Annotated in this window: 33 protein-coding genes, 1 tRNA gene and 1 pseudogene (2 of these 35 running past the window's edge); 11 read left to right on the forward strand and 24 right to left on the reverse strand. The window is 66.1% G+C overall.

Annotation, left to right across the window (positions count from 1 at the left end; translation table 11 throughout):
• The 5 genes from QWU11_RS16260 to QWU11_RS16280 form a co-directional block, all read right to left on the reverse strand.
• Positions 1-315, reverse strand: the 5' end (the start) of a protein-coding gene (locus QWU11_RS16260) for an AAA domain-containing protein (RefSeq protein ID WP_290109060.1). Its footprint begins 1026 nt before the window's first position; the window shows 315 of its 1341 coding nt (coding positions 1-315); the start codon lies at positions 313-315; its stop codon lies beyond the left edge, outside the window.
• On the reverse strand, positions 309-1811 hold the full coding sequence (locus QWU11_RS16265; RefSeq protein WP_290109061.1) for a hypothetical protein: 1503 nt from the start codon (positions 1809-1811) through the stop codon (positions 309-311). Before QWU11_RS16265 ends, QWU11_RS16260 begins: the two co-directional genes overlap by 7 nt.
• On the reverse strand, positions 1808-2872 hold the full coding sequence (locus QWU11_RS16270) for a hypothetical protein (protein ID WP_290109062.1): 1065 nt from the start codon (positions 2870-2872) through the stop codon (positions 1808-1810). The genes QWU11_RS16265 and QWU11_RS16270 overlap by 4 nt, the downstream gene beginning before the upstream one ends.
• Before the next feature lie 99 nt (positions 2873-2971).
• Entirely contained in the window at positions 2972-3820 is an 849-nt protein-coding gene (locus QWU11_RS16275; protein ID WP_290109063.1) for a hypothetical protein, read from the reverse strand.
• 70 nt (positions 3821-3890) lie between these two features.
• Positions 3891-4751 carry a helix-turn-helix transcriptional regulator gene (locus QWU11_RS16280; protein ID WP_290109064.1) on the reverse strand — a complete coding sequence of 287 codons (861 nt, stop codon included), beginning with the start codon at positions 4749-4751 and terminating at the stop codon, positions 3891-3893.
• A gap of 132 nt (positions 4752-4883) precedes the next feature.
• Between QWU11_RS16280 and QWU11_RS16285 the strand changes: the two genes are divergently transcribed.
• Positions 4884-5741 carry an SDR family NAD(P)-dependent oxidoreductase gene (locus tag QWU11_RS16285; RefSeq protein WP_290109065.1) on the forward strand — a complete coding sequence of 286 codons (858 nt, stop codon included), beginning with the start codon at positions 4884-4886 and terminating at the stop codon, positions 5739-5741.
• Between the two features lie 300 nt (positions 5742-6041).
• Here the strand turns inward: QWU11_RS16285 and QWU11_RS16290 are convergent, their stop codons facing one another.
• Positions 6042-8369 (reverse strand): tetratricopeptide repeat protein, encoded by a 2328-nt coding sequence (locus QWU11_RS16290; RefSeq protein WP_290109066.1) that lies wholly within the window; start codon positions 8367-8369, stop codon positions 6042-6044.
• Positions 8370-9213: 844 nt separating this feature from the next.
• Here QWU11_RS16290 and QWU11_RS16300 point away from each other — a divergent pair.
• Positions 9214-11772, forward strand: a complete 2559-nt coding sequence (locus tag QWU11_RS16300; RefSeq protein ID WP_290109067.1) for a hypothetical protein — start codon at positions 9214-9216, stop codon at positions 11770-11772.
• On the opposite strand, the gene QWU11_RS16305 is transcribed toward QWU11_RS16300, so the two are convergent.
• The 3 genes from QWU11_RS16305 to QWU11_RS16315 form a co-directional block, all read right to left on the reverse strand.
• Positions 11767-12858 carry a PQQ-binding-like beta-propeller repeat protein gene (locus QWU11_RS16305; protein ID WP_290109068.1) on the reverse strand — a complete coding sequence of 364 codons (1092 nt, stop codon included), beginning with the start codon at positions 12856-12858 and terminating at the stop codon, positions 11767-11769. The two genes, QWU11_RS16300 and QWU11_RS16305, sit on opposite strands and share 6 nt — an antisense overlap.
• Positions 12859-12895: 37 nt before the next feature.
• The gene (locus QWU11_RS16310) at positions 12896-15541 is read right to left on the reverse strand and encodes an aminoglycoside phosphotransferase family protein (protein ID WP_290109069.1); all 2646 of its coding nucleotides are present in this window, start codon (positions 15539-15541) and stop codon (positions 12896-12898) included.
• A gap of 361 nt (positions 15542-15902) precedes the next feature.
• The gene (locus QWU11_RS16315; protein ID WP_290109070.1) at positions 15903-16346 is read right to left on the reverse strand and encodes a DUF6069 family protein; all 444 of its coding nucleotides are present in this window, start codon (positions 16344-16346) and stop codon (positions 15903-15905) included.
• A 550-nt stretch (positions 16347-16896) separates the two neighbouring features.
• On the opposite strand from QWU11_RS16315, the gene QWU11_RS16320 reads away from it, so the two are divergent.
• From QWU11_RS16320 to QWU11_RS16335, 4 genes are all read left to right on the forward strand, one after another.
• Positions 16897-17445, forward strand: a complete 549-nt coding sequence (locus QWU11_RS16320; RefSeq protein ID WP_290109071.1) for a hypothetical protein — start codon at positions 16897-16899, stop codon at positions 17443-17445.
• Between the two features lie 367 nt (positions 17446-17812).
• A complete protein-coding gene (locus QWU11_RS16325) occupies positions 17813-18295 on the forward strand; it encodes a hypothetical protein (protein ID WP_290109072.1) in 483 nt (160 codons plus the stop codon).
• A gap of 1407 nt (positions 18296-19702) precedes the next feature.
• Positions 19703-20368, forward strand: coding sequence for an RNA polymerase sigma factor (locus QWU11_RS16330; protein WP_354670852.1), 666 nt, complete (start codon positions 19703-19705; stop codon positions 20366-20368).
• 2 nt (positions 20369-20370) lie between these two features.
• Positions 20371-21516: a CU044_5270 family protein gene (locus tag QWU11_RS16335; RefSeq protein WP_290109076.1), complete on the forward strand. Its 1146-nt coding sequence runs from the start codon at positions 20371-20373 to the stop codon at positions 21514-21516.
• A gap of 84 nt (positions 21517-21600) precedes the next feature.
• Here the strand turns inward: QWU11_RS16335 and QWU11_RS16340 are convergent, their stop codons facing one another.
• From QWU11_RS16340 to QWU11_RS16370, 8 genes and pseudogenes are all read right to left on the reverse strand, one after another.
• Positions 21601-22059: a C40 family peptidase gene (locus QWU11_RS16340; protein ID WP_290109080.1), complete on the reverse strand. Its 459-nt coding sequence runs from the start codon at positions 22057-22059 to the stop codon at positions 21601-21603.
• On the reverse strand, positions 22056-23075 hold the full coding sequence (locus tag QWU11_RS16345; protein ID WP_290109083.1) for an integrase core domain-containing protein: 1020 nt from the start codon (positions 23073-23075) through the stop codon (positions 22056-22058). The genes QWU11_RS16340 and QWU11_RS16345 overlap by 4 nt, the downstream gene beginning before the upstream one ends.
• Positions 23076-24122: 1047 nt before the next feature.
• Positions 24123-24515, reverse strand: coding sequence for a hypothetical protein (locus tag QWU11_RS16350; protein ID WP_290109084.1), 393 nt, complete (start codon positions 24513-24515; stop codon positions 24123-24125).
• 957 nt (positions 24516-25472) lie between these two features.
• A pseudogene (locus QWU11_RS47315) lies at positions 25473-26231 on the reverse strand (integrase core domain-containing protein); the annotation flags it as partial.
• 39 nt (positions 26232-26270) lie between these two features.
• On the reverse strand, positions 26271-26645 hold the full coding sequence (locus QWU11_RS16355) for an integrase core domain-containing protein (RefSeq protein ID WP_290109148.1): 375 nt from the start codon (positions 26643-26645) through the stop codon (positions 26271-26273).
• On the reverse strand, positions 26608-27057 hold the full coding sequence (locus QWU11_RS16360; RefSeq protein WP_290109085.1) for a hypothetical protein: 450 nt from the start codon (positions 27055-27057) through the stop codon (positions 26608-26610). The genes QWU11_RS16355 and QWU11_RS16360 overlap by 38 nt, the downstream gene beginning before the upstream one ends.
• 488 nt (positions 27058-27545) lie before the next feature.
• Positions 27546-27658: transfer RNA gene (locus QWU11_RS16365), tRNA-Lys, on the reverse strand.
• Positions 27659-27819: 161 nt separating this feature from the next.
• On the reverse strand, positions 27820-28056 hold the full coding sequence (locus QWU11_RS16370; protein ID WP_290109086.1) for a hypothetical protein: 237 nt from the start codon (positions 28054-28056) through the stop codon (positions 27820-27822).
• 150 nt (positions 28057-28206) lie between these two features.
• Between QWU11_RS16370 and QWU11_RS16375 the strand changes: the two genes are divergently transcribed.
• Positions 28207-28857, forward strand: coding sequence for a hypothetical protein (locus QWU11_RS16375; RefSeq protein ID WP_290109087.1), 651 nt, complete (start codon positions 28207-28209; stop codon positions 28855-28857).
• On the opposite strand, the gene QWU11_RS16380 is transcribed toward QWU11_RS16375, so the two are convergent.
• From QWU11_RS16380 to QWU11_RS16390, 3 genes are all read right to left on the reverse strand, one after another.
• On the reverse strand, positions 28846-31725 hold the full coding sequence (locus tag QWU11_RS16380; RefSeq protein ID WP_290109091.1) for a tetratricopeptide repeat protein: 2880 nt from the start codon (positions 31723-31725) through the stop codon (positions 28846-28848). The two genes, QWU11_RS16375 and QWU11_RS16380, sit on opposite strands and share 12 nt — an antisense overlap.
• 56 nt (positions 31726-31781) lie before the next feature.
• Positions 31782-33059 (reverse strand): restriction endonuclease, encoded by a 1278-nt coding sequence (locus tag QWU11_RS16385; protein WP_290109092.1) that lies wholly within the window; start codon positions 33057-33059, stop codon positions 31782-31784.
• Positions 33060-33515: 456 nt separating this feature from the next.
• Positions 33516-35381: an AAA family ATPase gene (locus tag QWU11_RS16390; RefSeq protein ID WP_290109099.1), complete on the reverse strand. Its 1866-nt coding sequence runs from the start codon at positions 35379-35381 to the stop codon at positions 33516-33518.
• Between the two features lie 332 nt (positions 35382-35713).
• Between QWU11_RS16390 and QWU11_RS16395 the strand changes: the two genes are divergently transcribed.
• Positions 35714-36964, forward strand: coding sequence for a hypothetical protein (locus QWU11_RS16395; protein WP_290109100.1), 1251 nt, complete (start codon positions 35714-35716; stop codon positions 36962-36964).
• Between the two features lie 498 nt (positions 36965-37462).
• Here the strand turns inward: QWU11_RS16395 and QWU11_RS16400 are convergent, their stop codons facing one another.
• Positions 37463-37876 carry a hypothetical protein gene (locus QWU11_RS16400; RefSeq protein ID WP_290109107.1) on the reverse strand — a complete coding sequence of 138 codons (414 nt, stop codon included), beginning with the start codon at positions 37874-37876 and terminating at the stop codon, positions 37463-37465.
• Between the two features lie 141 nt (positions 37877-38017).
• On the opposite strand from QWU11_RS16400, the gene QWU11_RS16405 reads away from it, so the two are divergent.
• Positions 38018-39115 carry an integrase core domain-containing protein gene (locus QWU11_RS16405; protein ID WP_290109108.1) on the forward strand — a complete coding sequence of 366 codons (1098 nt, stop codon included), beginning with the start codon at positions 38018-38020 and terminating at the stop codon, positions 39113-39115.
• Between the two features lie 299 nt (positions 39116-39414).
• On the opposite strand, the gene QWU11_RS16410 is transcribed toward QWU11_RS16405, so the two are convergent.
• Genes QWU11_RS16410 through QWU11_RS16420 form a run of 3 tightly spaced genes read right to left on the reverse strand, consistent with a single transcriptional unit; the run spans position 39415 to position 46430 of the window.
• On the reverse strand, positions 39415-41976 hold the full coding sequence (locus tag QWU11_RS16410) for a DUF3962 domain-containing protein (protein ID WP_290109112.1): 2562 nt from the start codon (positions 41974-41976) through the stop codon (positions 39415-39417).
• Positions 41977-45321, reverse strand: coding sequence for a hypothetical protein (locus QWU11_RS16415; protein WP_290109113.1), 3345 nt, complete (start codon positions 45319-45321; stop codon positions 41977-41979).
• The gene (locus tag QWU11_RS16420; RefSeq protein ID WP_290109114.1) at positions 45318-46430 is read right to left on the reverse strand and encodes a hypothetical protein; all 1113 of its coding nucleotides are present in this window, start codon (positions 46428-46430) and stop codon (positions 45318-45320) included. Before QWU11_RS16420 ends, QWU11_RS16415 begins: the two co-directional genes overlap by 4 nt.
• A 1039-nt stretch (positions 46431-47469) precedes the next feature.
• Between QWU11_RS16420 and QWU11_RS16425 the strand changes: the two genes are divergently transcribed.
• Positions 47470-50817 (forward strand): LamG-like jellyroll fold domain-containing protein, encoded by a 3348-nt coding sequence (locus QWU11_RS16425; protein ID WP_290109117.1) that lies wholly within the window; start codon positions 47470-47472, stop codon positions 50815-50817.
• 53 nt (positions 50818-50870) lie between these two features.
• Positions 50871-57671 carry the 5' portion of a polymorphic toxin-type HINT domain-containing protein gene (locus QWU11_RS16430; protein WP_290109123.1) on the forward strand. The gene runs 120 nt beyond the window's last position, so 6801 of the gene's 6921 nt are visible here — the first part of the coding sequence; the start codon lies at positions 50871-50873; its stop codon lies beyond the right edge, outside the window.

The raw sequence follows: 57671 nt of genomic DNA on the forward strand, positions 1-57671 counted from the left end.
GGGCAGGGCCAGCAGGGGGGCCGGTGCGGTGTACTCCGTGGCCGACAGGCGGCCGATGCGCAGCGTCGGATGCTCGGCGGCGAGCCGTAGGACGAGGTCGTCGATCTGGTTGTTGGTCTGCGCGACGATCATGCAGCGCTCGCCGCCCTCGACCAGCGTGATCGCGGCCCGTACGACGAGGGTGGTCTTTCCCGCGCCCGGCGGGGAGTCGACGACGAGGCCGCGCCGGGGACCGGCCGCCATGGTCGCCATGTCGGCGAGGATCGTCCGTACGGCGGTCTCCGCCGCGGCCACCGGATCGGCGATGCTCACCATGACTCCTCGACACCGTCGTCACGGGAATCGTTGAGGGCCGGCGGGCCGCCGTGCGTCCACGGCGTCTCCTCGATCGGCGGGAACTCGCGCGGGCTCGACCAGCCGGGGTCGTGGGTGTAGAGGACCTCGTCGCCGCGTTCGGGCACGGCCTCGGTGCGCGGTTTGCCGGGTGTGCCCATCCCGCTGGTCACCTCCAGGACGACCAGCCAGGCGTCGTCGTCCTGGGTGACGCTGGAGATCCGCACTTTGTCCTTGGGGCGTTCCGGGCGGACGACCGGGCTCCCGGGTTCGATGCGCATCGGGTCATCCGTACGGACGGTGAACCGGGGCCGTAGCATGGGGCGGCCCTTGTCGCTGGCCGAGGTCCGCGTCGGCTCGCGGTCCACGACCGTACCGCCGAAGGCCTCGCCGACGGTGCGGAGCTCGGCCATGACGAACGGGTCCTCCAGCGCACGTTGCGCGTCGTACGCGGCCTGCGCGCGCTCCAGGCGGTGCAGCCGGGCGGCCGCGGTGGTCGCACGGTCGCGGCTCGGCTGAGGCCGCCCGCCCCCGGCGACGTAGGCGCTGAACGAGGTGAACTCCTGCCGGTCGAACCGCCACCGGGTCTCCGCGCTCGGCGCCTCGCCGATGGCGCGTAGCCGGTCGATTCCGCGCCACATCAGGTCCCAGGTCGGCCTCAGCTGAGTCTTCAGCTCACGGGACAGGGCGGCGACGGCTCGCTGGACGGCGCTCGGATCGCCGCCGTTGACGGCCTGTTCGTACCTCTCGATGGCCGGATTGAGGATCACTCCGTCGAACCCCGGATCGGTGGCCGGCCCCGCCGGCGGACACTGGAGCGGGTCCTCGGCGACCCGCGCCGCCTGCAGCCCGCTCATCCCGGCGGGCGGGTCGATCCAGCCGAGCAGCGCCGCGAGGTTGGCGTCCTCCAGCGGGCTCTGCCCGGTGGCCCACTGCGCCCTCAGCAGGTCGGTCAGGGGCAGGAGCATGGCCGAGTCGGGGTGCTCGGCGCGTTCGGCCAGGAAGGTCAGCCACTGGCCGAGCAGCGGGACCGAGGCGTCGACCGGGTTGGGTCCGTCGGCACGCCGGAACCGGGTCGACCGGCCCAGGAGCCCGAGGTAGGACAGGGCCACCCGGTTGGGGACGATCGTCTGCGGAGCGTCGAGGTAGATGTCCTGTTCCTCGCGGTTCCTGGTCGCGGGCAGGGCCTCGGTCTGCGCCCGGCACGCCTCGATGTAGGGCATGACGATTCGGGCCAGGTCGGCGAAGAAGCCGAAGCGCAGCCCGCGGTTGCGCGGCTGCGGCACGGTCAGCAGCGTCGGCTCACGGCGGTCGGTGCCGACCATCGCGGCGAGCGGAGCGGCCGCCTCTCCGGCGAGGTTCAACGGCACGATGACCAGCGGCCGGTCGGAGAGGTGCCGGTGCCGTACGGTGCTGAGGCGCTCGGCGTGCCCGGTCTGTGCCGCGTTCAGGTGGGCCAGCGTGGTGAGCAGGGTCATGCCGCGCCGCCCAGGAGCGCGTCCCGTAGGCGGGCGGCGTGCCGCAGCGCACGGGTGACCTCCCGCTGGTCCGCCGAGGGAGCGCGCTTGCCCCGGGCCAGGTCGAGCGCCGTACCGATCGTGTCCAGACCTCCGAGGTCGTCGCGTACGGTCGGCCCGAGCACGTCGACGGACTGGGCGGTGCGTGCCTCGTCGCGGCAGAAGCCTGCGAGCTCGCAGTTGGCCAGGCAACTCGGCTGGTAGCGGGAGTCCACGCTGCCGAGCGCGTCGACGAGTTCCTCGCTCGGGCGGGTGGGCGTGCCGTCGGCGTCCGGCGCGAGGTCGAGGGTGACGCCGTCCGGCAGCGCGTCCAGCAGTGTGTCGATACGGGTCAGCCGGGACAGCTGGCGGCGTACGACGTCGATCTGCTGGCGCGCGTCGATCATCGTGGCGGTGGCGCGGAAGGAGAAGTTCTCCGGCGTCACCAGGATGACGTCGTGGGAGACCGCCTCGGGGGGCACGCCCACCTCGGCCAGCAGTTCGCGCAGCGCGAGGATGTACACGGCGGCCTGCTTGGTGGCGGCGGCGACCTGGTCTCCGTCCGCCTGACCGTCGATGACCGCGAACGACTTGATCTCGATGACGTGGAACCGGCCGCCGAGCTGGAAGGTGACCACATCGGGTTCGAGGAAGACGTCGTGGCCGCCGACCCGGAGCCGCAGCATAGGGTGGTCGAACAACGTGCGCGGTTCGTCGCCGTCGCTCTGCGCGGCCTGCAGCAGCTCGTTGCGGGTGCGCCGGTAGCGGACGTTGCGGTCGACCAGGTCACCGACGACGTCGAGCGGGATGTAGGAGACCTCCGGGATGGGCAGCGCGAGCTTGTCCCGCAGCAGCCGCAGGAGCTCGGCACAGCCGTTCGCCTTGACCTGAGCCTCGAACGCGTTGCCGTGGGCGAGCGCGAACGGGGACATTCCAAAGGGAGCGGGGAAACCCGTCTGGGCGGCGATCCGTGTCTTGTCGACACCGGCGGCGTCCATCACGGCGCGGCGTCCGCATCCGGGGTTGATGGTCAGTGCGGCCACGGCGCGCGCGTTGTAATTGAGCGGCCGGACAGTCCCACGCAGTGCGTCGAGTCGGTCATCTAGGGGATTCACGTCGGTCCTTGGGGAAGTCACAGTCGGTCAGCCCTGACGGGCGGCACCGCGAATGGTTTTCAAGCGCGTTCCGAACAACTGCCCGGCATCGTCCAGTTGCCGCCGGGCGCGCCGGGCCGTGGTGACCCGGGTGTCATGATCGGCGTCATAGTGCACGTCCAGTTCGGCTTGAGCGGCGGCCCGTACGAGGCCGGGATCCATGCCCGTCTTCGACGCGCCCGCGTCGGCGATGGTTGCCCCCGGAATGTTCACGGCGAACTGTTGTAGCAGCCGCCCGGCTCCGACCGGTGCCGGCTCGCCGCTCTCGGCGACGGCGGGCAAAGTGGTCACGGCCTCGGCGATGCTGATGGCGGCGGCGAGGAAGTGAACGCGGGGACTCAGCGGGCCGACGACACGCTCTTCCATCGGCCACGTGCTCACGGTCAGCAGCGCGCGGGCCGGCGCGAGATGGTCATAGGTCAGCGCGGGGCACAGGTAGTACGGCCTGGCCCCGGGAGAGGACCGGTAGGAGCGCTCCTCGTCCCGGCGCAGGCTGGTGAGCCGCGACGCGGGCAGCGTGCCGGTGAAGAACGCCTCGTGCACGGCGCCGATCAGTTTCGGCGCCGCGGGTACGCCGAGCAGCGTGAGTGCCTGGTGGACCTGTTCACGTACCGGGAGCATCGATGTCGCGACCGATCCGCCGGACGCGGTGCCGGCCTCCGTCCGGGATTCGTCGGCCTCGGGTGGGCTGATCAGGGTGTCCCAGGCGCGTTCCGTACGACGCAATTCCGCCCGCAGCTCTTTGGCGCGCCCGGAATCTCGCTGGGCCACGGCCTCGCGCACCGCTTGGCGCAGTTGCGCGATGCGGCGCTCGAGAGCGTCGAGTGCGTCCTCCATGGGGCCAGAGTAATACCAAGCTTCCAGTGTTTTCCAGCAAACTCCAGAGACGCGTGTTTCCGAAGCGGCGTCAATCCGTACCGGCCGCGAATCGGTCGGTGCCCAGAACCGTGAGCAGGGCGAGTTTCTCGTGGCTTTCCGTGCCCGGGGTGGCCGTGAAGATGAGCAGCGACTGTCCTTGGTCCGGATCGAGCAGGAGCTGGCAGAAGAGGTCCAGCCGTCCGAGCTCGGGATGGACGAATCGTTTGGTGTCGCTCCACCGAAGGCCGACCTCGTGGCGTTCCCACAGCCGGGCGAACTCCTCGCTGGCGTTCCGCAGGACGCCGGCGAGATCCGCCGCGGGGGAGCCGGGCCCGTTCCGGGTGACGGCGTCGCGAAGCTGCGCGACGTTGACGCGGCTGTTCTCGCCGTGGTCCTCGGGGTGGTACCGCTCGCGGGCGGCCGGATCGGTGAACCAGCGGTACGGCGCGCTGCGCGCGTTGCCGGTGTACCGCGTCTGGTCGCCGAGGAGTGCCACGGCGGGCGGTGTCTGCAGCAACGTCTCGCCCAGCGGGCCCATGACCTGCGCGGTCGTACGGGTCAGGCCGTCCATGACGCGCATCAGCCCGGGGCTCACGTGCCGGGCCCGCACGTCGCGGCGGGCGGCGCGGTGGCCGGCGAGCAGGAACAGGTGGTCGCGCTCGTCCGGGGTCAGCCGCAGGCCGCGGGCGATGGCCGCGACCATGGACTCCGACGGCTGCGGCCCGTCGCCGCGCTCCAGGCGGGCGAAGTAGTCCGCGGACATGCTGCACAGCTCCGCCACCTCCTCGCGCCGCAGGCCGGGGGCGCGCCGGCGCTGTCCCCGGCGAAGCCCGACGTCCTCCGGTTGCAGCGCCGCCCGCCGGGTGCGGAGGAAGGCGCCCAGGGACGAGCGGTCGAACGTACCGTCCATGGTTCTCATCGTTGGTCATCCGGGGCGTTTCAGCCACGACCCGCCGTTCAGTGGTTGAGCGTGTCCTTCCTCCGCCCGCCGCCCGGTGCGTTCACTGGTCGCCTCTGAACCGCGAACAACGGAGCCAAGACGATGCCATGGACAGGGAACGACCTCCCGGACCTGAACGGCCGTACGGTGGTGATCACCGGGGCGGGCCGCGGCCTCGGCCTGATAACGGCGCGTGAGCTGGCGCGGGCCGGAGCCCGCGTCGTGCTGGGCGTACGCGACACGGGCAAGGCCCGCTGCGCCGTCGCCGGCCTGCCCGGTGTCTTCGACGTCCGGCCGCTCGACGTGGCGGACCTCACCTCGGTGCGCGCCTTCGCCGGCTCCTGGTCCGGCGACCTCGACATTCTGATCAACAACGCCGGTGTGATGGACGTCCCCGGCACGCGTACGGCGGACGGTCTCGATCTGCAGACGGCCACCAACTACACCGGTCCCTTCGTGCTGACCAACCTCCTTCTCGAACACCTCACCGACCGGGTCGTGCACGTGACCAGCCAGCTGCACCGTCGGGGCGCGATCTCCCTGGACGACCTCGACTGGCGTACGCGCGAGTACAACGGGATGAGCGCCTACCAGGCGTCGAAGCTGGCCGTCGTGCTGTTCTCCCTCGAACTGCAGCGCCGGCTGACCGCCGAGGGCAGTCCGGTCCGGTCGGTGCTCGCCAGCCCGGGCATCGCGCGTACCTCTCTGGCCGCCCATTCACGGTCGAACATCGTCAACCGCTTCACGTTCCTCACCAACCCCCCGGAACGCGGGGCGCTGTCGGTGCTCTATGCCGCCACCCAGGACGTCCCCGGCAATTCCTATGTCGGGCCCGACGGCCTGGGCGGTCTCCGTGGCCATCCGGCCGTTCGCCGGCAGGGCGACATCGGTCTCGATGAGGACCTGGCCGCTCGCCTGTGGACCGCGACCACCGACCTCGTCGGGAAAGTGGCCCGATAGGGCAGGCCTGCCGCAGACGGTGCGGGTGGTGGCGCGGAATCGGCTTAGGAATCGATTTCACGAGGAGCTGCGCCGCGATCCCGGTGCTGCTGGAGGACGTCCGGCTGCCTCCGCCGGTGGAGCTCAGTCGCTCAGGGGAGACCATCCCCGACCTGTCCTACCTGCTGCGCTGGCTGCGGGAGGTCCCCGGCGTCGGGCGACCGGCTTCGTTCCGCCGACGCGATCCGCTGGCGAACCCACCGATGGATCTTCTATTCGGAGGCCGGGCTGATCTAGCCCCGGAAGGATCATCCTTTCGTCTCATCGTCCCAGGAAGCGTGCGATAGCGGATGCGCGACCCGTCCCACGAATCGGGAAGATCCGGCTCTTGGGAGAGTTGAAGGTCGAGAGCCGGCGCCGCAAATCCTCTTCTCCTGGCAGATCGAGCTCCGACAGGATCTCCAGCCCATGGCGCCAGGTCTCCTTGGCTTCTCGGGTCATCCCGGAGTTGGCGTACACTTCACCCAGATAACGAAGGCTGGCGGCTTCGGCGGGGAAGTTGCCGACGACACCGTAAAGACGTATTGCTTGGTTATATGCGTCGATTGACTTAGCGTATTCACCTAGCTTGGCGTAGGCGTAGCCGAGGCTGTCCAATGTGTCCGCCTCGCCCTGGCGGTCGCTGAGTGAGCGGAGTAACTCGAGTGCGCGTTCGCAGATCATGACAGCCTCGGCGTGGCGTCCAAGGAGTGTGTAGCACCAGCCTTCGGCGTTCAGCCCGCGCGCCGCGCCGCTCGGGTCATTCGCCAACTGGTAAAATGGAAGAGCGAGCTTGACGAGCCTCAGTTCCTCTTCGTAGTTTTGCGTCGCCTCCTCTAGGAGCGCGAGATGATGGTGACCGCGAGCCTGCTCGCTCCAGTCCTCGATGGACGCAGAAAGCGACAGCGCGTGGACGAAATCCGCACGGGCCGCGGCGTAATTTCCGAGCTTTAGATGAGCTCTCCCCAGCCATCTTCTCGTGAACGCCTGCCCTTGGACGTCGCCACTTCTCTCTGCGGCTCTGTACGCCGTCTGCATTGCGACGACAAGCTTCTGCCAGTGAGTATTCCGGTCGATCGAGTCGCCTACTGCCCAGGCGATCTGCCAGGCATAGGTGTCGAGCGACTCCGCGTAAGCGACACTGATCACTTCAAGGAGAAGCAGATAGTTCTTGTCGAGCCAGCTCGCGGCATCGCCGTACGTGGAAAACTTCTCCGCCGTCACCTTGCCGACCGGCTCCTGTATATGGATTCGAGCGCGCAGCGGATTATTCATGGCAGATGCGGAGCTCGCACTTTGGAGATAGTAATCGACCATGCGCTGCCGTGCTTCGGTGACGGCGGCGGCGGTACTCTCGGTATTGCGAAGCCCGATGGAGAACTCACGTATCAAGTCGTGGAATATGTATTCATCGGATGCGGTCCGTATTATCATGTAAACGTTGCTCAGCTCGCTGAGCTGCGATGTCGCATCATCGATGGTCACGCCAAGGATCCCGGCTGCGGCCGCCGGGGTAAAGGGAAAGGCGGGATGCAGGCTCAGCAGACGGAAGGTGCTTGCATGTCTGCTGTCCAGTGTGTCGTACGACCAGAGAAACACGGATTCGGTTCCGGGCTCAGCTTGTGGGTCGCTGCTCAGGCCGCGCCGGGAGCGGCGGATTTCGTCGGCGATCCGCGCGAGTGGAGTGGTAGGTGTCCTGGCTGCCCTGGCGCTGACTATTGTCAGCGCCAGGGGAAGGCGCGCGCAAAGTTCGACGAGGTCGTCCAGTGCGCGAAGGTTCGCCTTGACCCTGCTGCTGCCAAGATGGCTGGCGACAAGGCCCTTCGCCTCTTCATGGGACAGCAGACTCAGAGATATCGGGCGTACGTCTCCCATCTTGTCGATACGGCCGAGGTGTTTACGGCTGGTGATAACGGTCATGCTGGTTGAACTCGGCGGCAGCAGAGGTATGATCTGTTCTTCGTCCCGTACGTTGTCCAGGACGACGAGTATCCGTCTTCCCGACAAGAGTTTCACATAGATCTTTCTTAGGCCGGCGAGATTCAGGTGTAACGATGTCCGCTCCATTCCCAGGGCGCCCAAGAGTCTGATAAGAGCTTCTCGGGGAGCCACGGGTGCTTCCAGTGAAAATCCTTGAAGATCAACGTAGAGCTGTCCGTCGGGATAGTAGTCGCGGATCATGTTTGCCCACTGAACGGCCAGCGCGGTCTTCCCGACACCGGCCATTCCGTGGATTGCGGCGATCGTTATTATTTCGGCGTGAGAATGAGGGTTGATGAGCGCCCATAGGCGGTCCAGCTCCTTATTGCGGCCTACGAAGTGACGCGATGCCGCCGGAAGTAGATCGAGGATCGAATATTCTGGTCCCTCGTTTCGTGCCGGTGAAGAGATCGAGGTGTGGCGGCTGTTTCTTGTGTGGGAAATGGACTCTGCTGCTACGGTGAGAAAACCGCCGAAGATAATAAAGGCGGTGCCGAGTAGATATTCGCCACGCTGGACGATGATTCCCGCAATTCCTGCGGTGATAACACTGAGGCCGACTATTGTGGGGGCGAACGAGCGTCCGTGTTTGAGTTTTGTGCGGCGTGGCCGGGAACTCGGTAATAGCATTCTCACGATAAGCCTTATCGCATGCGATGTGGAAAACTCGCTGAGTTATCAGTATTCAGTTCGATCTTCCCGGACGGCTTCGGCCGGACTGGACATGTTGATATCCGGAACAGCAAGAGAGCTACCCGATCCAGGGCACGAGATAACGCCTTCCATCGGACTCGTTAAGTGATCAAGCGTGCGGCTACGGGTCGCGTCGGGCATGTCGACCTGTGCGGCCGGCGCATCACCTGGACGCACTCTGTCCTGGGCGCTGTCCGGAAACGGAGCACGTGTCGTGGGTGCCATGACCCGTGGGAGACCGGGTGCAGTCCCCTGGGATCCAGCGACCGGCAGGGACTCGCCGATCGCGTGCCCACGAAAGGCCCGGCCAAGGCCGCTGCCACGGCTTGTCCGCGACGGCGGTCTCCAGCAGGGCGTCGAGTTGCGTCGGCTTTCCCGTCCTTACGTCGACCGAGGCCGATCCGAGGTGGTGGTAGGTGCGCGAGTCGATGATGATCTGCGTCCGAAAATCGTCACTGCCCGAAAGGGACGTGAAAGCGTCCCCGCGCCGTCCCGCCGCGTCGAGGACGCCGTGCTGGAGACCCACGCCGTCGAGCTTCGGGAAGACCCGGAAAGGCCCGCCCTCACCCTGGACGGCAGGCTTCGCCGGAACGCGGCGAGGAAGGTCTCCGCGACGATGTCGTCGGCGGCATCGATCCCCAGCCGCCGAGCGACATAGCGGTGAATCTGCTGTACGTAGCGGTCGAACAGTCCGGCGAAAGCCTCCGGGTCCTGCCACGAACGCCGGATGAGTAAGGGGGTACTCATGTGGTCGGCGCCCGCCGGGCGAAGGGTGGGCGGTATGCGCCGAATCCTTACCGTTGTCCTGCTGATGATGTCGGGCCTGTACGCCCTCGATGGGGCGGCGCGGGCCGACGTCGGGTATTTCGACTATTCGACGGTGAAGCAGCCGGACAACGTCGTCGAACTACGCGGTGCCCGGGAGCAGTACCGCGTACCGCCGCTGCTGGCTCAGGCGTGCAAGCCGTTACCGGCCGCATGGGGAGAGGACTACCCGGCCGTGGTCCTCGCCCAGGTGGGGCTACTGCGGATGCTGGACACCGACATCGGCACGTCGTCGGTCCAGCGTGTGATGAACGGCGGCGATGACGGCAAGGGCACCACGTACCCGCCGATCACCCAGGACGGCGCCCGGACGTGCCTGACGGCGCTGGCCCCGGACTGGGAGACGCCGTTCGCGGACGTGGTGTTCGACGGCAAGACGCGGCGGAGCGCGTCTGGCTGGGAGACCGTCTCCGACGAGCTGCTGCACATGCCACAGTTGACCGGGCGGCCGGGCACCAAGTCCGGCCCTCCGTGCTTCGACGGCGACGCCGATCTCGCGATGGCGATGGCCCTGCGGGTCTGGGTACTGGCCCGCTACCACTACCCGGCGGCACGGGCCGAGGGGCTTGACGCGGCGATGGCCCGCGTGGCGTGGCTGGAGGGCGGCCCGGTGCCGGCCGACACCGTCAACTGCAACCTCGGGCCTTTCCCGGTGCCCGAGACCGAGAACCATCAGCTGATGATCGAGTCGACCCGGTACCTGCACAACGCCCTGCTCCCCATGCTCACCGGCGACGTGTACGAGGCCGGCACGAACAGCGCCCTGACGACGTACGTCCGCAATGACAACGCCGACAACGCCGCCAACGGCCTGCGGGCGAGGCTCGACGCCATGCTGAGCGCCTGGATCGCCCACGACTTCGTGGAGTACAACTCCCGTGTCTACGCGCGGCTGCAGATGATCGGCCTGCTCAACCTGTACGACCTGGCGCCGCTGGAGGACCCGCTGCGCCCGAAGGTACGCGCCGTACTGGACCTGATCGTGGCCAAGGCGGCCACCGAGTCGATGGGCGAGCTGCGCAACACCACGTTCCGGCGGCGGGCCGAGTACCGTACCGACCGGCTGTTCGACTCCGACGAGGTCAGCCCGATGATGCAGGTCTGGACGGGCGACCTCGCCCCCGTGCCGCACTCCCGGATCAACTTCGCCGAAGAGGGCACGATCGCCGCCTCCGCCCGTTACCGGCCGCCCGAGCTGCTGACCGACTTGATGATCAACCAGCGGCACCACAGTTACCTGCAGGGCTTCAACGGCCGTGGCCAGGGCGAGCTGGCCTTCGGCGCCCCCGGGCTGACCATCTCCGGCGGCGGGTGGCGGACCCCGTGCGCGTACGGCGAGGTCGCGGGGATCTGCTTCGGCTCGGGCAATGATCCGGGCCACCCCGAGCGGCTGCTGCTGATGCCGCAACGCACCCGGATGGACGGCGACGCTCTCCCGGTGGAGTCCTGGATGCTGCGCGGCGACCAGAGCGACAACGCCTGCCTGGCCCGCGGTGTGGCGTGCTCGTCGTCCTGGACGCTCGGCTCCTACGCACCCGCCGCCACCACCGAGTGCCGCCGTGAGTTCAGCCAGGGCGCGGACCGGATCCGCGCCTACCGGTTCGACCCGGCGTGCATGAAGGACCAGGGCACCTGGCCGTCGGCGTCCTGCTTCTACGCGTACGTACGCGACCTGGGAAACCGGCGCGACAATCCCGCGCAGTCCTACCTGGTCGTCCACACCTGTACGCCCGACGAGGGCGCCACCGGCTTCGCGCCGTTCGTCGACTACCTCACCACCGGCCCTGGCCGTCCGGGCCCGGCGACCAGTTCCTGCGGCCGCGAGCACGGCAAGCACCCGGGCGGCACCTGCCGCGGCTGGAAGTTCACCTTCCGCCCGCCGCCGGTGACCGGCCCGCTCACCCCGGCCGCCCCCGTCACGCTCACCGCCCAGACGACCGGCAACGGGCCCGCCGCCTATACGGCGAGCGCCGCCCCGTACGGCACCGGCTCGGCCGGCGGCGACATCGCCCAGACCCTCGACGGTCTCCGGCTGCGCTTCACCAACCCGGCCACCGGGGAGAGCTTCACGGACACTCCCACGGGCACCGCCGCCACCCCCGGCACCCCGCGCCCGTTCACCCTGACCGGCGCCGTCACCGTCTCCACCACCGGTCCGGGCGACGCCCTGGCCACGATCACCGGAGTCCCCTATCCCGACCTGGTCCGGGACGTGAACGTCACGGTCATCGACAAGACCCTGGCCGACGAATGCGCCGGCACCGCCGGCTGCGTCCCGTTCCCGCCGATCTCACTCGGCCACTGGACGTACTACTACCGCGGCACCCCCTTCGAGACCGGACCCGCGAAGTTCACCGACGAGCTGTACGCCCGCCCAGGCGACACCTACCGCTTCGAGGCCTGCGTCACCTGGCAGCACCTGCTCACCTCGGCCGACTTCTGGACCGACCCCTACGGCGTCAACACCCCCGACGCCCACCGCACCTGCCAGACCACCGACACGACGCCGTCATGACGGATCGAGGATCCACAGGTGTCCCGGGGCCGCCGTGTAGATCCGGCCGAGGCGGTCGAGGGCGGGGCGGTACGTCAGGGGTGCCGGGGCGCGCCAGGTCCAGCGTTCGGCGCCGGACGGGTCCAGCCGCCGGACGAAACACTCCTCCGAGAGGTCGTACCACTGGTGGTAGTTCCGCCAGCGGTCGAGCGTCGGGCTGCAGAACAGCAGCACGTCGCCGCCGGTCGTGGCCAGGAGGACGCGTGGTTCGGCGGCGCTGCGGTGCGTCCAGATCACCCGGCCGTCCAGGTCGACCAGCACGACCGCCCAGGTGTTCTCCCCGGTCGGGCCCAGCGCGACCAGGCCACCGCCGGGCCGGTCGACCGGGGTCGGCGTTCCGTGGATGGGGATCGCCGGTTCCAGCCGTACGGTCGTCGCCGATCTGGGGTGGAAGAGGTACCGGCCCGCGCCGGAGTCCCACCTCAGCTCGGCCAGCAGCGCGTCGCCGAGGGCCACGACCGGTCCCTCGATCTCGCCGTCGCCGGCGGCCGGCGCATCGGGCCGCCCGGTGGCGTGGACACCGTCGCGGTCCGCCGTCCAGCGCGGCGTCCCGTTCAGGTCGAAGGCGCGCAGGCGTGGGCCGTCGCCGACGATGACGACGTTGCGCTGGACGAGCGGAGCCGCCGAGAGCCGCCGGGACAGCGGAAGGGACCATCGCGTCGTCCCGTCCGGTCCGGCCTTCTTCAGCTCGCCCCCGCCCTCCGCGGTCCAACGGCAGAAGACGAGGTCGCCATCCGGGGCGGCCGCCGGCGCGGACATCGCCGGCTCCGGCCAGGCCGCCGTGGTCTCGCCGGTACGCACGTCCCGTACGACCAGGATCCCGTCTTCCGGCCGGGCGACCAGGTCACCGGGGAGCAGCACCGGAGTGCCGGGAAAGAGTGTCTCCTTCTCGGCCGACCAGGCGACGCCGTCCTCGGAGGAGGTCAGGCACATGTACGCCGGTGTGGCGACGACGCAGGCCGTGTCGAGGGCCGGCAACAGTGTTCCACCGGGGGCGTCCGGCAGGGGAGACGACCAGCGGACACGGTCGCTCGGCTCGTCGCTCATGTGATCGTCCTCCTCGGCGCACGCCGGTCGTTCGCGGTCACAACAGGCCGAGCTCACGTAGCTGGTCCGTCGCCACGCCCCTGCGGGCCCGCAGCTCGTGCTCCGGCATGGCCTGGGCAAGTTTCGGGGCGTTGACGATGGTGTGCACCGAATCGTGCACGGCGGAGAACCGGTAGGCGACGTCGGGAATGGCCGGTCCGCCGGCCGCGGTGTAGCTCGCCTGGAAGTGGCGCCACAACTCGGCGAAGTCGGACTTCGGCAGGTCGAACATCCGGGAGTACACCTCCAGATCGTGCCGGAACATCTCGACGTCACGGCTCGGTGGAGCGATGCCCGCTCCGTCCGCGTCCATCGACTTGTCGGAGTTCCCAAGGTCGATGAACGTGACACTGCCGTCCGTCTTGTCGTAGAAGAAGTTGCCGGGGTTCGGGTCGCCGTGCAAGACGGACGCGGGGCCGGGATCGCGGCGCATCTCGTCCAGCACCTGCCGGATGCCGTCGTGCAGCCGGTCCACCGGGATGCCCTGCGACTCGTAGGCCTGGCGGTGGGTCACGAGGTGGTCGGCGAAGCCGCTGAGGTTGTCCATGTACTCGCCGAGGTACTCCGGGCGGGCCGTACGCCCCTCGACAAGGGTGTTGGAATGCAGGTCGGCGAGGCCTTCGGCGATCTTGCCGGTCGCCTGGCGGAGGGTCTCGAACTCGGCCGCCCGATCGCCGGCGGGTGCGTCGCGTACGGACTGGAAGTGGTCGACCAGCGCGTCTCCGGGTGCGACGGAGAAGGTGGCCACACCCGCCGGAACCCCCTCTCCGACATGCGCCGCGCCGACGTCGAGCACCTCCGGTACCCGGAACCGGGTGAACTCGGGGCGGTCGAAGCGCTCGGTCACCGACATCTCGCGGATGAACTCCTCGGGCTTCGGGAACAGCTTGGTGATCGCCGCGACGCCTTCTCCGGCGGTGTCGCGTACGAGGAACACCGGTGCTCCCGAACGGCCGCGCGGGCCGTCGCCCCCGCCGACGCGGTCGATGGTGACGCGGTCGGACGGGATGCCGGCGGACCGCCCGGAGAAGTCGGTCAGCGCCGACCGTACCTCCGCCCCCGGGCTCCTGGGCGGGCCTGCGGCCATGGCGGCCAGGGTGCTCGCATCGGATGCGCCGCCGAGGCCGGGCACCGGCGGCAGCCCGTCCATGTAGGCCCGTACCTGCGGCGCGGCGAGCACGCCGTCGTCGGAGCGAAGGTGCGTCGCCCCTTCCATGGCCGAGTGCGCCGCGGGCGGGGGCCCGGTGTCGGTGTGCCCGGCAAGCGCTGTGTGGTCGGATGAGGACGTCTCAGGCATTGGCAGGCCGCCGTCGTGATCGGACCCGAGCAGGGGGCCGTCGCCCACCGTCTCCTGGGGTGTCCGGAAGGCGCCCAAGGCCTCGGCGTTGACGGCCATCCCACCGGCCATGAGCAGGTCCCTGCCCCAGTCGACGCGACCGTCGTTGAGCGCCGCGTCGGCGCCCACGTTGGCCCCGAAGCCGAGCGCGGTGTTGGTGACGATCCGGCCGGGCAGGCGGTTGGCCAGGAAGTCGGCGAACGGATCGCCCGCGGCCGCCGCGTTCGCCAGCCGGACGTTCGCGGCGCCCATCAGGCCGCCGCCGAGGGCGGCCAGACCCGTGGACTCGGTGAGGTTCTTCCAGTCGAACTCGGTCTGCAGGCCGTAGTGCTCGCGGGTGAGCTGCCCGACGGTGTTGAGGCCGCCCACGTACACCGCGGCCGCGGCGGCGGTGCGCACGGCCGCGCTGCGCATCATCCGGACCAGCGCCACGCCGACGTTCCTGGTCTCCATGAGCGCCGGGAGCTGGGCGAGCGCGCCTCCGGGCGCCATCGAGAGGAGCCGTGCCGTCGCCCACAGCGCGGCGAGGAGTACGACCGAGGCCGTGAACTGCGTCTTCGCCGACCTGATCTCGACGGCCAGGTGACGGCAGTACGCGGCGATCGCCCGGCACGCCCTGGCGATATCGATCAGATGACCGGACCCTGTCTGGGCGAGCCGGGCGAACGACACGGCGAACCCCTCGATGCCCGCCCCGGCGTTGTTCGAGGTGATGGCCTTCGCGTGTGCGGTCGCCTCGCCGGTGACGTAGTCGACGACGTCGGCCATGGCGTCGAAGGCCGTCGCCACGGCGTCCATGCCCGCAGCGTCGCCGGCGGGCGGCTTGCAGCCCACGACGAGTTCTTCGAGCAGCCCGAACAGCCACTCGGTCCCCGGCGGGGGCGGGTCGTCATGGACCAGACCGGCCGTGAACCCGCCGGCGGGCGGCGGCGTCTGCGGCGACCGGGCGCCGCCGAGGTGGAGGTTGAACGCCGGGTTGTCGCCGTCCGGCTCGGCCTCGGCGTAGATCTGGGCCATCCGCACCGCTTTGACGGCGTGACCGCGCAGAGCCAGCGACAGTTGCCACAATCCGTCGACGGTCGCGTCGCGGGCGTCGCGGAAACCGATCGACCGGCCCTCGCCGTTGAAGAACACCTGTCCCAGGCTGTCGTTTCCCCAGGGAGAGCCGAGGCCGTGCAGTGCGGTGACCAGGGTCGACAGCCCGGACGCCAACGCCAGCCCGGCGTCGTCGATGCCCACGGCCGAGGTGACGATCTTGGCCGGCGTCACGTCCAGATAGTGACCACCGGCCGGGTTCGCTCCGCCCATCCAGGTCCTTCCGTCTTCCCCCCGTGCATGTCGATGCTCGGGAGCAGACTCCGGCAGCAGGCGGCACCTTACCGTCAAGTCGCTCTTGCCGACTCAAACGATCAGCGGAAACCTGAGAAATGGTCAGCGGACGTCGACGTGATCTCTTCGGGCTTGAAGTCCACGCGGATGGTCCTGCCGGCGTAGGAGACGTACCACGGAGCGCTGCCGAATTAGGCTGAAACGCATCCGGCGCCGAGGCTGTGGGGCTCGCCGGCCTTGGCGGTCTCGGCGGAGACCGTCTCGCCGGTGCCTTCCCTCGCGCCACCACTGAGAACGAGGTCCTCGACCGGCGGTTGCCGGGCGGGGACTTCGTGTGGGGTCAGCCACGAGCGGTGGCGTCCCGATGGCGGGGCCGCCCGGGAGCCCGGGCCGGGCCGCACTCCTGGCGGGCATCGAGGACCAGTCCGACCACGATGACGGCCGCGACCGCCAGGTGCAGCGCGACCAGCACCAGCTTCGCCGTCGTCCCGACCGCGTCACCGAGCGGGCCCGAGAGGGAGGCGGCGAGCACAGGCACGGTGATGATCGCCATGACCCGGCCCGGCCGGACCACCCGGCGTTCCAAGACGGCCAGGAGGACCCGGCTCACGACTGCGGCCAGCAGACTCGCCGCCACGATCGACGCCGGTCCCACCGTCTGCGTGCCGTCACCCGCCCGCACGGTCAAGGTGGCTCCGGCCAGCGGCACCGCCACCACCCAGACCGCCAGGGCCGCCGCCGGGGCGCCGATCACCGCGAGGACTCTTTCGCGTGAGATGTTCATACCGCAAAGCCTGGCCCGGCGGGGCGGCCCGCCACATCGGGCATACGGTCGGACCTTCCACTGCCCGAGTCGGAGCGGCATCCGACTTTAGTAGGTGACGCCATGGACGGTAGGGCGCCCGGGGCTCGAATCCGGAACGGAGCGAACATGCCTCGTTCGTCCGCGACCACTACCGTGTCATGGTCCCGATCAGGCCCTCGCCTGCGGACTTGGACACGCGGCAGGTCAGTGACCGGTTTCTGAGCAGGACAGGGGTAAACCTGCTTAACGATCAAGGCGTCTCACGATTGGAAGTCCCGGCCTTCGTCTGTTCGTCGTCTAGTGATCGAGTCTTCGTGCGTTCCTCCTCTCCGCTGCGGCGCAGTGCGGTCGTGCGGTTTCGACGGTGCCGCGACATCGGAGGACGGCTATCCGGGTCCCGCGTCGACGGCGAAATGGCGCCGGCGGCCGACGCGACCAGGCGACGGTTCGACGAAGAGTTCCTCGCCGGGGACGAATTTCGTGGCCGATCGGACCTACGGCACGAATGGCCAGTTCAAGGAGTAAAAGAATGATGTCGAAAATGCTCGCCGTCGGCGTCGCGACCACCTTCCTGACTTACGCAGGAACGGTCGTGGCGGGCGAGTCTGCGGCCGAAGCGTCCACGGTTTGCCGCGAGGGCGCGATCAGCGCACCGTTCAACCACTCGATCCCGACCGCGCACCGTGCCGGCCAGGCCGTCACCGTCCACACCACCCTGCACGACAAAACCGGCACCACCTTCAAAGGCGTGTTCTTCGACTACAGCATCGCCGTCCCCGCCAACCACAATCACTGGGGACCGGCCCCCACCGTTAGTTGGCGCTGGGGCAGCGGCTCCTGGCACCACCTCGCCCTAACCCGGAATAATGCGAGCCCTGACCACGAGTGGTACAGCCAAGACCAGACCCTTGGCACCCTCAAAGCCCATAAGTCCAAGGCCCTGCAATTCAAGATCGCTTTTCACAAGGGCGATCCCACCGGGACGTACGACGGAGTTGCCCTCATCGGCGCACGCACCACCTGTGGACAGACACTGCTTGCTGTGGCCGGCGGTCTCGAACCTGCCTACCGTCCTTAGTCTGCAGCCTCGAAACGGTATAAGGTATTGTACGGTTTTTCGGTCTGGGCCCGCCAAGGCACTCACCAGTTTGGCACAGGAGATTCGCGCCGGTTCGGGCAGACCGAGGCCGAGCCGTACGGCCGTCACCGCTGGAGCAGGTGAAGGGCAACGCCGTCCGGTCCGGAAGGATCGCTCGCCTGGCCGGCACACGGTCTCGCACCGAACCGAAATCCTTCTCGCCCCGCCGTTAGATGGCGGACGGCGGAGGATGGTTCCGTCCTTTTTCGGCCACGGGCCACGAAAAGTAATGAGCAAACACGATCCTCCGGAAACTGTTACCGTCTCTGGCTGTTACCCCCCCTTTTTTTCATCACGGAGGAAATCGATGCGTCATATAGCGGCTCTTCTCGCGACGGGGGCCGTCGCAGCAATTGCGGCCATCACAGTTGCCGCCTCGCCCGCCGTCGCCGCCACCAACACGTTCGGTGGCACCGCCAGCACCACTGCGGGAGGATCCGACCTGTCGGCCGCCGCGACGACCCACGGCTGGAAGACGCACTACACCACGCCGGCGGGCGTCTCGGGCAAGGGCTCCTACTCGTTCACGAAAGCGAAGCATCTGAAGCTTTCGGGAACCGTCACCGACAAGCGGACCGGCAACTACTACGCGTGCGTTCGTTTCAAGGCGGTCGACGCTCACGGCAACGGCGTCATCCTGGCCATCAGGAACCCCGAGCACGGCACGACAGGAATGTTCAAAACATACACGACCAGCTTCCGCACATACCACCTGTACATCGCCAAGTGCGATATCACGAAGACCTCCAAGAAGCCGAAGGTCACCGGCAAGTGGTTCAAGCGTTTCTGACGCAGATCTGCTGAGCAGGGGCCCTCGCCCAACGGCGGGGGCCCTTTCTCATTCTCGTTCGCACAACGCGGGGGAAGTACGATTCCACGCCGCTCGGCACGCGGCCGCAGGCGGGAACGCACCGCCTACGACTGTCTGTGGACTTTCCCGCCTGTACCGCTCCAGAACTCGTCGCAGTGGCGGTGCTGCGGCGTCAGGTCGCCCAGATCCGGCCCCCACAACGGCCGCACCCTGGCCCCACCACGAAGACCACAGCTCCGCCCATACCGACGAAACAGCAGGTCAAGACTGGTAGGGCGCCCGGGGCTCGAACCCGGAACCTATGGATTAAAAGCCGCAGCTGTGGAGTAATTACCGGGTTTGATCTGGAGAAGGGCGTGCCGGACGATGTTGCTTGATGTCACTACATGCCATTTGGTCCGTGTCCATTGCTCTATTCCCGCTCAGTCACTCTAGTGCGGTGTCGCGTGCTGCCGGGTTTTACCGCGGCGTACGAGCAAACACCGAGCAAACATGCCTCGTTCGCCTTCCGGTCCTGATCCGAGGCTGTCGCAAAGGTGAGCGCAGCAGAGCACGGTTGTTGTCTGTGATCGTTCTGTCTGAGACGACGTTCGGTAGCTGCGTTATCGGCTTTGTCCGGCGCGCGGGGGGACGGCTCTGGTGAATCAGATCCCCGACGGTCTCCGCTTCAGGAGGGACCGCCAGATCATCCGTGTCCGACGATCCAGCGAGCCGGTGGACCATCACCGCGCGTGCCGACCGCGGCGAGGTCCGGGCCGCGCGTCGTTAGACGAGTCGTTCCGTGACCTGCATCTTTACCAGGGCCAACTTGTGGGGATTGGGTCTTTCGTTGCTGGTGGATGGCCTCTACCGTGTCGAGGTCGTTCCTATCAATGGCTGACCTCCGGTTTCTCGAGGCGCCGCAGGTCAGCGCCGTACGCTGATGTGCATTGGCGCCCGGCGGGGGTGTGGCAATCGAGTGTCGACTAAATGCCCAGACCCCTCCCGTCTGAACCTGCAGGTTAGCACTCGAATCCAATATTCGAGCGGCACAGCATCAGGCCAGTCCGCTTAAGGCGCACCTGATCTTGTGGACCTAGACCCACTCACGGTCCGGCGCCGTGATCGCCTCGGCGGCATCCTGCATACGCACGCACGTCCGGACGTGGATGACATTTTCGGCACGCACAGCCTTCCTGGCCGACGCTGCAACGTCGGCCTACTCGATGAACTTCAATCGACCACTCGGGAAGGTAGGCCCTCCCGAGCCCGATCCACAGGTCATGAGCATTGCTTCCGGCTCGGTGACGAGCACGCTGTTCTGCCCTGGACACGGCACGGATTGGGACGAGGGGCGCCGAGAAGGGGTTGCGGGGCTGCGGGCGAGTAGGGGTATGACAAATTCTCATGACCAGTCGAGGGGATCCGCTGGTGCACTGCCCCCCCGATAACACGGAACTGACGGTGACAGACCTGACTCGTATGCTGCGGGAGGAACACGCGAAAACCGATGCTGAGTTGATCGAGGCGTCCCGTCAGGAGCCTGACCGGTTCACCGAGATTTTCGACCGGTACTACGCAGAGATCCACCGCTACGTGGACCGCCGGTTGGGCGCCGACGCCGCCGACGACATCGCCTCGGAGACGTTCCTGGTCGCTTTCCGCAAGCGTGCAGGGTTCGACGCCGATCAGGGCTTGGCGCGGTCGTGGCTGTACGGCATCGCCACCCGGTTGGTGAGCCGGCACCGCAGGAACGAGGTGCGGCGCTACCGAGCATTGGCCCGGATCGGCGGCGACCCGGCTATCGAGGGCCATGAGGATCGGGTGGCCGCTCGGGTTACGGCCGCCGGGGTCGGGGCCCGGCTTGGAACTGCGCTGGCCGATCTGTCCCGGGGTGACCGTGACGTGCTGCTGCTGGTGGCTCTGGCCGATCTCACCTATCCCGAGGTGGCCCAAGCGCTCGGGGTGAAGTACGGCACCGTGTGCTCTCGGCTGAGCAGAGCCCGTAAACAGATAAGCGCGGCGTTGGGTGGCGCTGATCCGTCGACGCAAATCGACCGTGAAGGGGCATGACGATGGATGAGCTGACAGTGGTGGGCGAATTCTTGAGCGAGGAGCGGCCGGCTCCTGCGCGAACCATCGCCGAGGCCCGGCGGCGCCTGACGGACGAGACCATCAAACGCCGTCCTCGCCTCTACCGGCGGGACAAGCCGAGCCCGAGGATCGCGGTGATCGCGGTGGCGACCGCGGCCGTGGTCACGGTCGCTGCCGGTGTTCACTACGCGTGGACGACCCGCCCCTTGTATCACCCCGAGCCGCTCGCCGGACAGACCGGACCGGCCAGCCGTTTCTTGCTCGCGGCGGCCGACGCCAAGGCCCGTCACGTCACCGAAGGACGGCTGTGGTACGTGCACACGGTGAACGAACGCGCCGGGGTGGTGCACTCCGAGCATGAGCCTGGGGTCCGCTACACCCTTGAACTCGTCCAGGGGCATTACCTGATTGCAGCCAAGACCGAGGACGGCCTCGGCAAGAACTGGTCCGCCGAAAGCTGGGCCGACCGCGAAGAACAGCTGCACGTCAGGCCGGCCAGTGCCGCCGACCGCACGGCATGGGACCACGACAAGAGACCTCCTGGGGTGACCCCCGTGGGGCCGACCGATGACGAGGATCCGGATGAGCCGAGGCGCGGACCGACAAGGTCGGAGGGAGCCGTACTCGATTTCGGCGTCACCCAGGCCCGCAGGCTTCCCTCCGACCCGGCGAAGCTGCGCGCGTGGCTGCTCAACTACGCGACCAAGTTCGACCACAAACGACTGCGGTACCCGGACCTGTACCTGTTTACGAACGCCTCCTCGCTCCTCATCGACGAGCCGGTCCCTGACCAGGTGCGAATCGCCACGTACCGGGTCCTCGCCAGCTTGAAGGGTGTGCGCATCGTCACGGCCACCGACGCCTCCGGCCGTACCGGCCAGGCGGTCACCATGCGAGAGACGACCCGGGAGAACGGAACCATCGACTGGCAACTCTTCATCGACCCCTCGACGGGACAGCTCACCGCCAGCCAGGCCGTCGTCGTGAGACCCGGCACCGAGAACTCCGAGCTACGGCCAGGTACCCGGCAGTTCTCCGAAGTGGTGAAGCAGGCCGAATGGACCAACGCGCCGGCCGACCAGTTGAGGCCAGCGTGGGTACGCGCGAACGAGCCACGAAATCCCTAGGGATAGCTCAGAACGTCCGAATAGGGGCGCCCGTAAGGCTCGTGTGTCCTTGGTCACGCGAGCCTTACGGCGCGATCCATCGGTTCACTCGGGTCGGCCAAGTATCGGACTCCGGCCGGCCGGCGGGAGATCTCGGTCAGTCGTCGGGGGAGTCGTACGCCGGGTGTACCACGCCTCGCTCAGGCTGGAGACCTTCACCACATCACCGGTGTGCGGCGCCTGGAGGAACTTGCCGTTCCCGATGTAAAGGCCGAGGTGCCCAAGGCTGTGGAAGAAGACCAGGTCTCCCGGCTGCAGTTGCGACTTGGAGATGTGCCGACTGACGTCGTACTGGTCGGGCACCCAGTGGTTGAGGTTCATGCCCACCTGCTTGTAGGCCATCATCGTCAACCCCGAGCAGTCGAATGAGTTCGGCCCGGCACCGCCCACGACGTACGGCTTGCCGAGCTGCGCGCAGGCGTACTTCAGCACCTGTGGGGCTTCAATATTCGGGTTGGGCCGTGAGCAGGAGGTTCGCGTCGATCTCAGGGCGGTGCGCGTCATGCGGCGTTGCGGTATTCGTTGATCAGACCGCCGAGTAGTCGCGTCCCGTGGATGGTGACGTTGTCGTCGGTCGAGATCATTTGTGGTGGGGGAGCGGGCGGTCGCTGGGCGAGGGAACGATGCGGGCGGCGACCGTTGAAATGGCCCTCGTAGATCTTCCGGACGGCTTCCAAGTGGCGCTGGGAGAAGATCAGTAGCCGGTCGGTGCACTCGCGGCGGACACTCAAGATCCACCGTTCGGCGAAGGCGTTAGCTTTCGGAGCCTGGGGAGGAGTGCGTAGCACTCTGATGTCGGCTGCGGTGAAAACGGTGTCGAAGGCGTTGGTGAATTTGGTGTCCCGGTCGCGGATGAGGAAGCGGAAACCTTGAGCGCGCTCGTCCAGGTCCATCAGCAGATTCCGGGCTTGCTGCGTCACCCACGCACCGGTTGGGTGGCGGTTGACGCCCAGGACGTGGACACGGCGACTAGCGATCTCGACCACGAAGAACACATAGATTCGCTGGAGGAAGACGGTGTCGACGGTGAAGAAATCACAGGCCAGGACACCGGCCGCCTGAGCGCGCAGGAAGGTGATCCAGGAGGTGTCGGTCCTGCGTGGCGCGGGGTCGACACCGGCTTGATGCAGGATCCGCCAGACGGTCGCGGCCCCGACCCGGTAACCCAGCCCGAGCAGCTCACCCTGGATCCGCCTATGTCCCCAGGACGGATTTTCCGCGGCTAGGCGCAGCACGAGCTGGCGGATCTCGGCGCGGATCGGTGGTCGTCCCGGTGTCTTGTGCGGGTAGGCCCATTTTCTGGCGATTAGTTCGCGGTGCCACCGCAACAACGTTGCCGGCGTTACGACGAATGCGTTCCAGCGGACCCGTGGCAACAGTCGCGATGAGGCGGCGAGCAGCGCTCGGTCCGCGGGCTCAAGAGCTGGACGGTTGACTTGCCGGCGCAACACCGCGAGTTGATGGCGCAGCACGAGGATCTCGGTGTCCTTGGCGGCGTCACCGCGGATCCGCAGCAACATCACACCGAGAGTGTTCCGCGTCAGGCCGTACAACAGCGACCACACCATGGCGATCCAGCCTGCCCGACGTTCGCGTGATCTCGCTGAGAAACCAGCAGGTCAGTGCTCAAATCGGGGTTCTGGAGCCCCACAAGCACAGCCCAGATTGAGCTCGTGCTCCGTGGCTTAGCCATCGCGATTGTTCCTCTGCACGCCGATGCTCAAATATGCATCACAACCTGCACCAATGCCAGAAAACAGGAGGTCACATGAGCCGTTCACCGTTGCGCCCACACGACATGCCCAAGGGCGCGCTTGCGGAGCTCGAGCGAGCCGAACCGGCGACGGCTACGACGGCGAGGGGACCGGCGAGACCCTCGATGCCGCGGCACTCGCGGCCATCCGCTACGCCGACAAAGCATGAGTAACGGGGCGCCGTACGGGAGGTAACTAGAGAACCGGCGTTCTCGCTAGTCGCCGTCCGTGAACATTTTGGGCCCCGGCGCAGTCGTCGACCTCGAGCCCTCGCTGGTGCCGCCAGGTCGTCTACCGACCCGCGCCCTGCAATGGAGGCCTCCCTAAAAGAACAGTGTAAGTTGGACGAGCCTCGTGATGGTGAATCTGGTGATCGTGGCACGCCTGTGATGACCACTACCGTGTCAACGTCGTCCCCATCAATTGCTGACCTGCGGATTTTCGAGGTGTCGCACGTCGGCGGTGATTGATGGCACTTCTTCACGTCCGTTCGAGACGGTTGAGGAATGGTTCGTGCTCCCGGTGCTCCGTGCTTCCAACGGGAGCACGGAGCACGAATCGAGGAGCGGCCGGGGCGGCGTCGCGCTGGCAGACCTGGTGGTGGATGTGTCGATGGGCGTCTCAACCAATGAAACGGCGCTGACCCGACCGGCTTGCGGCGTGAGATCTGGGCGACCGCCGATTATGTTTGGTGCCCCATCCTAGTGCTCTCATCGATCGACTCTTTGCGGGTGCGCCCAGCGCGGATCCGCCGAGGTCTGCCGGGCTGTCTTGGTCGAAAGTGAACTAAGGGCGTCAGGTGCAAACGGTTCCTCAGAGACCGGCCAGGACAGAGGTTGCCACCGCGCGCGCCACCTGGTTCTCGAACTTCGCTCCCCACGCGGGGTCGAGACCCAGCGAGTATTCGCGAGCATCTCCTTCGATGAAGAAGTAGCCCATGGTGGATTGGTGCCTTGTAACAGAGCTGAGCTGCCACGCGACGGCCTGTGGGCGAGGTGCTACGAAGATGAGACGCTTGCCGGTCACGACGAGAAGGCAAGACGTCGGGGCGTCCTTTTGGGTCGCAGCGGGAGAGATATGACGCACCGTCTCATCGGGGTTGAGATTGGTGTTAAGGAATTCTAGAGATTGACTGCAGGACGTGAGCGCTTCTTGTTTCATGTTCGGGGGGAGTTCGTCGAGCGCGTTTTGGATGTCTGGCCTCATCTGGGCCTCCTCGATCATAGCTATCATGCGAACGCCGGTATCTCTAGGTGTCGCGGGCACAGGGGTTTCTCTAGACTGAGGTGGACTCGTATCCCCCGGCTCGTGAGAGAAGAAGCGATCCAGATCGCGCATGGGTCGTTCACCGGCGGGAGCATGGGGGGCTGGGATCGTGCGGTGACCGGACGACCGGTCGGGAAACACCTCGTCCAAGTTGCGCATGGGTCGCTCTCTGCTGGTAGGCGGCGGGGGGCGGCTCATGCGTTGATCAGCCGGCGCGTCGGGGAAGAGCTCGTTTAGGTCCCTCATCGCTGGCTGCTTGATCGGTGGGTGGGGGTAGCTCATGGCGGTGGTTGAGGGCCGGGCAAGGGGGTGAGGATTGTGGCGAGGGTGGTTGCACTGGTTTGGTTTCTGGACCGAACGTAAGAAGATCGTGACGGGCCAGGCCAACCCGATTTGGCCCGCCCAGGACAAGCCAGGCTCGCCCTGCCTGGGCAGAACGCCGTGACGACGCAAGTAATAACGTTTCGCCGTTATGGATGCGACGATCAGGTAGCCGAGCAGCAAGATCAAGATAAGCCACCCCATGGAGCCCCCTTCGCCATAAAGGACCTGTTTGTCCAGTCTTATAGATGACTTCCGGCAACGACGAGCAGATGGCCGGATTGGGATCCAAAATCTTCTGTCGCCACGGTCACTACGTAGCTCGATCGCTGTATAGCCATCGGGAACCTACCTCTACCTGCGGAGATGCGTCCACCGTTGTCCAGGGTATCCACGGAAGTCTAGAGTCGTTGTCACGCAGTTGGTCGATCAAAAGTGGCCACTCTCGGTCTGACCTATGACCCCGGGTTGTGTCCTAATAGCCGGTGGCGTTGACTCTGGACGCGAAACAACGGTGGGGCAAGTGTGCCGTGCAGTGTCATATCACCTAGCGCGACCAGCGGTGCAGGTTGAGATTTAGTGTTCGCCTCTTCGTTTTCGCTCCTCGTACTGTCTAGCGAGACGTTGTCTCCTCTCCGTTTCCGCGTTCCTTTCCTCTATATATGACAATGCTCGGGTGTAGATCTCTAGGTCGATGCCTGTACGAGGCCAGGTCTCCTTGTCGCTATCGTGATCTCCGGCATGGAGCTCCTCCTTTTTACATCTACCGAATAGTATTCCTCGTCGTGCGTCGCAGCGATCCGACATAACGCTCGCCCATCTCGGCGGCCTTCGGAACGGCGTATGATTAAAACTACGCGTGTTGCCGACAGTAAGTGGAGCACCCAACTGACGCAATCCCCGAACTCGGGGTAACTGGCCGCACCGGACTCGCGCAGCCAGTTTGGACGATTTCGGACTGTGATCTTGTGAGTTTCTGTCGTGCAGCTCGGGGGGCGGTAAACGCGTGTCCGTGACTCCCTGTGAATCCCCTCGATCGCCTATCTGACGGTGTGGGGCTCGAACTCTGATTACGTACGCGACCTGCGAGTATTCATTGATCAGGCCGCCGAGGATCTTTCGGCGGGTGACCCTTGTGTGTTGGATGTTCGCCACACAGGGGCGAGGTTCTGGCGCGGTTTGTCGGAGCGATCGGTGGGGGCGGTGCTGGTTGTAACGCTGGATGCATTCGGTGAGCACGACCCGCAGGTGGCGTTCGCCGAAGATCAGAATTCGGTCGGTGCATTCGCGGCGGGCGGTGCCCACCCAGCGTTCGGCGATCGCGTTCGCCTGCGGTGCCTGTGGTGGCTGTGGGTGCCCGTAACTCGGCTACCCCTATGCGACCTGGGTGTATTCGTGGAGGAGGCCGCCGAGTCTGTCTCGTCGTGTGATCTTGATGTCGGCGTCGATGGGGTCTGGAAGTGCGCGAAGCGGACTGGCGTGGTTCAGGGTCCGGTGTGGGCGGTGGCTATTGAAATGGGACTCATACTCGGCGAGGACCTTGCGTAGGTGGTGGGCGTTCATGATGAGGATCCGGTCCAGGAGTTCACGTCGTACGCTGCCGACCCAACGTTCCATGATCGCGTTCATCCGTGGAGCCTGCGGTGCGGTGAGTACGACCCGGATCCCCTCGGCCCGGAAGACGAACATTGCGGTGAACTTCGCGTCGCGGTCACGAATCAAGAACCCTGAAGCCGCCAGCCCGATCACCCAGCTCAAGAATCAGATTCTTAGCCTGCTGGGCGACCCAGTCGGCGGTCGGGTTGGCGGTGACACCCAGGACATGGACGCGGCGAGTGGAGTGCTCCACGACGGCGAGGCAGTACAGCCGGGCGAGGGTGATCGTGTCGGCGTGGAAGAAATCGCAGGCCAAGATCCCGGACGCCTGGGCACGCAGGAACTCACCCCAACTCGGTCCGGAGCGTCGCGGAACAGGATCGATGCTGGCCTTGTGCAGGATCCTCCAGACCGTGGCAGCGCCTACCTTCCGACCCAGGCCGGCCAACTCCCCGGCGATTCGCCTGTAGCCCCACGCGGATTTTCCACCGCCAGGCGCAGCACCAACGCGTGGATTGTCGGTTTGGTCGGCGGGCGACCAGGCGTCTTGCGCTTGCATGTCCATCGCCGCCTCACCAGATCGGCGTGCCAGCGAAGCAGTGTGCCAGGAGTGACCAGCAGCCCTGCCCGGCGTGATTTCGGGAGCAGCCTGGCCAGCGCGCAGATCAGGGCCCGATCGGCCCACGATGGCCGAGGCCGGGGGGCCTGACGGCGTAAGACGGCCAGTTGGTGGCGGAGCACCAGGATCTCAGCGTCCTTGGAGGCGCCCGAGCGGGGGAGCAGGGCAAGGGCGCCGAGGACCCGGATGAAGATCAGATAGACCAGTCGCAAAGCCACGAACCCGTACTCTGCCGCTCCCAGACCGTATCTGCGCGCCGAACGAGAATCCCAGGTCACAACCGGTGGCCCAATTCTGGGCACCCACAGCATTCCCTCGAAGGTCACGTTGCACAAGATCGCGACCGAAGAGCACCCAGGGAGCACCCACACTCCCGAAAGGATCAACACAAGGTCTCTCAAGGGAAAGAAACCACAGGTCAGCGGCAAGATGAGTGGTAGGGCGCCCGGGGCTCGAACCCGGAACCTATGGATTAAAAGTCCACAGCGCCTATGTCATATCGGTTTGTTCAGTGCCAGCCTTTGCCGATTCGTCCGTGCCTCGCCCGATTCCCACACCGTGTAGTGGCGCTAAGTGACGGGCGGTACCGCGACGTTCGAGCAAACAGCGAGCAAACATAGCGTCGATGCGTTGGCGTTGCTCCGCGCTGGCAGTATCGGAGGCAGCCTAAGTGGTGCGGGCGAAATTTTATCGGCACGTACAATCGTGCTAGAGGGCCCAACCGATCGTGGAAAGGACGGCGTAGATTTCGTCGAGCTCGACTTCGTACTTATCCTCGAGCATCTGGCTAAAGACGTCCTCTGGCTCCCAGGAAGGGTTTAGCTTCTTCAGTTCTGCGATTCGGTCCTGTACTTCCTTAGGAACGTTCTGGATGTCGACAATCCTTCGGTCGGCACGTTCAATGTTCTGGTGTTGTGGATTGTAGGTGTCGTCGTCATAGACCATGTGGAGCTCCCCGCGCCAGGTTCCACCTAGACGTTAGAAATGCGTTCGCTGCAGGTCCATGACCAGATTTTGCGCTGATGCGACCGCGTAGCGGCGTGTATCTGCCAGGTACCGCCACCCTGGCGAGTCATGTTCCCTAGGGTGGCAACGGTGACCGTTCCTGTTGCGGTTGTGGACCCTCTGCCGATGTACCGGCAGGGGGTCGTCGCTGTGTTGTCCGCGGCAGGTCACGCCGTGGAGACGCCGTCTGACGTGCTCGAGTGGGTACGCCGTGTAGACCGGTCCATGGTGCTGCTGACGATTGAGTCCGAGTGTTCGTGGGACGTTCTCAGGCAGTTACATGACGTATCCGTGGCACATTTGGTAATCGCGCTTCTGGAGGAGCGTTCTCCCACGCTGGGGGCCGCGGCGTTACGGGCTGGTGCTAGTTCTGTGCTGTGGAGGGCGGTCACGGCGGCGACGCTGCGTCGCACCGTCGAGGCGACGATCGACGGGCAGACGGTGCTGCCTGCGGCCGTCACCGCTGTGTTGACCGCTGGTTCGGTCGCTGGCGGCGCGACGGGATGGTCCCCGCAGCTGGAACAGGTGGCGTGGTTGCGCCAGCTCGCGGCAGGGACGACGGTGGCGCGGTTGGCCGTTCAAGCCGGCTACTCGGAGCGAGCGATGTTCCGTCTATTGAGGGCGTTGTATGACCACATGGGAGTGGGCTCACGCACCGAGGCGATCATTCGGGCGCAAGAGCTGGGGTGGCTCGTCGATGTTCCGGTCGGCCCCGGTCACTCGGAAGTGTCAGCCCGCTGATCCCGTACCGCAGGCATCGATGACCTGTTGGAGGCGGCCTGGCCGTTGATCGCACTGGTCTAGCTGTGTGAGCAGGAATCTCATGCGATCAACGAGTACAGGTGTAGGGAGAGTCGTCAGGTCGCGGGCGGTCTGGAACGCCTCTATGGCCTTGTCGAGAGTCCCGTCTTGCGGATACTGGCCGCAGAGGGCGAATCCTCGGAAGTCCCAGGCGCCGAAGTCTTCACCGTCCGTGCTGATGCGCTTTGTCGCTTCCTCGTACAATTGCTGGAAGAGGGCTTCGGCCCTCCTGGTGTTGTTCCGCTGTCTCTGCGCCAGCGCGAGGAGCGCGAGGACGACCAGTGAACGTCCTGGGCGCCGGTAGCGGTATGCCCACTCGATTTCCCGAGCGGCAGCCGCTTGGTCTTCACGCGCTAGGTACGCCATGCAGGCCGTTGTTCGGGCCTGCATCAATGTGACTGGATCACTCAGCCGTAGGGCGTGCTCCACGGCTTGGGTGGATAATGTCAGGGCTGAGTCGATGTCTCCGGAGCTGAACCGCAGCTCTGCCTGACTGTCCAGGAAGGCACCAAGCAGCCACTCGTCGTTGCGACCGGTCGCGGCGCGTTCCGCAGCCCCGAGATATCGGATCGCGTCGTCTACAAGTCCGAGTTCGGAGTGCCAACGGGCCAGCTCGAGGTTGCATCGGAATGCTTGGGAGGCGGCGGAGCCGTCGGTGGATACCACGTCGAGTCGCTGGTGGATCCTAAGCGCCTCCTTGGCGCGCTCGATGGCTTCGTCGTACTTGCCTTGGTGTCGCAGGCAGTCGGCCAGCCCTTGCAACGCACCCATTAGGACTACCGGCTGGCCGTTCTCAAGGGCATCCTGACGAGCGAAATCGTAATAGTTGTATGCCTGCTGCGTTTCATTACGCTGCCAGTACATCGTGGCCAGATTGACGTGCAGTTTGGTTTTGTCCGCCTCGTCCTTACGAATTTCTGCGTAGTCTAGAGCTCGTCCGTATGCGTCGCTGGCGTCTCGAAGATCTCCACGCAAGCCGTAAAGGTAACCAAGCTGGTCATCGTTGGCCATCTCTAGGTGCGAGTCCCTCAGCTGGCCTTGCACTGCCTGGCGTTGCTCTAGTAACAGGTGGCCGCAGTTCCATTCCTGCAAAAACCGGTCGATCGACTCGATCACCGGATACGCGGCGGGGAAACGGCGAGATCGCAGTAGCGCTGCCAGTTCGGCGAAGTGAATTCGCAGATCGTCCACGTTGTGCACCGGTGCCGCCCGATGCCGACGCAGTTCGTACGCGGCGCGGTGCAGCAACTCCGACGGGGCGCGGTCCAATGCCTCGTTCAGGATCTGCTGAAGTTCCGACGTGGGCAGGTAGTAGAGGTCTGCTGTAGTGAGAACGATACGGCGGGCGACCAGTTGCCGCAGCCCGGTCTGGACGAGATCGGCGGAGATCTCGCCGGTGAGGATGGCGGCTACGGACTCCGCGCCGACCGGCACCCCGAATGCGGCCAGCGCCTCCAGGACACGTCGGCGTACCTGGCCTAGGCCGTCGAGGAGCATCTCGGCCAGTCGCTGTGGCACATCCTTGCGCGGCATCGCAGCGATCTGTCGGACGAGGGCTGGAGCGTCGACGTCGCTGTCGTTCAGGGCCAGGATGCCGTACGCGACGCTGGCGTCACGCGGGTTTCCGCGCAGCGCTCGACATAGGGGTCTGTGTAGCTCGGCGGGCAGCGTGGCCAGCCCGGAGGGGTGATGGCGATCGTGGGATCGGAGGTACTCCAGAAAGTACTCGTTCGGCAGGCCTGGTACACGGAACAGATCTGCATCTTCGCGCCAGGTGCTGGCCTGGCTTGACTCGGGAATCACGGAGCTGACGAGCACCAGGGTGACGTTGGCTCGGTCGGCCGTGGTCAGTATCTCGAATGCTTCGTCCAAGTCGAGGTCGGCCAACTGCCGGGTCCCGGGGTGCAGCAGGTTCTCGGCACGCTCGATGATGATCAGAACCGGTTCGTCGTCGAGCCTGCCTAGTGCCGCTTCGAATCGGGCGATCGAGGACTTGCCGAGCCGGGCAGTGTCGGCCGGCGTCGTCTCGCAGGTGAGGTCGTCGGTCAGCGTGCGGACGTCCAAAGGGATGCTGGGGATAGCCTCGTGCCGGTGGACCCGGGGGCGGTGCCCCGGATGCTCGATGCTTGCAAGAACCGCGTCGACGAGAGTCGTCTTACCGACACCGGGCTGGCCGTGCACGATGACGATGCCGCCTGTGTCTCGGGTCAGAACGGTCCGCAAACTGTCCTGCTCGTCCTCACGGTCCAGCATCGGCTCCGCTTGGCCAGTCGCTTCGGACTGTGGGACCAGCCGTCCGGACGCCGCCGCGTTCCCGCTCGTGCTGGGATCGGCGGTGGTGGTACCGGACTCCGGCGGGATCAGCGCATCGGGAGGCGGCGGCTCCGGCGCCTGGTGATAGTTGAAAGTGATATCACGGGCTCGAATCCATCCCGCGCCTGATCGCTCAGTCACATCGCCACCGATACCGTCCGGCCCAAGGCTGACATCTGGGCCGACAGGCGCGTCCGTACGGGCGCGCGCCACCGATGCCTTGTGCGTGACGACTGCGGCCGCACCGGCCAAGGCGATGTCCGCGACCAGCCACCCCCAGGCCAGTGAACCCCAGTCTCCATTGTTGAGAACCTGGTTGGTCGTCACCCCTACGGCGACCACCAACAGCACCGAAATGACATCCAGTACCCACACCCACCACGGCAACCGACCCTGCGGCCGCAGAATCCGGTTCCCGTGCCGTAATCCACCGCGCTCCGCCCCACCGGCATCCGCCGGCGCGGCGACCTCGTGCCCAGCGCCGTCAGTATCCACATTGCCACCCTAGGAACATCACCCAGCCCACCACGGCACAAATCACCACCAGATTGTCAGGAGCGCTTCTTCTTTCGGTTGTTCAAGATTCGGGCGGGGATGCTGTGTTGGTGGCAGAGGGCGAGCAGTCCACTGCCGTCGATGAGGTTGAGTGGTTTTCCGCCGGCGAATTTGTAGCTGTCGGGTCCGTATCCGGAGGTGGTGATCATGATGCCTTTGGTGGCGCCTTCGTGTTGAACGGTGCCCCAAAGGTCGCGGACGTGTGTGGGTTGGACGGTGTGGGTGTAGAGCTTGGCCTGGATGATGAATTTGCCGCCGGTGATGGGGTGGGGGTCGTAGGCGACGCAGTCCACGCCGCCGTCACCGCTTGCCTGAAACAGTTGGGTGTCGAATCCCATCTTGGCGAACAGGTTCTGGATGAAGGCTTCGAACTCTTTGGGCGTCAGGTCGAGCAGGTTGGGGCGTTTGTCGATGTCGGAGATGACGTCGACGGGATCGACGGCCCGGGGGTCGGCCATGCTGTAGGGCATCACGGGTTCGACGGGGATGAGTTCGTCCGGATGGGGGGAGACGTCGGCGAAGAAGTGCCGGCGGATGCAGGCGACCGGGTCGAACTTCGGTTCGCTGAGGACGAGAGGCGCGAACTGTTCCCGTGTGGCACGTAACGTGATCAAGTGTGGCTGGATTCGCTGGCCGGTCACGGGATCGACGGCGTGGACGCGGCCGTTGAACACGATGGTGCTGATCAGCTCGCCGGGATCGGCGTCGAACACCTCCCGGAGTGTCCGCAGCGCCACCTGCGCGATCACCCGCTGGTAAATCTGTCGGATCTCCGGCAGAGGCCGCGCGGTGGGTTCGACCGCTTTACGTGTCTTTACGTGCCGGAAACTCTTGTGCTGAGGGATGACCTCGACCGTTGGCAGGTACCACTCCACGGCCAGCAACGAAGACTCGGGAACGTATCCGGCGCGACGCTCGGCCGGAAAACCTGCTGGATAAGGCGACTCACGTAACACGAGTTCCATGTATTCGCTGACCGAATGCCGGTCGCCTTCGCGTAGACCGGCGGCGAGCTCGTCGAGGTGCATGTTGTAGGCGGAGGTGCCGCGCTGAGCCTCGGCCACCCGCTGCTCGTGTGCCTGGCGTGCCTCGACCACCTTCCGCTGTCGCTGGGACTCGCGCCGGCGATGCTCATCCTGCGCCTGGGCGAATTCCCGTTCGGCGTCGGCTACCGCTATCTCATAGCGTTGCTGCCCACCGAACATCCGTGCCAGTCCGCGGGGCGGTTCAGGCGCGAACTCCTCCCAACGCGGGGCACGTTCAGGCGCAGCCACCTCACCGAGATCAAGTGGTGGCACCTCAGCGCGCCGACGCCGGGAGGCCAGATCAATCCGAGGCCTCCGGGCCAAGGAGCCTCGCAGTAACGTCTCCAGCTGCGCTACTCGTTCCTCCACCGCCTGTGTTCGTGTCACCGCCTCCTCATCACGAGCCGCCACCTCGGCCTGGGCCCGCTCACGTTCACGAGCCTTACGTTCTCGTTCCTTCTGCCGCTGTGCCTGCTCCTGAGCCCGCTGCTCCGCCAGACGGGCCTTTTCCCACTGGCCATACGGTCCAGACGAACTAGCGCCCCGTGACACCTGCACCCCTGCCGATCGCTCGACTGCCAACACCCGCTGCGACCGTAACCCGCAGCGTCAACGACGACAATCCACCCTCCGATGCAGAATGACCTTCCTCCACGGGTCGAACATGCATGTGTTGGGTCTACTGCGTAACTGGTGATGCAGCGGCTAGTTCTCCTTGGCCATCAGGAGAGCGTGGTCGATGATCGTCATCAGCAGCGCAGGTGGATCAGCTTCCGTCTCCAAGGTCGCCTGACGATAGGTGTGTTCATTCTTTTTCTCGGTTCCGTGGCCTTGAGTGGCGAGCTCTTTTTTCTTGATCGCCCAATCGGGCCATTCGTCGTCGAGGAAGTTTTCTAGCGTGTCGTGAAAGACCGCATAATTTTTGGTCACCTTGGTCTGGGGCCAGTCTTCGGGCGTTTCGTTCAGTAGCGTGAGCAGACGGTGATTCTTTTTCCGCTCTGTCTCGATCCTGCCCTTAAAGTCCTGGTCGGAGTCCTTGGGCCTGCGCTCGGCGTGGCGGGCATCGCCGTCGAAGACCATGAACGTGGGGATGCCGAGCGAGGTGAGGATGGCGTGGGCCAGTGGGAGGTTCTGCTTCCCACCGACCTCTATGACGATGATGCCGTTGCTGTTCAGCGGGTCCAGGCGCAACCCGCACCCTTCGAGCACACCCTTGTCGCTGACACCTTCGGTAAGGATTACCGCGCGTGCGAACATCGCCTCAGGGAGCTGAGTCAGGTAGGCACGAGCGAACTGCTGCGACATGTGCCATTCGCTGACGGCTGCTCCGAGCCGGTGACGGACCTCATCTTGCGTGGTGGCGTGAACGCGGCTGGAGGGGGCGCCGTCCTCGACGGTGCGGCTGATCCGCCGGATCTGGTCGAACCCCTCGGCTTCGAGAAAGTAGGGGCTGTGTGTCGCGTACGCGATCTGAACGCCGCGCACGGTCTGTGCAGCGAGCGTTCGCAGGACGGAGGCGAACGTTCGGGCCTGCAACGGGTGTTGGAACAGCTCGGGTTCCTCGATGGCCAGGAACACGGTGCGGCTCGCCTCGCTGGCGTTGCGTTCGGCCAGCACCCGCAGCGCGGTGATCAACAGGGCGCGTTGGAAGCCATGACCCTGCTGGTCGACACGAGTGCTGGCGGTGCCGTCCTCGACCGACACCTGGAACTGGGCCTGTGGTACCCGCAGCTCGGGGATATGTGAGCTGACACGAAGCCTGCGGCCCCTCGTCAGGTGCTCGACCTCACGGGTCAGTTCATCGGACAGCTCATCGAGTTGGGCCTCGAAGTGTTCGGCGTGGATCTTGCCGCGGTCGTCGTTGAACACCGCCTGCAGTTCGAGTAGGTCTTTTTCGGCCTGCGTACGGTCGACGGCCTGGTCCATGATCCGCCCGATGACCGACCCCTTGGCATCGCGTCCCTCCTCGACCGCTCTGAGGTCGGCGCTGACGAAGACATAGTCGAATAGGCCCGTCATCTTCGCTTGGCCGGCGAAGCCGAAGAAGTGCCCGTCGGCCGTCAGCTCGGTGGCGACCAGTTCCTCGGGGTGCTCCCGTTCCCAGGCGCTCATCGCCTCCTCGGCGACTTGCGCGCCACGGACGGCAGGAAGGCCCAGCTCAGGCCTGGCGTCGCGCAGTGCCCTGTACGCCGCAGTCCGTTCACCGGCCCGTTCCAGACGGCGCACGTCTTCGAACGCGGGGTAGGCCTGCGCGTGACCTGACAATTTGGCCGTGCCGTCCTCCCAGCGGCGCCACAGCCGGACGGTCTGCGCACCCCCGGCCGCGTACTTGCCGAGCGCCGCTCGATCGAGCTCGGTGAGATCGCAGAACTGCACCTCAACGCTGATCTGCTTGCGGTCAGCGCCTGCCCACACGTCCTCGTCGGTCAGTGACTGGGCAGTCCCGTTGAAGAACCAGTCCAGGGCCCGCAAGACCGCCGATTTACCTACCCCGTTCGGGCCGATGAAGGTCGTGACCTCATCGAACCGGATGTCCACGTCCCGCAGGCACCAGTAGTTCTTGATCGCCACCCGTTGTATCCGCACCCATCAACCTCACCGGTCACAGACGCACCAGCGCAACCGAAATTCACTTCCTGACCGATCTACGCCAACCGTGTACACCGGGCGTGAACAACATGCGTCCTATCTCAACAAGGAGCATTGCACTCAACTAGGACAAACCTCGCAAATGAAACAAATGGCAACGTGGCGCTAGACCTGGCGATGGTCGGCCTCCTGGTCGTCGTTCGGCCGTTGCTCGCATTCATCAAGGGCTTCGTGACTTGCTCCAGGCGGGCGCGGATCGGCCGAGTAAGCCAACCGCGTTATAGAATTGACAACCGCAAGGGGGTAAGGATCAAATGGATTGGTTGAGTATTTTTGCGCCAGCCACCCTCATTGCGATTGGTGGCGTTTACTATGCGTGGCGTGCTCTGGACCAGATTGCCGTTACTGGTTCCCAAGAAGAATTTCGCGCGGAACGCATTAAAATGCGAGAACACTTTTCGGCTCTTTGTGATCTCGCTGCTAATATCCACACCGCAGAACGCTCTTCGCTAAGGCGCATCGGAAACAGCGGCATGCTGATCGAAGATTCGATGGAAGCGCTGACTCCCGTACCGCTTTCTTCCGTGCGCGTTGAGTGGGATGACTCAGAGCCTCCGGATAACCTGGAGCTTCGAAAATTGGCTCGGCGGATGCTGCCGAAGCGAACGCGATGGAAAAAATTCGCTACCTACTCGGCGGCTATGGGTAGCCTGGCGAAGCCAGCTCTCTTTGAAAACCAGTTTTGTTTTCGGGTCGTTTATGCGAACTGGCGTGACGTTGACGGTCCGAAGATAATCCTCGGCCGGGGGCGGTACTTCGATCTAATCGATCAGGCGGAGGCCCTAGCGCACGAGTTGTCGAGTGCCACGAAGAATCGAGCATCGTCGCCAACATGGGCTCAAATACCGATGCGCGCCAGTCTGGTGCGTGATCCGTTTTCCTTTGAAAGTAGAATTGTGCTCGCCTCCATCGGTACCCTAACAATCAGGCGCACTCCGGATGGGCGGGGAACATTTTTTCTGCTGTATCGTAAGGCTGGTCGAGTTGCGACCGGCGAGGCCGCCTACAATGTCCTTCCTGGCGGGATGTTTCAACCTGCGTCTATCTCGCCACTTGGTTATCGGCGAGATCTGAGTATTTGGCGAAATATCATGCGCGAATATAACGAGGAGATGTTGGGGGCGCCGGAAGCGAAGGGTGAGGGTGGTATGGAGGTTGACTATACGGAACCCCCATACTCTGACTTCGAGGAAGCGGTCTCTGCCGGCGATCTGCGCGTCTGGAGCTTTGGAGTTGGGCTGGAAGCGCATAATCTCACCCCCTGCTTGCTCACGGTCGCGACTTTTGAAGCAAATCTGTTCGACAGAATATTCGCATCGCTAGTGGAAGCAAACGACGAGGGCACCGTAGTCAGTGGTCCCCGGCACGGAGGAATTACTGGCCTACCTCTACGAGAAGCTGAAGTCAATGACCTTCTCGGCTCCTCTAAACTCGCTCCACCGGCTGCCGCTCTGCTGTACTTAGCTCTGCAATACCAAGATCTATTGCTAGCGCCGCCACCATAATGACGTTCTTCATCAAAGACGCATGGGGCCGCTGTCCTTGCCGAAACCTCATCAAGCCTGGCGAGCGGGCTCGCAGGACATAGTCACGTGTACGCACCACCGGCACGACTTCGACGCGCTGTGGGCGTCGAAGTCGTGTGGTCCTCGCTATGGGATCCGAGTCTGGCCGGATGATGGCCGGGCGGACGATGGTGGCTAGGGCAGAACGCCTCGGTACGACGCCGGTGATGTTCGTGGACGGTCACAGCGTTCCTCTGCGGCGAGGACGGCACGACCGGCACGTTGGATGCCTTCGCCGCAAGGCTCCGGGAAATGCTCTGACACCGTCCGAGTATGGGGGTGTTCGGCAGCTCAACGATCTCGGAAGGCTGACCGTGTGTCTGGGAGGATGGTGTGCCTGAAAGAGACGGCAAGCGAATGCCGACCGGCTTCATAAAGTTGCCAATGGTAACGGGCGGGTATGCAGCTATTCGTACTCATAGATCCATCAGATCTCGCCTACCATTCATCGCCCGGCCGCTGCTGTGGGAGATGGGCCATCATGTCGGCGGCTTCCATTAACGTGTTCGCGGTGGAGGCCAGGTCCAGGTGGGAAAGTACATCCGCAGCCTCCATCAGGGTCGATGCCGTACGCTGATCGGCCCCTCCGGAAGAATCGAGCATGGATTGGATAATGCGGTTCAGCTCCGTGAGATTGCTCTCGGTGAGCTCCCCAGTGTTCTGCAAGAGTTCCGCCAGCGTCTCTAGACGCTTTAGCGGCGGCTCAAAAACGGATTCGAGATAACGGGTGATCGCTTCGGGATCGCCAGCCGGGACCATAACTCTGTTGAGAACGGCTTTATCCTTACCTTCCCGCCTCTCTTTCCACTCCATTAACAGCTCCGGCAAATAGTTCTTCGCGCCAGTTTCCATCGTCGACCGCTGTGCCTGCCGAAAACCTCATCCATGCAGGTGAGGGGGGTGGAGGTTGATCGTCGGGTTCGGGCGTGGTGGTGGTTGATCACTTCGGTGCGCCTGCGTGTCAGGTGGGCGGCTGCGGCATGATGGCCGGCTGTGTTGTTGCGACTGGTGTACTTGACGGTGACGAACAAGTTCGCGGTGCTGCGTCTTCTTCCAGTGGGCGATCGGGACAAGGACATCGAAATCCTGGCGCTGCGGCATCAGATCGCCGTGCTGGAACGCCAGCTGGGTGGGAAGAAGGTGCGGTTCACCGCACTCGACCGAGCGATCCTGGCGGCGCTGGTTCACCGTCTGAGGCCGGAGGTGCTGCATCGGCTGCGGCTGCTGGTACGCCCGGACACGGTGCTGCGCTGGCACCGCGACCTGATCGCGGGTCGGCATGCTGCCCGGTCCAAGCCGAAACGGCCGGGTCGTCCGCCGACCGTGCGTTCCATCCGCGTCCTGGTGCTGCGAATGGTCCGGGACAATCCCGGTTGGGGATACCGGCGCGTGCACGGCGAACTACTCGTGCTGGGGGTGAAGGTCGCCGCGTCGACCGTGTGGGAGATCCTCAAGGACGCCGGGATCGACCCCGCACCCGAACGAGCCTGCACCACCTGGGCCGCCTTCCTGCGTTCCCAGGCCGACGCCCTGCTGGCGTGTGACTTCCTGGAGACCACCACCCTGTCCGGGCTGCGCATGTACGTGCTGGCGGTGATCGAGCACCGCACCCGCCGGATCCGCATCATGGGCGCGACCGTCCACCCGACCGCGTGCTGGGTGGCCCAAGCCGCCAGGAACCTGGTCAGGGACCTGGAAGACGTCGGATGCCGGGCGCGGTTTTTGATCCGCGACCGAGACGGCAAGTTCCCCGCGCTGTTCGACGCCGTCCTGGCCGATGCGGGCCTCGAGGTCGTGCTGACCGGAGTCCGGATGCCGAGAATGAATGCGATCATGGAACGGTGGGTGCAGACCTGCCGTCGTGAGCTCCTCGACCGGACGTTGATCTGGAACCACGGCCACCTGCTTCACGCGCTGCGCGAGTTCGAAGGCTTCTTCAACGAGCATCGACCTCATCAGGGCATCGCGAACGCCCGCCCGCTCCATCCACTGCCTCCACCTATCACCGATCCTGACCGAATCACTCGCCTGAACGTGCGACGACATCAACGCCTGGGCGGAATCCTCAACGAGTACGAGCATGCTGCTTGACCTGCATGGATGAGGTTTTCGGCATGCACAAGGTTGACGAGCTCGACCTGGCTGAGGGTTGTGGAGGCCTCTGTCGTCATGCGGTCAGGATGCCCTCCTGCCGAGCAGGTATTCACCGTGCCGGTTGAGGAGCAGCGCGGCGGTCTGGCGGATATCGAGCCTGATCGCAGGCATGGAACCCCCTCTACCAGGCGGATCAGAAACCGGCCGCGGTCACCAGAGCATCGACGATCTCAACCGCTCGTGGGTAGAACTACACGCGGCCCACCGGTGGCGTGACTGACTCATCCGCGTCAAGATCACGTCCCCAAGAACGAATCGGTGATCCTCGTCGGCAATAGGTACTCTTCGATCTGGGCAGCGAGGTGGAGCGGCCAGGGAAGAATTGTGCTGTCCCGGACGTACGGTGCCGCGTCGCGCAGGTCGTGAGCGAGCGCGGCCCAGGGTTCGGGTTGGTCGCCGTCCTGGATGCTGGCCACGAGCAGTTCGACGAACTGCGGGTTCCATACCTGAGCGTTCGGCTTCGGTGCGATGTGCTTCCCGTCGTGCTCGGCCGGCACGATTTTGGATACGCCCTTGAGCGCGCCCGAGCGGGTACTCGGCTTGCCGACGGTGCTGCCATAGACGCGGGGGAGTAGGAACTTCCAAAGCCCTTTGGGCTGGCCGGTGTCATCACCGCTGATGCCGTAGCACTCTGGTGTTTCCCCGTTTTCCGCCGTACGGACGCGGATGTGGCGCAGGCCGGGCAGCTTGGCGATGGGGCGAGGGTCACCGTCGAGGCTGAGGGTGTCGAGTGCGATGCGGCTGTTGGCGAGGCTGCCCCATACGCTCCGAAGGTTCTGAGCATGGGTGAACAAGAGCGTGTCGGGGTAGGCGCCGATGGCTTCGGCGAGGGCATCGTCGATGAACCGGATGACGGCGTCCGGGCCGCACTTCAGATCGGCGTTGAGGTAGCGCTTGCCGACCTCGATCAATCCGGTGTGCAGGGGCTGCCATGGCACTTCGGGTGCCCGGACTTGCACGTGTTGACCGGTCGGGTCGACGAGGATGGCCACGGGCACCTGGCGGGCGACGCCCCAGACGCGCCCCTTGTTCTGGCGGATCATCCAGACGGCCAGGAATGCGGGCTGCCGGGCGAGGGTGTCGGGTACCGGTGTAGGTAGCGATGCCGGGCGCACGCCGATTTGCCGGAACAAGTCGTCGACGGCGGCGGCGATGCGCTCACGATTCGGGTCAGACGGCTGTTTACCCTCGCGTACTCGTGGTGGGCGTCTGGGCTCGGTGACCGGGGTGATGAACTGGCTGAGCCGCCCACTACGCACCAGCCCATGCCGGATGGCGAATTTTGGGTCGTCGCCGCGGCGCCGCCCGTGGTAGGTGTCCGGGTGAGCGATCTCGACGAGAGTGACTGTCGGGTGCATGGCTTCACCGAGTGTTTGGGTTATGTGATCGATCCGAGCCTCCACGGCGGCCTGCTGCTTGCGTCCGTTGCGGTCCAGATCGGCGCGGATCGTGGGGGCATCCAATCGGCGGAATCCGATGGTGAGCCGGCCGAGGTCGAACAGGAGCTCGGCTTCGCCGAGCTGCTCAGCGCGAGGCGGTGTGACGCCGAGCCGGGTGCCGAAGCGGTCGAGGGCGTACTGGGTGGCGCGGTCGGTGTCGGTGAGCAGCTCGACGGTGAGGCGGGGACCGACGACCTCCCTGATGTTCGTTGCGGGGATGGCGCCTTCGGCGATTCCGCTGAGGCCCTTGTACACGGTGGTCTTCTCGCGTGGCAGCGCTGGGACCGGGCGCAGGTGCGGAGCCAGCTCGCCGACGACCCATCCCATCAACGCGTCGCGATCGGCAACGGACAGGCCCGCGCTGATCTTCTCCGAGGGAAGCATGCCTGTGCTGTAGACCAGCGCAGCGGCGTCGCCATGGCGTTGCAGATAGTCCAGGGGCTTGTCGGCGAGCTGCTGCGGGTCGGGGAGACGGCCGAGACAACCGGCCTGGTCCAGTACCCCGGCGAGGGCGTCATCCCATCTGGGCAGGTAGCTGCTCGTCCCCTCACCGTCGATGACCTTGGACAGCTTGATCTTCGCAGTGCCGAAGTGGCGGGAGTTTTCCAGCCCGGACAAATACGGCACGGTGGGTGCCAGGTAGACCGAGTGGCCATGGTCAAAGGCGAGCTTGCCGCGCACCGGCATCCAGCGTCGCACGCCGAACGAGAGGTAGATGAGTAGTTCGCTGCTTGTCGGCAGGGTCTGTGCCGTGATCCCGATCTTCACGGAGAAGGGTGTTTGATCCTCGACGCGCTCGGGCGGCCAGGACATGATCTCCGCGCCGTTCTCGCTGGGGCATCGCAGGAATCGCAGGTCACCGTAGGGACACTGGGCGTCGGGCCGGGACAGGGTTGCGGCGATCTCCATCGGCAGCAGGCGCATGGCCTGAGCCTTCTGATCAGGCGCGGCCAAGTTGATGCGGACAGGTGTCCAGGTCAGGTCGGAGGCCTGCATCTGGGAGAGCGTCGAGGAGATCTGCTCCGGTGTGGCTTTTTGCGCGCGGACCCATGCGGCGACCAGGTTGAAGATGGCTGCCGGGTTCACCTGTCGGTAGGCGAGCAGCCAGTCCTGGTCGTCGTCGCCGCGACCGGCGTAGGTCAGAGTAACGACGCAGTCGGGGACCAGCGCTGTGATCGCGTTGTTGAGCGAGGTGATCGGGATGCTGGCGACGTCACCGCCGCGTCGTGCCCTCGCCAGTTGGCGGAGCGGCTCTTTCCACCGGCAGGGGAAGCGCATGAGGTGGTAGTCGCGTTCGATCGGGGTGGTTGCGTCGAGGCGCAGGACAGTGACGGCGAGTTCGCCGTATCGGGGGGCCATTTAGCGATCTCCCATGGCGGTCAGGGCCTGGTACAGGGGCTGGTAGAGCCCTTGGACCAGATGACGGTCGGAGTCGGTAGCGGTGGGGTCGAAGTGGGGGGTGAGCACGTCGCGTATACCGTGCAGCAGGCTTGTGGTCGCATCGTCGAGGTCGGTGTCGGCCTCGCTGCGGGCGGCGGTCAGTGGCGCGAACGCCGCATCGCAGAAGTACACCTTCGCGGCCTGACCACCACGCAGCAGCCGGCCGACGACCTGCCAGATCGTCACCAGTTGGGTCCAGGCGACGCGTTTGCGTTCGTCCTCACCGAGCTGGCTGTAGGCGACCAGGGCGTGCAGCAGCCGCCGCCACTGGCGTTGCGCCGCACGCCGGCGCTGGTTGCCGGCGGCGGACAGGCGTTCGTGTGTCGGACAGTCGTCGATGGTGCGAGAGCGCAGCTGTTCGAGGGCGTACTGGTTGATCCGCTGCGTGACGTAGCCGAGGTCTTTCGGCCGCGGGTGGGGGCGGACAAGGAAGAACGCGGCACCGATGGCGGCGAGGCCTTCGGCATTGAGAATGTTGTGCCCGCGCTCCACGGCAAGGATCGGTGCGACCAGCAGCCACGCCTGGTCGGTGCCGAAGTCTGCGATCTCACCGCGGCGCAGTAGGTGCGCATCGTCCCAGCCGGTCTCCTGCTCGTCGTCGCCCACAAGGCACTTGACCTGGCCCTTCCAGGAGGATTTCTGCCGCAGCAGTTCGTCCGTGACGGTGCGGGCTTCGGCGTAGCTACCGACCAGCAGCATGACCTTCTGACGTCCGGCCGGTAGGGCGGCACGCTCACGCTCGAGCCGGTTCGGGCGGCCGGGCCCAGCGCCTGGCCGGGTCAACGCCTTGACCATCCGCCGCAGGGCGCTGGTTCGCTCGCTCCCGTAGCGGCCTGAGACCCAGATCGGTGTACTCCGCTCGCCGTCGTGCTGGATGTCCAGAGCGAACGTCGTCGTGGCGATGACGGCGAGCTTGTCCGGTGACGGGCGCAGGATCGCCTCGACCGGGACATCGATGTGGTAGCGAGGCGAGGTGCCGGCCCAACTCGTGCCGGAAAGCAGCAACACATTCGGGCCCGGACCCTCGGCAGGGAACAGGTCAGGTAGTCCGACGAGCAGAGCCCGTCCGACTCCGGAGTAACGGAAGAACCGGAATTCACCCAGCTGCCCGTCACGCTGGCCCGTGTCCTCTTCGATGTACTGGAACCCCAGCACGTTGCCCATCGGGGACTCCGGCACCGTAACGGCGAGGTCGCTCGGCGGTTTGCGGATCTCCGCCGGCAGCGTGTCGAACATGTCCAATTCGGCAGCGACCTCGGGCCACATGGTGAGCATCTGGTTGAGCCGGTGTGCCATCACCGCCACCGCGATGGCCAGCTCGAGACGCCAGACGCTGCGTTCGAGGTCCGCCGGCGCGATCTTCCTTCCCTCGACTAGCTCCTGGTCGCTGAGGTCGGCCAGCCATTGCCGGACGTCTTCCTCCCGCACATCCTCCTCCATGTCGGACAGCTGGGTCTCCGCGAGCGCGACCAGCCCGGCGGCCACCTCGCCCGACGTGCCGGTCGGGTCGTCGACGAACGCGTCGAACTGCGCGCGTAGCAGTAGGTAGAGCGGGTCCTGGTCCCAGCCGGAAGGCGGCTTGCGTCCACGCGGGACGGCGTAGCCGGCCCAGTCCTTGGCGAGGCTGTCGAACAATGCCCACGCAGTGAAATAGTCCGGGTCCAGCCAGGTCAGTACCGGCCTGCCCGGCCGGACCCGATCACGCTGCAGCAGCTGGTAGATGATGTCGGCGGCGGTACGGGCATGGTTGAGGGCCGAGATGAATCGGCGGATCTGCCGCGAGCTGACCGGAGCACGGCCGGCGGCCCGCAGCTTCGCCTGCACGCGAGCGCCGATCTCGTCGATCCACGCCTCTTCGCTGGGGCCGAGCAGCACCTGTGCGCTGGCGAACATCTCATCGAGGTTCGCTTGTACCTGATCGGCTTCGTCGACGAGGATCAGGTCGCTGCGGCGCCACGCCGCCTCGAGGTACCGCATCTGGTCGTGGCAAAGCGGTGATGGCACCTGAGTGTGCACCAGGCTCCACGGAGTCGCGATCCAGACGTTCGCCCGCACCAGCTGGCGCGCTGCCTCGTGCCGCTGGCAGCGGTGCCATAGGGGACACGTGTGCCGCGGGCGGTCCCGCCATCTGTCCATCGAGGCGTCGGGGTCGGCTTCGATCAGGTGCTGGCACGGTGCTTCGCGTACCTGCAACGGGGTGGCGGCCTGACGGAGAGTATCGAGCGGGCACGCCGTGCTGACGAGGTCGAACCCGTGCGGCTCGGTGGGTAGGAGCCGACCCGGTGGGGGCGGTTGGAGCCGGTGTAGCCGTTCGGTGTGCCGGGTCCGATTTTGCCCCATGATCGGGGCTGGGACCACGCGGGGGTACCACGACAGCTCGTGCACCATACGCAGCGCCGCCGAGTTGTCGCCGACAACGATCGCCACGTGGCGGTCATGCTGGGCCGCCCAGGTCGCGAGGACCTTCACCAGCGTGCTCTTGCCGACGCTGACCAGGCCGACCATGTGCAGCATCCGGTCGATGCGAAGGACGGTCGCATCGGTGAATGTGTCGTCGGCCATCCGGGCCTGCAGCGTGATGTCCGACAGGCGCTCTCGCCAGCGTTGTGGTTCGCGTTCGGCCTTGCTGTCGGCCTCATCCATTGCGGCCGCGGTCTTCACCAGTTCCTGCCAGGGGACCTCGATCGGTTCGCGTGGTCGTACCGTCAGGTCGTGGAGGGAAGAGGCCGGTGCGGGGGGAAGGTCGTCGGGCACGGTGACCCCGAACCCGCGCGCGGTGGAACTCATTCTGTACGGGCCCGGCGCGGCGAATCGTACCTCGGCCGAAGCGAACGGCAGGGGCTCGGTGAGCAGCTGTTCGTACCATTCCCACCGTTCGGGCGCGACGCGGCACTGCCGGCGGCGCGACGGGCGGCCAAGGGAGTCCAGGCGATAGCCGCGCACCTCCTCCGAGACCGACTCGTAGGCCCGTAGCGCGCCGTCCCATCCGTATGGGCGCTGGGTACGCCACAGCACGGTGCGCGCATTGGCGAGCCGTATCGGTGCGTCCGCCGGCGGGTTCGGTACGGCATCCCACAGCGCTCGATAACCGTCGAGCAACGCCGGTACACCGCTGGCCGCCTGGCCATCGGCAACGGTCTCCAACAGGTACAGGCACAGCTCGGTGTCCATGAGACGGGCCAGCGGAGGCTGGTTCCCAATCGGGTCATAGTGGCCTTCGAGCGCCCGGGCGAACCGTTTGCGCGCCACATCGATCTGCCTCATGCCTCCGCCTCCACCCGCGCGCGGACGAGGCGGAGGAACTCGGCCTCCGACACCGCCACAACCCGCTGTCCCGGCCGCACCTGCGGGCACGCCTTGCGTAGCCGTGCCACGTACCGCGGGTGTGCCTTCACCTGCTCACGCCCGATGACGATGAAGGCCTTCTCCGCTTCCGCAGGGACGGCGAACAACCGGTCCCGGAGGCGATGGGCCAGCCGCACCGGGTTACGCCACGCCTTGACGTCGGCCACCCAGTGCCGATCGTCGAAGACGGAAAGATCACAGGCATCGAAGTCGGGCCACAGCGCGACCGGAACGCCCATCGCGGCCACCGCATCGGCGATGCGAAGTTCGGCGTGTCCGGGCGCGACGACGAACGTGCGTAGCTCGCGCCGCAGCCACCGGGCTCCCTCGCTGACCGCATGCTCAGCGCCGGGCGTTCCCGGCGCGGGACACGACTCATCGGCGCATACCCACGTACGGTCATCGTCCAGGGGCAGCCGTAATCCGTCGCAGCCGCCACAGGTGCGTACGACGCCATCGGCGACGGCCTCCGGCGGCACGGGATCGTAGGCCTCCCGGACCTCGGCGCTCAGAAGCGCCAGGTCAGGCTTGGACAGCTGCGTGTCCAGTTCGAGCTCCGTGATCGCCGGACGCCTGATCAGGAGCTCACGGAAGGCGACGTACGAGTGGGGAGCATCCGCGGATCGGGCCTTGTCCATGACCGCGCGCATCAACGCGTTCTCACGGATCTCGCCTTCGACGTCACCGCGTAGACTGCCCAATTCCTCACAGGCCCTCGTGGGGCGGCCGTAGGCGAGCAGGGACTCGTCCAGGTCGATGTCGGAGTCGGGGAGAATTATCGTCCACTTCCCGAATTGCTCCTCGGCGAGCTGAAGGAGTCCGACAACGCTGGCCGGCGCGGGGGCGCCCTGATGCCAGGCCAGCAGGGTGAGCTTGTTCAAGGCCAACTGCAGGTTCGCCGGATACGGCAGGCTGAAGTCCTGGTCCGAAGCCGCCAGCTGCGCGTACTCCATGATCCCGGTGGCCAGCTGCGCCAGTAGTACCGGTTGGTCGGGTAGCCAGGACGGTGAGAGTGATGAATCAGTCAAAACGGCCTCTCACTACAACGTAGCAACAACATCTCAGAATGGCAGAACAGAAAGAGCCCTGCTTGACTTTCCGGGAATAGCTCCCTGTGCTCTTAAATGGGCATTAAGGCCTGTCCCGATTTCCGCATTCAGCGGCCTGTGGCGAGTGGGATTTCACGCTGCCCAGCCGACTGGGCGCGAGGCGGTGAGTCGGGTGAAGCGGGCACGGATCTCGGCGAGTTCGTCGGTGATGGCGTGTGGTTCGGCGCCGTTCGCTTCGCGGCTGGCCAGATACCGGGTGCCCGCCGGTCGGCGTGGGCGAGAAAGCGCCGGAGCCGGTGCGAGCTGGCAGGCCGGGGACCAACTGCACCCAGCACTCGTCGTGCCGCTCGTTCAGGACCGTTGTCCGGACGCCGCTAGGGTCGATCGCGAGGAACCAGACGGTGCGCTGGTCGCGGGACTGCACGACGGCGTACGGGCCGTGGGCGTCCCCACCCGGCGCCCGGCAGGTACTCGATCGCGCCCCGGTCCCAGCGCGCCTCGGTCCGCGAGCCGTCCAGCCCCGCGATCCACAGCGTGGTCTCGGCGTTGGCCCGGCCAGCCGCGGCATAGCGCACGCCCGCGGCGCCTGCCACTCCGAAACAAGGGTGGTGCGGCCGTCGGTGATCTCCGAAGGTCCAGTCGTCGATGGATGTCGAGGGAGTGAATCGACGGCTTCGGGTATCGGTCGGGATGGTTACGGATGGTTAGGTGTGCGGTGCGCCCCGATGGCCGGTCGCGGCCGTGACTCTGATGGTTCTCGGCGGCCCTCTGTCGCTTCGGCGGATCTCTGCAGCTAGACGACTAGGCCACCGGGTTTACTCCCAAAGCACGTGACTTACATCACTCTTTTCTGGCTGTCGGAACTCCTTAAGTGGGTGTTACGTTCCGTTCGTTTTTGCACCCGCTTTGCCTTCTGGGGGAGTCTTTGACTGGTTTGCGGTGCTTTCGGGGGGTTCGTGCGGGTCGAGGGAGTCGCCGTCGAGAGGTCGGCAGCGGGTTCTGGAAGGCCGCACTGGCGATGACGCTGGCCGTGTCGTTGCTCCAGGTTCCGGGGACGGCGAACGCCGATGGCACCGCAGGGCATCGCGGGAAGAAGACGGAGTCGGCGGCGTTGGCGCAGGCACGGGCTTCGGGTGAGTCGGTAGAGGTGGAGGCGGAGCGCTCGGAGTCGCAGCGTCTGCTCGCCAATCCCGATGGCTCGATGACGTTGGAGACCTACGTTCTTCCGAAGTGGGTCAAGCGTGCCGACGGCTGGGTGCCGGTGGACACGAATCTCGTCGTGGGCGCGAACGGAACGGTCGCACCGAAGGCGACTTCGGCGGATCTGAAGTTCTCCGGCGGTGGTGACTCGGCGCTGGTGACGATCACCAAGGACGGTAAATCACTGTCGCTGGCCTGGCCGTGGGTGCTGCCCAAACCGGCCCTTGCCGGTGACACCGCCACGTACGCGGACGCGATTCCCGGCGTGCCAGGTATTGATCTGCGGGTACGCGCCGGAGCGCAGGGCTTCTCCGAACAGGTCGTCGTCAAGACCCGGGAGGCGGCGGCCGATCCGAAGGTTGCCCAGGTCCGGTTCACCACCACGGTCAAGGACGGGACGCTGCGCGCGGATGGCGAGGGCAACGTCGAGGTCGTCGACGCCGCGGGCACGCCGGTGTTCGACGCGCCGACGCCGATGATGTGGGACTCCGCGGGCGGTACCGCGCCGCAGCGACGCACGGCGGCGGTCGCGGCGGATGAGCCCGATGACGATGCCCATCAGGCGCTGATGGACGTCACGCTGTCCGGGCGGGACCTGGTCGTCACCCCGGACCAGCAGATGATGACCTCGCCGGACACCCAGTTCCCGGTGGTCTTGGACCCGGACTGGACCACCTCGAAGCTGGGCGGCACCGGCACCGCGTGGGTCGACGTCTCCTCCTCTGGCCTGCACTCCTACAACGGGAATGAGTGGAAGCAGGCGAAGGCCGGTCACTATGAAGGCTGGCCCGGCAGTCCGAGCTCGGACACTTATCGGGCCTATTTCAAGTACAACGTCTCCAAGGCACTGCACAAGAAGATCATCGCGGCGGAGTTCCACGCGTTCCTGGACCGCTCCTTCACCTGCACCAAGTCCGTAGTAGAGCTGCACAAGTCCGCGTCCTTCTCAAGCTCGACGCGATGGTCGAACAAGCCTGCGGTCGGCACTCTCCTGGACTCGTCCAATACCTCCGGCGGGGAGCCCGGGTGTGACGCGCATGACGTGAAGCTGGACGCGAAGCCGGCGGTCACGGGCAGCGCCTCGTCGGTCTACCTGCAGCTCAAGGCCGAGAGCGAGAGCAGCCAGTCCTACAAGTACTTCAGCAACGTCTATCTGACGGTGAACTTCGACTCGCTTCCGACCGCGTCCGGTCTGGGCCTGTCGAATCCCAAGACGGGCTGCGGCACCGCGGCGGCGCCGGCGGTGGTCGGCAACTCCGCGCCCTCGCTGGTCGCGACGATCTCCGACGCCGACCCGGAGAATCCGCACGCGAGCTTCGAGGTCTGGAGCGGTACGACCGGTGGGGCCAGCCTGGCTACGAAGACGACGGCGGGCGCGAAGTCGGGATCTCAGCATTCGATGGTGTTGCCGGCCGCCACGCTGGTGGACGGCCAGGCGTTCCGTTGGCGGGTGACCCCGGTGGACACCGCGTACGCGGGTACGGCGAGCGGCTGGTGTTACTACCGGGTGGACAAGAGCGCCCCGGAGACCGAGCCCGCGGTGACCTCCTCGAATCTGGCGGACAGCTCGTCGGGTGAGCCCAACGACGTGATCGGCCGTTCGGCGGCGTTCGCGTTCGCGCCGAACGGTGCGACCGGTGTCACCCGGTATCAGTACGCGTGGGGCGATGACGTCGCCGCCGGTGCACCGGGTGCACCGTCCATCGTGGCGGGCACCGACGGCTCAGCCCAGGTGAGCCTCACAGTCCCGTACACGCAGGACTTTGTCGTCCGCCTGTATGTCTTCAGCTTCGACGCGGCGAACAACCGCAGCCTGAGCCCCGGCGTCTTCGAATTCAATTTGGCGTCGCGCTCTGGGCCGGTGGGTCAGTGGAAGGTGGACGAGACCAGCGGTCCCGACCTGGCCGACTCGGCAGGCGGTGACACCGCGACGCTCACGGGTGGTACTCCGGGCGTTGCCGGGCGGGTCGACCAGGCGCTGCGGTTCACCGGCAACGGCGACCACGCGACCACCCGTACGGCCGCGGTGCACACCGACAAGAGCTACACGGTCTCGGTGTGGGTGCGGCTTACCGACGGCAGTCACTACTCCACCGCCGTGAGCCAGTCGGGTACCAATTTCAGCGGTTATCAGATCTACTACTCGCCGTCGACGAAGAAGTGGACGTTCAACCGGCGTGTCTCCGATGCCGCCGACGCAGCGAACACCCTCGTCCAGGCGGACACCCTGGCGGTGCTGAACGTCTGGACCCACCTGACCGCCGTCTATGACGCGCCGGCCCAGCGGCTGAACTTCTACGTCAACGGTGCCCTGCAGACGTCGGCGCCATCCTTCACAACACCGTGGGACGCGACTGGTCCGGTGGAGATCGGCCGGGTCCGGACCGGGGGCGGGTACGACGACCCCTTCCAGGGCGACATAGACGACATCAGGGTCTATGACCGGGTCGTGTCCGCCACGGAACCGGACGCGCTGGACGGTTCGACCGGCGGCGTCGCGGATCTGGCGAACCGGCCGGTCGTAGAAGAAGGGCACTGGACCGGTGATCTGGGATCCGGTGCGGCGGTGGCCGACTCCAGCGGCCGGGGCCGGGACGCCACGCTGAGCTCCGCAGCCGCTTGGACACCGGACGGTCAGATCGACGGCGCGCTCAACTTCAACGACGTCAACAAGGAGCACGCCCAGACGGCCACCTCGGTCGTCCGTACCGACACCAGTTTCACAGTGACGGCCTGGGTCAAGCTCGCCAAGCTCGGTACGACCGCTACCGCCGTCAGCCAGGACGGTGCCCGGCGGAGCGGCTTTTTCCTCGGGTACCGCATGTCCGGCAGCGACGGCTACTGGTCGTTCACCTTTCCCAACGCCGACGACGACACTGCGGACTGGACCCACGCGCACGGGGCGAGCGCCGTCGTTCTGGACGGAGAGTGGCACCACCTCACGGGTGTCTACGACGCGGCCGCGCGCAAGATCCGGCTCTACGTCGACGGCGGGTTGCAGGCGGAGACCGCGTTCACCACGCCATGGAGCGCGGGTGGCGTGTTCCAGCTCGGCCAGTCCAGGTACAAGGGCGCCGCGGCCGATCCGTGGCCCGGTGGCGTCGACGACGTTCACGTGTTCACCGGCGTACTGACCGCCGACGAGATCAGCGACATCGGCTCTTGATGACGGCCCGTCGCAGTCGCAGGTGTTTTGGAAGGTCACAAGTGGAGGCATCGGTGACAGGTCGTCGGCGTGGCACGCGCTGGATGCGAATGGTGCCGCACATCGCGGCGATGCTCGTGGTCGTCCTGGCCGTCGGCCTGCTGTCGGCACTGCCGGCGGACGCGGTCGCGGCCTGGCATCCGGCCAAGGCGGCGCAGCAGCGGTCGGTGCCTGGCCACGATGCCGGCTACCGGACACAGACAGCCGCCAAGCAGTCCAAGCCGAAACCGCCTCCTGCGGTGACCTGGCCGAAGGCGGGGGAGGCCGAGGTCGGCATCCCCGCGAGCGGGTCGGTCCAGGCGGCCGGGCTGCCGGTCAGGCTCGGTCCGTCCGGGAAGGCGCGCTCCGCCCAGGCGGCCGCCGGCGCCGTACGGGTCCGTGTCCTGGACCAGGCGTCGTCGACGCGGGCCGGCGTCAATGGGCTGCTCCTCACGCTGGCGGCGGAACCGGGACAGGCCGCGAGCGGCGCCACATCTGCTCCGAGGAACCTGGAGCCGGGCCGTCCGGGCCGTGCGCTGGTGCAGGTGGACTACTCCAAGTTCCGCCATGCCGTGGGCGGTGACTGGGCGTCCCGGCTGCGGTTGGTGCAACTGCCCGAATGTGCGTTGACGGCCCCGGAACGACCTGAATGCCAGGCCCAGACACCGCTCGTCTCGAACAACGACGTCGCCAAGGGCTTGGTGGCCGGCGAGGTCGCCGTACCGGCCCAGCAGAGCACCGGCGTGGTCGCACTGGCCGCCGGCGCGTCGGGCTCGGCGGGCAGCTTCGCCGCGACGTCGCTGTCACCGTCTTCCACGTGGCAGGTCGGCGCGCAGACCGGAGACTTCTCCTGGTCCTACCCGCTACGGATGCCGCCGTCGCTGGGCGGCCCGGTCCCGCAGATCAACCTGGGCTACTCCTCCAGCGCGGTGGACGGGCAGACCGCGTCGACGAACAACCAGTCGTCTTGGGTGGGTACCGGTTTCGACTTCTCACCCGGCTACGTCGAGCGCCGTTACCGCTCCTGCTCTGATGACTCCAGCCTGACGCCCAAGAAGCAGGACCTTTGCTGGCGTTACGACAACGCGACGATGTCGCTGAACGGCAAGTCCACCGAGCTGATACGCGACGACGCGACTGGGGTGTGGAAGCCCAAGGACGACGACGGTTCGAAGGTGGAGAAGCTGCTCGGCGCCACCAACGGCGACGACGGCGACACCGGAGCCACCGGCGACAAGGGCGAGCACTGGCGCATCACCACGCCGGACGGCACGCAGTACTACTTCGGGCTGGGGCACCTGCCCGGCTGGAACAACAGCCCGATCACGAACTCGACCTGGACCGTGCCGGTCTTCGGCAACGACGCGAACGAGCCCTGCCACAAGTCCGGTACGGACGCGGCCGACACCTTCGACAAATCCTGGTGCCAGCAGGCGTGGCGCTGGAATCTGGACTACGTCGTGGACCCGCACGGCAACACGATGACGTACTGGTACTCGCCCGAGACCAACTACTACGGGCGGAATCTGAAGTCCACCGGCGTGCAGTACACGCGCGGCGGCACGCTGGCCCGGATCGACTACGGCCAGCGCAAGGACACGATCTTCACAGCGAAGGCACCGGCACAGGTCACCTTCAAGACCGACGAACGCTGCTTCCCCACCGGCACCATCACCTGCTCCGACAGCCAGTTCACCACCGCGAACGCCAAGTACTGGCCGGACGTGCCGGTAGACCAGAACTGCAAGTCCGGCGCCTCCTGCACGAACCTGAACACTCCCACGTTCTGGAGCCGTAAGCGGCTGACCGGGGTCACGACGCAGATCTGGAACGGCACGAAATACGACCCGGTCGACACGTGGGCGCTGCGTCAGGAGATGAAGGACCCTGGCGATGGGACCGACAAAGGTCTGTGGCTGGACGGCATCACCCATACCGGCAACGTCAGCGGCACGACTGCCTCGCTGCCCGAGGTGACCTTCGAGGGGACCAAGCTGCCGAACCGGGTGGACCCGCTGCAGGGCCCGCAGATGATCAAATTCCGGGTCTCCTCGATCACTTCGGAGTCGGGCGGGGTGACCTCGGTCAACTATGTCCCGGCCGAGTGCACGCAGACGAACTTGCCGCCCGCAGAAGACAAGAACGACAAGCGGTGCTTCCCGCTGTACTGGACGCCGCAGGGCGCGACGAGCCAGAAGCTGGAGTACTTCCAGAAGTATCCAGTCGCATCCGTAGGCAATGACCCGCGCATCTCCGGCACCCCGCCGGTCGTGACGAGCTACACCTACGAAGACGCTCCGGCCTGGCACCACGACGACGATGACGGCCTGGTCGAGGAGAAGTACAAGACCTGGTCCCAGTGGCGCGGCTACGGCAAGGTCAAAATCACCACCGGTGCCGACGGGGACACCCAGTCCCAGACCGAGTCACTGTTCTACCGCGGCATGGACGGCGACGAACTCAAGTCCGGCCATCGCGACGTACAGATCACCGACTCCGAAGGGCACGCGGTCACCGACTCCGAGGTGTTGGAGGGCCAGACACGCGAGCAGCTCGTCTACGACAAGCCGGACGGGCAGATCCAGAGCGCGATGGTCAACACGCCGTGGGTGAGCGCGGCGACCGCCAAGCGCGTCAAGTCCTGGGGCGCCGCGACGGCGGCCATGGTCCGTACGGGATCGACCGCCACCCGTACCCTCCTGGGCGACGGAACATGGCGACGAACCCAGACCACCACCCAGTACGACGACCACGGCCTGACCGTGCAGTCCGAGGACGCCGGAGATCTGTCCACAGGGGACGACGACACCTGCACGCGCACGAGCTACGCCCGCAACGACACCGCCGGGATGCTCAACTACGTCAGCCGTGAACTGACCGCCTCGGTCGCCTGCCCGGCCTCCGACGCCGGGCTGCCCGACGACAAGGTCATCTCCGGCACGCAGAACCTCTTCGACGGCAACGACTTCGGCGACGCGCCCACGACGGGAGACGTGACCGAGACCCGGCGCCTGACCGGATTCACCGGCGGCGCCGCGGACTGGCAGACCGACACCAAGAGCGAGTACGACCCCAACGGCCGCGTCACCGCCAGCTACGAGGGCGGCAAGGCCGACCACAAGACCACCACCGCGTACACGCAGGTCACCGGCGGCGGCCTGGTCAACCAGACCGTGGTCACCGATCCCGCCGGATACAAAGAGACGACCACCTACGAGCCGGCGTGGGCCGCCCGCAAGACGGTCGCGGACGCGAACGGCAAGACCATCTCCCAGCAGTACGACCCATTGGGCCGCCTGACCAAGGTGTGGATGCCGGGCCGTACCACCGCGATGTCACCGACCGCCCAGTTCACCTACACCGTCGCCAAGGACAAACCGGCCGTGGTGACCAGCGCGGAACTGAACGCCGACGGCTCGACGTACTCGACCTCGTACTCCCTGTTCGACGGGCTGCTGCGCCCGGTGCAGACCCAGGCGCCCGCCAAGACGGACAGCAGCGGCGTCGTCACCGGCCGGACGATCGCCGACACGTTCTACAACTCCAGCGGCCAGGTCATCAAGACCAACGCCCCGTACTTCAACGGCAGCCCGCCCTCGGCCACGTGGTACGCGGCGACGGACAACGAGGTCCCGGGCCAGACCGTGACGACCTACGACGGCCAGAGCCGCCCCACCGTCCAGGCGTTCCAGCAGCTCGGCGTGGAGAAGTGGCGCACTACCACCAGCTACACCGGCGACACCCTCAGCGTCGTACCCCCCAAGGGCGGCACCCCGACCACGACGATCATCGACGCTCAGGGCAAGACGGTCGCGCTGCGTCAGTACCACGGAGACACCGCGAGCGGCACCTACGACGAGACCCGCTACGGCTACGACAGCGCGCAGCGCCCGACCACGGTGACCGACCCCGCCGGCAACGTGTGGACCACCCACTACGACCTGCTCGGCCGCAAGACCAAGGTCGATGACCCCGACAAGGGCACCACCAGCTACACCTACACCGACCTGGATCAGACCGCCTCCAGCGAGGACGCCCGCGGCAAGAAGCTGTTCTACGACTACGACGTCCTCGGCCGCCAGACCACCGAGCACGCCGACACCCCCGCTGGCCCGAAGCTGGCCGAGTGGCTGTACGACAAGATCACCAAGCCTGACGGCTCGACGGTCGACGTCCTCGGGCAGGCCGTCAGCGCGATCCGCTACGCCGACGGCGACCCCGCCAAGGCGTACCGGACCGACATCACCGGCTACGACGACGCCTACCGGCCGCTCGGTACCCGGGTGACCATCCCCGCCGTCGACGGCAACGGTGATCTCGCCCGCACGTACGACACAACGATGACGTACAACAACGACGGCTCGATGGCGACGATGAAGCTGCCCGCCGCCGGAGGGCTCGCCGACGAGACACTGAAGTACGGCTACGACGCGCTAGGCCGGCCCAAGACGTTGAAGGGGACCACCAGCTACGTCTCCGACACCGGCTACGACGGCCTCGGAAACCTCTCCACCCAGTTGATGGGCACCACATCCGGGGCCTTGGTGCAGCGCACCTACACCTACGAGACCGGCACCAACCGGCTGAAGAACGTGGTGACGGACCGGCAGAAGGCCGCACCGTTCCGCGTGGAGAACACGACCTACAACTACGACGACGCCGGCAATGTCCTTAACGTCGCCGACCGGCCGGGCAGCAGCCAACCGGCCGACAACCAGTGCTTCCGCTACGACTACCTGCGACGGATCACCAACGCGTGGACCGGCAACGACGACTGCTCGGCCGATCCTTCGGCGAGCAGCATCGACAAGACCGGCCCGGCGCCGTACTGGCAGTCCTTCGGCTATGACCTGACGGGCAACCGCACCACTCAGACCGACCACGACCTGGGCGGCGTATCCGCCCAGGACACGACCAAGACCTACGCCTACCCGGCGGCGGGCGGCGTCCGCCCGCACGCGGTGCAGTCGGTGACCACCGACTCCCCGGTCATCCCCGGCGGAGGCGCCGGGGGTCAGAGCGTGGACTCCTTCGGCTACGACGAGACCGGCAACACCACACGCCAGACCGTGGGCGGAGACGACGAGACGTTCACCTGGGACGCCGAAGGCAACTTGGCCACCTCGACCAAGGCCGGCCAGACCACTTCGTTCGTCTACGACGCCGACGGCGACCGCCTGCTACGCCGCGAACCCGGCGCCACAACGCTCTACCTCGGCGACATGGAACTACGCCTGGACACTACGGGCGTGGCCGGGACTCGTTACTACACGCTCGGCGACGCCACCGTCGCGGTGCGGACCGTCAACGGCGTCCAGATACTCGCCGACGACCACCAGGGCACCGCGACCCGGGCGATCGACGCGACCACCAACCAGGTCAGCGAGCGGCATTACACCCCGTACGGGTCTCCGCGCGGCGCCGACCCGGTGAGTTGGCCGGGGGAGCGGGGCTTCGTCGGGGGCACCAAGGACAGCACGCTCGGGCTGACAGAGCTCGGGGCTCGTGAGTACGACGCCGACAACGGCCGGTTCCTGTCCGTCGATCCGATGATCGACACCAGCGACCCGCAGCAAATGAACGGCTACGCCTACAGCAACGACAGCCCGGTCACGAACTCCGATCCCAGCGGCCAGATGGTCGATGAATGCAGCCACGGCAGCTCGACCTCATGCGCGGGCTGGACGGTCGGCAACATCAAGCACTACGCGCCCTCCTGGACGCCCTGGCACGGCACCTACTACGGCGACGCCTACTACCACGAAGGCCAAGGCTCCCCGGCCGCCGAAGCGGCCAGACGGCGTGCCGCTCAGGCCGCCGCCGCCAAGCGCCTGTGGGCGGCCCAGCAGAAGAAACTGGCCCTCAAACGGAAACTCGCCAACGCCGTCGGTGCACTGATCAAGATCGCCGCCGACGAACTCGGCATCACCGCCGGGATCGACTGCTTCGCCAAGGGCGACCTGGCCGCCTGCGGCGAGACCGCCTTGAACGTGATGCTCAGCTTCGCCGGCGGAGTCCTTGGCAAGATCGCCTCGCGCTACGGAAGCCCCTGGAAATGGGCCAAGGCGGCCAAGTTGGTCGGCGCCGTCGGCAAGTTGGTCGGCACCATCACCAAAGCGGTCAAGGACATCTTCAAAGTCGGCGGCGAACTTCGCACTGCCGAGAAGGACCTTGCCGCGGTATGCCGAGTCAACAGCTTCGCACCTGGCATTAAAGTCCGGCTCGCCGACGGCACCGACAGCCCGATCGAAAAGATTAAGCTCGGCGACAAGGTCCTGGCAGCCGATCCGAAAACTGGGCGAACACGCGCGATGCCCGTGGTCGCCACCATCATCGGTGTCGGGCACAAGGACCTCGTCCGCATCACCACCGAGGCGCCACGAGGCAAACGACCGGGTGTGATCGTCGCCACTGCTGGCCACCCCTTCTGGACACCAGACACCCGGGCTTGGACCGACGCCGCCAACCTCGCCCCGGGTGACAACCTGTCCACTCCGGCGGGCAAAGCCCTCAAGGTCCTCCGCATCCAGCGCTACCGTGGGTATCAGCAAGCCCGCAACCTGACCGTCGCACACCTTCACACGTACTATGTACAAGCGGGGACCGCATCAGTCCTCGTGCATAACTGCGACGGCGTCCCCGACATCGTCGTTAGCCGGAGTCGCCATCCTGAGGCAGCGCAGCATGTTGAAGATGCTCAAGACGCCGGTCATCCGTCATATTTGACGATCGATCGGGCTGGAGCTTCGCAAAGACGCGGCGAATCGATGCGTGGCAACCCCTCGGTCTCTGGTAAGGACCGCGACGAGTATCCGCCAGCGATGTTTGAGGAAGGA

The organism is Actinomadura sp. DC4 (assembly GCF_030406325.1).
GTDB lineage: Bacteria > Actinomycetota > Actinomycetes > Streptosporangiales > Streptosporangiaceae > Actinoallomurus.

Bases quoted from the DNA above. Each gene is read 5' to 3' on its own strand.
- QWU11_RS16275 (WP_290109063.1), bottom strand. From the start codon at position 3,820: ATGGAGGACGCACTCGACGCTCTCGAGCGCCGCATCGCGCAACTGCGC.
- QWU11_RS16340 (WP_290109080.1), bottom strand. From the start codon at position 22,059: ATGACGCGCACCGCCCTGAGATCGACGCGAACCTCCTGCTCACGGCCC.
- QWU11_RS16415 (WP_290109113.1), bottom strand. From the start codon at position 45,321: ATGAGGCAGATCGATGTGGCGCGCAAACGGTTCGCCCGGGCGCTCGAA.
- QWU11_RS16345 (WP_290109083.1), bottom strand. From the start codon at position 23,075: ATGTTGCTGCGGATCCGCGGTGACGCCGCCAAGGACACCGAGATCCTC.
- QWU11_RS16320 (WP_290109071.1), top strand. From the start codon at position 16,897: ATGATGTCGAAAATGCTCGCCGTCGGCGTCGCGACCACCTTCCTGACT.
- QWU11_RS16350 (WP_290109084.1), bottom strand. From the start codon at position 24,515: ATGAGGCCAGACATCCAAAACGCGCTCGACGAACTCCCCCCGAACATG.
- QWU11_RS16335 (WP_290109076.1), top strand. From the start codon at position 20,371: ATGGATGAGCTGACAGTGGTGGGCGAATTCTTGAGCGAGGAGCGGCCG.
- QWU11_RS16370 (WP_290109086.1), bottom strand. From the start codon at position 28,056: ATGGTCTATGACGACGACACCTACAATCCACAACACCAGAACATTGAA.
- QWU11_RS16280 (WP_290109064.1), bottom strand. From the start codon at position 4,751: ATGGACGGTACGTTCGACCGCTCGTCCCTGGGCGCCTTCCTCCGCACC.
- QWU11_RS16330 (WP_354670852.1), top strand. From the start codon at position 19,703: ATGACCAGTCGAGGGGATCCGCTGGTGCACTGCCCCCCCGATAACACG.
- QWU11_RS16425 (WP_290109117.1), top strand. From the start codon at position 47,470: ATGACGCTGGCCGTGTCGTTGCTCCAGGTTCCGGGGACGGCGAACGCC.
- QWU11_RS16400 (WP_290109107.1), bottom strand. From the start codon at position 37,876: ATGGAAACTGGCGCGAAGAACTATTTGCCGGAGCTGTTAATGGAGTGG.
- QWU11_RS16300 (WP_290109067.1), top strand. From the start codon at position 9,214: ATGCGCCGAATCCTTACCGTTGTCCTGCTGATGATGTCGGGCCTGTAC.
- QWU11_RS16265 (WP_290109061.1), bottom strand. From the start codon at position 1,811: ATGACCCTGCTCACCACGCTGGCCCACCTGAACGCGGCACAGACCGGG.
- QWU11_RS16360 (WP_290109085.1), bottom strand. From the start codon at position 27,057: ATGGACATGCAAGCGCAAGACGCCTGGTCGCCCGCCGACCAAACCGAC.
- QWU11_RS16305 (WP_290109068.1), bottom strand. From the start codon at position 12,858: ATGAGCGACGAGCCGAGCGACCGTGTCCGCTGGTCGTCTCCCCTGCCG.
- QWU11_RS16285 (WP_290109065.1), top strand. From the start codon at position 4,884: ATGCCATGGACAGGGAACGACCTCCCGGACCTGAACGGCCGTACGGTG.
- QWU11_RS16325 (WP_290109072.1), top strand. From the start codon at position 17,813: ATGCGTCATATAGCGGCTCTTCTCGCGACGGGGGCCGTCGCAGCAATT.
- QWU11_RS16310 (WP_290109069.1), bottom strand. From the start codon at position 15,541: ATGGGCGGAGCGAACCCGGCCGGTGGTCACTATCTGGACGTGACGCCG.
- QWU11_RS16395 (WP_290109100.1), top strand. From the start codon at position 35,714: ATGGATTGGTTGAGTATTTTTGCGCCAGCCACCCTCATTGCGATTGGT.
- QWU11_RS16315 (WP_290109070.1), bottom strand. From the start codon at position 16,346: ATGAACATCTCACGCGAAAGAGTCCTCGCGGTGATCGGCGCCCCGGCG.
- QWU11_RS16410 (WP_290109112.1), bottom strand. From the start codon at position 41,976: ATGGCCCCCCGATACGGCGAACTCGCCGTCACTGTCCTGCGCCTCGAC.
- QWU11_RS16290 (WP_290109066.1), bottom strand. From the start codon at position 8,369: ATGCTATTACCGAGTTCCCGGCCACGCCGCACAAAACTCAAACACGGA.